Source organism: Embleya scabrispora (assembly GCF_002024165.1).
Taxonomy (GTDB): Bacteria; Actinomycetota; Actinomycetes; order Streptomycetales; family Streptomycetaceae; genus Embleya; species Embleya scabrispora_A.
This window is the reverse complement of the sequence record NZ_MWQN01000004.1, coordinates 862,398-918,572: the sequence shown is the minus strand read 5'-3', so window position 1 is coordinate 918,572 and position 56,175 is coordinate 862,398. Positions and strand designations below refer to the sequence as shown.

At 72.2% G+C, this 56,175-nt stretch carries 51 protein-coding genes and 1 pseudogene (1 of these 52 cut by a window edge); 19 read left to right on the top strand and 33 right to left on the bottom strand.

The features are described 5' to 3' along the window. The 8 genes from B4N89_RS44515 to B4N89_RS44480 all read right to left on the bottom strand — a co-directional run. Nucleotides 1–1,111, bottom strand: partial view of a type IV secretory system conjugative DNA transfer family protein gene (locus tag B4N89_RS44515; RefSeq protein WP_235619346.1) — the 5' portion only. It extends 644 nt beyond the left edge of the window; the window shows 1,111 of its 1,755 coding nt (coding positions 1–1,111); the start codon lies at nucleotides 1,109–1,111; its stop codon lies off the left edge, out of view. Nucleotides 1,112–1,162: 51 nt separating this feature from the next. Continuing rightward, a complete protein-coding gene (locus B4N89_RS44510; protein ID WP_078982303.1) occupies nucleotides 1,163–2,050 on the bottom strand; it encodes a hypothetical protein in 888 nt (295 codons plus the stop codon). A gap of 1 nt (nucleotide 2,051) precedes the next feature. Then, a complete protein-coding gene (locus B4N89_RS44505; protein ID WP_078982302.1) occupies nucleotides 2,052–3,632 on the bottom strand; it encodes an ATP/GTP-binding protein in 1,581 nt (526 codons plus the stop codon). 52 nt (nucleotides 3,633–3,684) lie between these two features. Then, nucleotides 3,685–5,184, bottom strand: a complete 1,500-nt coding sequence (locus B4N89_RS44500; RefSeq protein ID WP_078982301.1) for an SCO6880 family protein — start codon at nucleotides 5,182–5,184, stop codon at nucleotides 3,685–3,687. Beyond that, nucleotides 5,184–6,779 carry a hypothetical protein gene (locus tag B4N89_RS44495; RefSeq protein ID WP_143658310.1) on the bottom strand — a complete coding sequence of 532 codons (1,596 nt, stop codon included), beginning with the start codon at nucleotides 6,777–6,779 and terminating at the stop codon, nucleotides 5,184–5,186. Before B4N89_RS44495 ends, B4N89_RS44500 begins: the two co-directional genes overlap by 1 nt. 115 nt (nucleotides 6,780–6,894) lie before the next feature. Then, nucleotides 6,895–7,698: a hypothetical protein gene (locus B4N89_RS44490; protein WP_078982299.1), complete on the bottom strand. Its 804-nt coding sequence runs from the start codon at nucleotides 7,696–7,698 to the stop codon at nucleotides 6,895–6,897. A 57-nt stretch (nucleotides 7,699–7,755) separates the two neighbouring features. After that, on the bottom strand, nucleotides 7,756–8,091 hold the full coding sequence (locus tag B4N89_RS44485; protein WP_078982298.1) for a hypothetical protein: 336 nt from the start codon (nucleotides 8,089–8,091) through the stop codon (nucleotides 7,756–7,758). Nucleotides 8,092–8,097: 6 nt separating this feature from the next. Beyond that, nucleotides 8,098–8,718, bottom strand: a complete 621-nt coding sequence (locus B4N89_RS44480) for a DUF6668 family protein (RefSeq protein WP_078982297.1) — start codon at nucleotides 8,716–8,718, stop codon at nucleotides 8,098–8,100. A gap of 465 nt (nucleotides 8,719–9,183) precedes the next feature. Here B4N89_RS44480 and B4N89_RS44475 point away from each other — a divergent pair, with 465 nt between their 5' ends. Continuing rightward, the gene (locus B4N89_RS44475) at nucleotides 9,184–10,530 is read left to right on the top strand and encodes a hypothetical protein (protein ID WP_078982296.1); all 1,347 of its coding nucleotides are present in this window, start codon (nucleotides 9,184–9,186) and stop codon (nucleotides 10,528–10,530) included. 289 nt (nucleotides 10,531–10,819) lie between these two features. After that, nucleotides 10,820–11,776: a hypothetical protein gene (locus B4N89_RS44470; protein WP_143658309.1), complete on the top strand. Its 957-nt coding sequence runs from the start codon at nucleotides 10,820–10,822 to the stop codon at nucleotides 11,774–11,776. Between the two features lie 43 nt (nucleotides 11,777–11,819). On the opposite strand, the gene B4N89_RS44465 is transcribed toward B4N89_RS44470, so the two are convergent. From B4N89_RS44465 to B4N89_RS44450, 4 genes are all read right to left on the bottom strand, one after another. Further along, nucleotides 11,820–12,680, bottom strand: coding sequence for a class I SAM-dependent methyltransferase (locus B4N89_RS44465; protein WP_078982294.1), 861 nt, complete (start codon nucleotides 12,678–12,680; stop codon nucleotides 11,820–11,822). A gap of 32 nt (nucleotides 12,681–12,712) precedes the next feature. After that, on the bottom strand, nucleotides 12,713–13,057 hold the full coding sequence (locus B4N89_RS44460; protein ID WP_078982293.1) for a VOC family protein: 345 nt from the start codon (nucleotides 13,055–13,057) through the stop codon (nucleotides 12,713–12,715). Between the two features lies 1 nt (nucleotide 13,058). Then, nucleotides 13,059–13,238: a CopG family transcriptional regulator gene (locus B4N89_RS44455; protein WP_078982292.1), complete on the bottom strand. Its 180-nt coding sequence runs from the start codon at nucleotides 13,236–13,238 to the stop codon at nucleotides 13,059–13,061. A gap of 175 nt (nucleotides 13,239–13,413) precedes the next feature. Beyond that, the gene (locus tag B4N89_RS44450) at nucleotides 13,414–14,373 is read right to left on the bottom strand and encodes an EamA family transporter (protein WP_101897555.1); all 960 of its coding nucleotides are present in this window, start codon (nucleotides 14,371–14,373) and stop codon (nucleotides 13,414–13,416) included. Between the two features lie 114 nt (nucleotides 14,374–14,487). Between B4N89_RS44450 and B4N89_RS44445 the strand changes: the two genes are divergently transcribed. Then, nucleotides 14,488–15,390 carry a LysR family transcriptional regulator gene (locus tag B4N89_RS44445; protein ID WP_078982291.1) on the top strand — a complete coding sequence of 301 codons (903 nt, stop codon included), beginning with the start codon at nucleotides 14,488–14,490 and terminating at the stop codon, nucleotides 15,388–15,390. A 43-nt stretch (nucleotides 15,391–15,433) separates the two neighbouring features. Here the strand turns inward: B4N89_RS44445 and B4N89_RS44440 are convergent, their stop codons facing one another. Beyond that, a complete protein-coding gene (locus tag B4N89_RS44440) occupies nucleotides 15,434–15,871 on the bottom strand; it encodes a hypothetical protein (protein WP_078982290.1) in 438 nt (145 codons plus the stop codon). A 278-nt stretch (nucleotides 15,872–16,149) separates the two neighbouring features. Continuing rightward, on the bottom strand, nucleotides 16,150–16,929 hold the full coding sequence (locus B4N89_RS44435; protein ID WP_235619345.1) for a LysR family transcriptional regulator: 780 nt from the start codon (nucleotides 16,927–16,929) through the stop codon (nucleotides 16,150–16,152). Nucleotides 16,930–17,001: 72 nt separating this feature from the next. Between B4N89_RS44435 and B4N89_RS44430 the strand changes: the two genes are divergently transcribed. Further along, nucleotides 17,002–17,901 (top strand): 4-hydroxy-tetrahydrodipicolinate synthase family protein, encoded by a 900-nt coding sequence (locus tag B4N89_RS44430; RefSeq protein ID WP_078982433.1) that lies wholly within the window; start codon nucleotides 17,002–17,004, stop codon nucleotides 17,899–17,901. Nucleotides 17,902–17,908: 7 nt separating this feature from the next. Here the strand turns inward: B4N89_RS44430 and B4N89_RS44425 are convergent, their stop codons facing one another. Beyond that, nucleotides 17,909–19,375 (bottom strand): serine hydrolase domain-containing protein, encoded by a 1,467-nt coding sequence (locus B4N89_RS44425; protein ID WP_078982289.1) that lies wholly within the window; start codon nucleotides 19,373–19,375, stop codon nucleotides 17,909–17,911. A gap of 238 nt (nucleotides 19,376–19,613) precedes the next feature. Between B4N89_RS44425 and B4N89_RS44420 the strand changes: the two genes are divergently transcribed. Beyond that, a complete protein-coding gene (locus B4N89_RS44420; protein WP_078982288.1) occupies nucleotides 19,614–20,459 on the top strand; it encodes a M55 family metallopeptidase in 846 nt (281 codons plus the stop codon). A 233-nt stretch (nucleotides 20,460–20,692) separates the two neighbouring features. Continuing rightward, the gene (locus B4N89_RS44415) at nucleotides 20,693–22,261 is read left to right on the top strand and encodes a carboxylesterase/lipase family protein (RefSeq protein ID WP_078982287.1); all 1,569 of its coding nucleotides are present in this window, start codon (nucleotides 20,693–20,695) and stop codon (nucleotides 22,259–22,261) included. 90 nt (nucleotides 22,262–22,351) lie between these two features. On the opposite strand, the gene B4N89_RS44410 is transcribed toward B4N89_RS44415, so the two are convergent. Further along, complete coding sequence (locus B4N89_RS44410) at nucleotides 22,352–23,200, bottom strand: hypothetical protein (RefSeq protein ID WP_078982286.1); 849 nt, start codon at nucleotides 23,198–23,200, stop codon at nucleotides 22,352–22,354. Nucleotides 23,201–23,517: 317 nt separating this feature from the next. Then, nucleotides 23,518–24,021, bottom strand: coding sequence for a thiol peroxidase (tpx, locus tag B4N89_RS44405; protein WP_078982285.1), 504 nt, complete (start codon nucleotides 24,019–24,021; stop codon nucleotides 23,518–23,520). Between the two features lie 408 nt (nucleotides 24,022–24,429). On the opposite strand from tpx, the gene B4N89_RS44400 reads away from it, so the two are divergent. Then, nucleotides 24,430–25,653, top strand: coding sequence for a serine hydrolase domain-containing protein (locus tag B4N89_RS44400; protein ID WP_078982284.1), 1,224 nt, complete (start codon nucleotides 24,430–24,432; stop codon nucleotides 25,651–25,653). A 279-nt stretch (nucleotides 25,654–25,932) separates the two neighbouring features. Here the strand turns inward: B4N89_RS44400 and B4N89_RS44395 are convergent, their stop codons facing one another. After that, entirely contained in the window at nucleotides 25,933–26,526 is a 594-nt protein-coding gene (locus tag B4N89_RS44395; protein ID WP_078982283.1) for a hypothetical protein, read from the bottom strand. Between the two features lie 434 nt (nucleotides 26,527–26,960). Here B4N89_RS44395 and B4N89_RS51045 point away from each other — a divergent pair, with 434 nt between their 5' ends. Both B4N89_RS51045 and B4N89_RS52375 read left to right on the top strand, forming a co-directional pair. After that, nucleotides 26,961–27,206: a hypothetical protein gene (locus tag B4N89_RS51045; protein WP_078982282.1), complete on the top strand. Its 246-nt coding sequence runs from the start codon at nucleotides 26,961–26,963 to the stop codon at nucleotides 27,204–27,206. Further along, entirely contained in the window at nucleotides 27,203–28,060 is an 858-nt protein-coding gene (locus B4N89_RS52375; RefSeq protein WP_078982281.1) for a phosphotransferase family protein, read from the top strand. Before B4N89_RS51045 ends, B4N89_RS52375 begins: the two co-directional genes overlap by 4 nt. Before the next feature lie 30 nt (nucleotides 28,061–28,090). Here B4N89_RS52375 and B4N89_RS52370 read toward each other — a convergent pair whose 3' ends face one another. After that, nucleotides 28,091–32,215, bottom strand: coding sequence for a BTAD domain-containing putative transcriptional regulator (locus B4N89_RS52370; RefSeq protein ID WP_078982280.1), 4,125 nt, complete (start codon nucleotides 32,213–32,215; stop codon nucleotides 28,091–28,093). A 168-nt stretch (nucleotides 32,216–32,383) separates the two neighbouring features. Between B4N89_RS52370 and B4N89_RS52365 the strand changes: the two are divergent. The 3 genes and pseudogenes from B4N89_RS52365 to B4N89_RS44370 all read left to right on the top strand — a co-directional run. Beyond that, nucleotides 32,384–32,839, top strand: a pseudogene (locus B4N89_RS52365) (SDR family NAD(P)-dependent oxidoreductase); the annotation flags it as partial. A gap of 243 nt (nucleotides 32,840–33,082) precedes the next feature. Then, a complete protein-coding gene (locus B4N89_RS52360) occupies nucleotides 33,083–34,228 on the top strand; it encodes an alkene reductase (protein ID WP_235619365.1) in 1,146 nt (381 codons plus the stop codon). Nucleotides 34,229–34,356: 128 nt separating this feature from the next. Next, nucleotides 34,357–34,572, top strand: a complete 216-nt coding sequence (locus B4N89_RS44370) for a hypothetical protein (protein ID WP_078982278.1) — start codon at nucleotides 34,357–34,359, stop codon at nucleotides 34,570–34,572. Here the strand turns inward: B4N89_RS44370 and B4N89_RS44365 are convergent. Next, nucleotides 34,562–35,857, bottom strand: coding sequence for an MFS transporter (locus tag B4N89_RS44365; RefSeq protein WP_414646479.1), 1,296 nt, complete (start codon nucleotides 35,855–35,857; stop codon nucleotides 34,562–34,564). The genes B4N89_RS44370 and B4N89_RS44365 overlap by 11 nt on opposite strands. Before the next feature lie 56 nt (nucleotides 35,858–35,913). On the opposite strand from B4N89_RS44365, the gene B4N89_RS44360 reads away from it, so the two are divergent. Next, the gene (locus B4N89_RS44360) at nucleotides 35,914–36,900 is read left to right on the top strand and encodes an ArsR family transcriptional regulator (RefSeq protein WP_078982276.1); all 987 of its coding nucleotides are present in this window, start codon (nucleotides 35,914–35,916) and stop codon (nucleotides 36,898–36,900) included. A 45-nt stretch (nucleotides 36,901–36,945) separates the two neighbouring features. Here B4N89_RS44360 and B4N89_RS44355 read toward each other — a convergent pair whose 3' ends face one another. The 5 genes from B4N89_RS44355 to B4N89_RS44335 all read right to left on the bottom strand — a co-directional run bounded on the left by B4N89_RS44355 (nucleotide 36,946) and on the right by B4N89_RS44335 (nucleotide 43,004). After that, nucleotides 36,946–38,220, bottom strand: a complete 1,275-nt coding sequence (locus B4N89_RS44355; protein WP_078982275.1) for a pyridoxal phosphate-dependent aminotransferase — start codon at nucleotides 38,218–38,220, stop codon at nucleotides 36,946–36,948. Continuing rightward, nucleotides 38,217–39,629, bottom strand: coding sequence for a KamA family radical SAM protein (locus B4N89_RS44350; RefSeq protein ID WP_235619364.1), 1,413 nt, complete (start codon nucleotides 39,627–39,629; stop codon nucleotides 38,217–38,219). Before B4N89_RS44350 ends, B4N89_RS44355 begins: the two co-directional genes overlap by 4 nt. A 115-nt stretch (nucleotides 39,630–39,744) precedes the next feature. Further along, nucleotides 39,745–40,845 carry a carboxylate-amine ligase gene (locus B4N89_RS44345; RefSeq protein WP_201261181.1) on the bottom strand — a complete coding sequence of 367 codons (1,101 nt, stop codon included), beginning with the start codon at nucleotides 40,843–40,845 and terminating at the stop codon, nucleotides 39,745–39,747. Between the two features lie 453 nt (nucleotides 40,846–41,298). Then, on the bottom strand, nucleotides 41,299–41,721 hold the full coding sequence (locus tag B4N89_RS44340; protein WP_078982274.1) for a hypothetical protein: 423 nt from the start codon (nucleotides 41,719–41,721) through the stop codon (nucleotides 41,299–41,301). A 278-nt stretch (nucleotides 41,722–41,999) separates the two neighbouring features. Continuing rightward, on the bottom strand, nucleotides 42,000–43,004 hold the full coding sequence (locus tag B4N89_RS44335; RefSeq protein WP_078982273.1) for a GlxA family transcriptional regulator: 1,005 nt from the start codon (nucleotides 43,002–43,004) through the stop codon (nucleotides 42,000–42,002). Nucleotides 43,005–43,131: 127 nt separating this feature from the next. Here B4N89_RS44335 and B4N89_RS44330 point away from each other — a divergent pair, with 127 nt between their 5' ends. Both B4N89_RS44330 and B4N89_RS44325 read left to right on the top strand, forming a co-directional pair. Then, complete coding sequence (locus tag B4N89_RS44330; protein WP_201261180.1) at nucleotides 43,132–43,716, top strand: HD domain-containing protein; 585 nt, start codon at nucleotides 43,132–43,134, stop codon at nucleotides 43,714–43,716. 112 nt (nucleotides 43,717–43,828) lie between these two features. After that, nucleotides 43,829–44,725 carry an aminoglycoside phosphotransferase family protein gene (locus tag B4N89_RS44325; protein ID WP_078982272.1) on the top strand — a complete coding sequence of 299 codons (897 nt, stop codon included), beginning with the start codon at nucleotides 43,829–43,831 and terminating at the stop codon, nucleotides 44,723–44,725. A 1-nt stretch (nucleotide 44,726) separates the two neighbouring features. On the opposite strand, the gene B4N89_RS44320 is transcribed toward B4N89_RS44325, so the two are convergent. The 4 genes from B4N89_RS44320 to B4N89_RS44305 all read right to left on the bottom strand — a co-directional run bounded on the left by B4N89_RS44320 (nucleotide 44,727) and on the right by B4N89_RS44305 (nucleotide 49,419). Further along, complete coding sequence (locus tag B4N89_RS44320) at nucleotides 44,727–45,077, bottom strand: GIY-YIG nuclease family protein (RefSeq protein WP_078982271.1); 351 nt, start codon at nucleotides 45,075–45,077, stop codon at nucleotides 44,727–44,729. Between the two features lie 233 nt (nucleotides 45,078–45,310). Next, nucleotides 45,311–46,558 (bottom strand): DUF2201 family putative metallopeptidase, encoded by a 1,248-nt coding sequence (locus tag B4N89_RS44315; protein ID WP_078982270.1) that lies wholly within the window; start codon nucleotides 46,556–46,558, stop codon nucleotides 45,311–45,313. Further along, nucleotides 46,555–47,805: an AAA family ATPase gene (locus tag B4N89_RS44310; RefSeq protein ID WP_078982269.1), complete on the bottom strand. Its 1,251-nt coding sequence runs from the start codon at nucleotides 47,803–47,805 to the stop codon at nucleotides 46,555–46,557. The genes B4N89_RS44315 and B4N89_RS44310 overlap by 4 nt, the downstream gene beginning before the upstream one ends. 174 nt (nucleotides 47,806–47,979) lie before the next feature. Further along, the gene (locus B4N89_RS44305) at nucleotides 47,980–49,419 is read right to left on the bottom strand and encodes a hypothetical protein (RefSeq protein WP_078982430.1); all 1,440 of its coding nucleotides are present in this window, start codon (nucleotides 49,417–49,419) and stop codon (nucleotides 47,980–47,982) included. Nucleotides 49,420–49,615: 196 nt separating this feature from the next. Here B4N89_RS44305 and B4N89_RS44300 point away from each other — a divergent pair, with 196 nt between their 5' ends. Continuing rightward, nucleotides 49,616–50,434 (top strand): inositol monophosphatase family protein, encoded by an 819-nt coding sequence (locus tag B4N89_RS44300; RefSeq protein WP_078982429.1) that lies wholly within the window; start codon nucleotides 49,616–49,618, stop codon nucleotides 50,432–50,434. Between the two features lie 36 nt (nucleotides 50,435–50,470). On the opposite strand, the gene B4N89_RS44295 is transcribed toward B4N89_RS44300, so the two are convergent. The 4 genes from B4N89_RS44295 to B4N89_RS44280 form a co-directional block, all read right to left on the bottom strand. Further along, on the bottom strand, nucleotides 50,471–51,211 hold the full coding sequence (locus B4N89_RS44295) for a hypothetical protein (protein ID WP_143658308.1): 741 nt from the start codon (nucleotides 51,209–51,211) through the stop codon (nucleotides 50,471–50,473). 307 nt (nucleotides 51,212–51,518) lie between these two features. Continuing rightward, nucleotides 51,519–52,025 carry a hypothetical protein gene (locus B4N89_RS44290; RefSeq protein ID WP_078982267.1) on the bottom strand — a complete coding sequence of 169 codons (507 nt, stop codon included), beginning with the start codon at nucleotides 52,023–52,025 and terminating at the stop codon, nucleotides 51,519–51,521. Nucleotides 52,026–52,089: 64 nt separating this feature from the next. Beyond that, nucleotides 52,090–52,695, bottom strand: a complete 606-nt coding sequence (locus tag B4N89_RS44285) for a dihydrofolate reductase family protein (protein WP_201261178.1) — start codon at nucleotides 52,693–52,695, stop codon at nucleotides 52,090–52,092. Between the two features lie 175 nt (nucleotides 52,696–52,870). Then, complete coding sequence (locus B4N89_RS44280; protein ID WP_078982266.1) at nucleotides 52,871–53,236, bottom strand: YybH family protein; 366 nt, start codon at nucleotides 53,234–53,236, stop codon at nucleotides 52,871–52,873. A 347-nt stretch (nucleotides 53,237–53,583) separates the two neighbouring features. Here B4N89_RS44280 and B4N89_RS44275 point away from each other — a divergent pair, with 347 nt between their 5' ends. From B4N89_RS44275 to B4N89_RS44265, 3 genes are all read left to right on the top strand, one after another. Continuing rightward, complete coding sequence (locus tag B4N89_RS44275) at nucleotides 53,584–54,303, top strand: sensor histidine kinase (protein ID WP_235619344.1); 720 nt, start codon at nucleotides 53,584–53,586, stop codon at nucleotides 54,301–54,303. After that, complete coding sequence (locus B4N89_RS44270; protein ID WP_078982265.1) at nucleotides 54,291–54,938, top strand: response regulator; 648 nt, start codon at nucleotides 54,291–54,293, stop codon at nucleotides 54,936–54,938. The genes B4N89_RS44275 and B4N89_RS44270 overlap by 13 nt, the downstream gene beginning before the upstream one ends. A gap of 102 nt (nucleotides 54,939–55,040) precedes the next feature. Next, nucleotides 55,041–56,057 carry a nucleotidyl transferase AbiEii/AbiGii toxin family protein gene (locus tag B4N89_RS44265; RefSeq protein WP_101897554.1) on the top strand — a complete coding sequence of 339 codons (1,017 nt, stop codon included), beginning with the start codon at nucleotides 55,041–55,043 and terminating at the stop codon, nucleotides 56,055–56,057. The last annotated feature ends 118 nt before the right edge of the window (nucleotides 56,058–56,175 follow it).

Genomic DNA, 56,175 nt, shown 5'->3' with positions numbered 1-56,175 from the left:
GCGTGTCCCCGCCGCGCACGAACGCCTTGTAGTCGAACGCCGGACGGTTGGGGTTGTCGCCCGGCTCGATCCACGCGGTCACCGTCGGTGCGACGAGGAAGGACATGATCTGGGCCGCCGTGCCGTAGACACCGGCGCGCTGGCGATCCGGCGCGGTGATCACCGAATCCACCGCGTCGGCCGAGGCGTGGTGTCCACCGTCGCGCAGGATGCGTTCGGGAGTGTCGTCGGTGGGGCGGGTGAGCCAGGTGAACACCTGGGTGATGGTCTTTCCGCTGATCGAGGCGGCGAGCAGCAGGTGCGCGATCAGGTCCTCCGCCGCGGGCTCGAAGTAGGCGTCGCTGCGCGCGTGTCCGGGTCGGTTGATGCCGGAGAAGCGACTCGCCATCTTGACCGCGAGCGTGATGCTGCCGCCCACGTAGGACAGCGGATCCCAGTACCACGTGGGTTTGGCGCCGGCCTGGTTCTGCGGGTCGAACACCCAGACCTTGCCGCGCCGGGCCCGCGAGGCCCGGGTCGCGTCGACGATGTCGCGCTTGTTCGAGGTGACGACCACCGCACCGGGCGCCGCGACGATGTTGGGAATCGCCCGCGACGTGGTCTTTCCGGTGCGCGGCCCCCAGATGTCCACGTGCATGTCCTCCCACGAACCCCAGACGTCGAGCCCTTGGCGCACGGTCTTGCCGATGTACAGGCCGGGCGCCTCGGTCTGGGACACGCCGAACTGGTCCGCCTTGCGCCGCACACCCTTGGTCGTGGACGCGCCGAGTTCGCGTGGGGTGGCCAGATAGGGAATGGCACGATCGATGACGAGCAGGCGGCGGCGATAGACCACCACGAGATAGGTCGCGCCGGCGGTGACGGCGGCCATGAGCAGGCACAGGACGACGCTGATCACGGTGGCACCGGTGCCCGGCCACGTGTACTTGTCCAGCACCAGGCCGAGCAGGATGATCGGCGGGGGCGGCGGCGCGAGGTCGGTCTCGGCCCTGGTGAGCGTGGCTCCCACCCACATCGCCCCGGTGACCGCCATGAGGACGCCCATGACGGCGAGGATCATGTACATGTCGCCGTAGGGGTTGGGGCCGCGCTTGTTATTGGTGGCACTCACGTCACGAGGCTCCTCTCGATGGTCGGCGATGCCCGCCGCGGGGGGTGGATGTCATGGCACGATCATGAATTGAACGATCGAGGAGGCGCTGCCGACGATCAGGGTTCCGATGAACACGTAGATGGTTCCGTGGGCCATCTCCGTGCCGGAGCGACGGGCGCCGACGAATTGGAAAAGCAGCCAGAAGGAGCTGAAGAAGCAGCCCACCAGGCAGGCCCAACTGACCCACCCCGCACCCTCCATCAGCGGTCCCGAGACCTCGGGAGGAGCCGAGTAGTCGCCGGCGTCGTAGGCGTTCTTGTCACCTCGGCCCGGGGGTTTGTAGCCGTCCGTGAACCAGGGATTGTCCTGCAGGCAATACGACTGTTTCTCGACCTCGAGGATCGGCTTGCCGGTGGCCGGGTTCTTCCACAGGCACGGGTGGGTGTTGAGATCCTGGTACTTCGACTGTCTGATGTCGGCGCAACCCGCCCGGTTCTCCTTCGGGATCGCGTCGCACGGATTCTCCTCGATCCGCCCGGGATCGGGGTGCCCGTTCTTTTTGTGCTTGCCCTCCAGGAGCCAGTGGTCCAGGAAACTGGCGTCTCCCGCCTTGCACCACGGAGGCTTCAGGTTGTGCAGGGCGTTGGTGATGTCGCCGTCCGGAATGTTCTGGTAGTGGACTTCGCTACTGCTCCCGTTGCAGCCGTCGGCGTCATTGGACATGTCGAAGGCGATCTGCCCCGGGCAGTAGATGCGGAACAAGACCCCTTGGAGATCCTTGGGCACCTGGAGGCAGATCGTCGGACTGCCGGGGGTGTTCGGATAATCGGTGGCCTGTGCGGGCGGACCGCTCCACACGAGCACCGAGGCCACCGCGAGCAGGACCAGGACCAACCGGCCCACGAGCGCGCCGAATCCCGTCCCGGCGTCTGGACCACGCAGCTTTCGACCGGCCATGTCACGTGGTCCATTTGCGGTTGGTGTCGTTGATGCGCAACTCGGAGGGGGTGAGTTCGACCTGGACCGGGATTCCGGGCCGACCGCCCACCTTGATCATGAATTTCCCTCGACCGGGAGGAGCCGAGTCGGTTCCCAGTTCGCTGTCCCAGGAGGGAGGAGTGGACCAGTCGGTGATGATCTGCTGCTCCGACTCCGTCATGCTCACGACCTCGGTCAACTGCGGCATCTCCGCGGCCGGCAGCCCACCGCAGATCACCATGCCGGCACGCTCGACGAAGCCCTTGGCCTTCATCCGGTCCTCTTCGGCGGGCAACGCCAACAGGTCGGACATGGTGTGCGTGATCATCGCCATGCCGACACCGCGCTGACGGTTGAGGCGGGTCAGCGCGTCGACCCGGTCCACCAGACCCCGTCCGGCGCGCAGCACACGCCAGAGTTCGTCGAGGATGACGAAGTAGTGCCGCTGCGGCTCCAGTCCGGCGTCCGCCAGGGCCTGGGCCACCGAGATCGCGCCGAATCCGTAGCTCCAGCAGGCGAGCAGGGCGGCGGCCTGGAGTTGGCCCTCGGAGTCGTCGATGCTGCTGACGTCGAAGCAGACCGGGCGGTCGTGGTGCATGGCCTCGGTGGTGGGGTGCGCGAACAACTCGCCCAACCGGCCGCCACCCAGGAGACCCACCAGCGACGCCTCCAGGTCCTCGGTGATGTCCCGATAGCGGGCGATGTCGCCGCGGTCGAGGGCCACCGCGCGGACGGCCTCGGGCGCGTCCTGCAACAGCCGCACGAGGTCCTTCATCACCGGTACGCCGTCGTGTCGGTCGTTGAGGACCGTCAACGCGGTGTTGAGGATGCTCTCCTCGCGGTCGGTCGGCGGTCGTCCGCGCAACACGGTGACCAGGGACGCCACCGCGTTCAGCCGCCGGCCGTGCGCCTCCGCGAGGAGCGCCTGCCGGGCCTTGAGCGGCAGGCGCACGGCAGCCTCGGTCACTTCTCCGGGGTCGAGCACGTTGAGATAGCCGCGTCCGCGTCCCAGCGAGATGACCTGCCCGTCCAGGGCCTGGATGAGGTCCACGTAGTCCGGCTTGAGGTCGCCGAACACGACCGGGTTGACGCCGTATCCGGCCAGCCCCAGGGCCTGCCGTCGCACGATCGTGGACTTGCCGAGACCGGGCTTGCCCAGCACGAACTCACTGGGGTTGAGCAGGAGGTTGGCCCGGGTGAACCAACTGATCGGGTCACAACACACCGTCGCGCCGCCCGCCAGGGACCGGCCCAGGGGCACCCCGACACCGGGCGTGCCCGAACCGGCCCCGAACGGCCACAGGCCGCAGACCTGCACGGTCGTACCCCGCCACTCCGGCGGGGTCTCGACATACCCTGGCGTGCCCTGTCCCCAGCCGCGGTAGCCGCGCGGCCCGGGGCGACGGATCAGCGGCCGAACCTCCGCGTCGGCGCCCTTGTCCGCCTGCTTCTTCGCTTTCCGCCCCCGGCGCCCCCGGGGTTCGGCGGGCGCCGCCGACGACGGAGCCGACACCGACTGGTCGAAGGTGGGGCCACCACCGAGCGAGGTGTCACTCGTCAACGGGCTCAACTCCCTTGGTTCCTGAACTGTGTGTGCCGGTGACCGGGCCTGCTCACATCGCTTCGCGCAGGGTCTGCGGAATCTTGAGGTGATTGGGCAGGACCAGACCCAGCGGGAGCGCGGCCGCGAACGCGGACGCCTGGGAGCCGTAGACCCGTCGGACGAGAATCCGGGAAGAGGCGGTGAGGTTGTCCACCGCGGACGCCGCGAGCTTGATGTCCGCCGCCTCGTTGACGGTCGCGGTGATCAGCATCGCGAACCGGACCAGACCCGCGCCGGTCGCCTCCTCACGAGCGGCTTGTTCGGCCGCCTGCACCGCGATCGAGTCACGGGCGTTGCCCAGCTTGGACTGCTTGGCCTTGAACATGGCGTCCTTGCGGTCGCGTTCGACCAACCGGGCCGAGGTCGCGGGGTCGTGCGGCCGGTACAACAGCGTCACGCGCTTGCGCATGATGTCCGGGTGCGGCGATACCAGGCGGGTCAGAACGCTGGAGTAGACCTCGCCACGCGGCGCCTCCGACATCGCCCAGGTGACCGAGAAGGCGCTGTCGTGCCGGTAGTGGCCCCAGCTTTCCTCGGTGGCCGTCGGACCGGCGTCGTCCCAGCGCAGATCGCTTTTCGGCTCGGAACGGGCCTGGTCGATGAACGTGGCGACGCTCGGGTCGTAGGCGACCCGGACGAGTTCGGTCAGCTCCCGACCGGTCATCGGCCGGGCCGGGCCGGCCCCGGTCATCTGCAGGCTGCTGCACAGGCCGGGAAGGCGCATGCCCAGGTCGACCGCCATGTCCTCGGCGGAGCGCTTGGCGCGGGCGCCGCGCGCGGCCCCCGAGTAGGTGAGCGCGACGCGGGTCGACATCTGCGCCGACCCCGTTCCGTAGGCCTCACGGACCTCCTCCAGCACCTGCTTGGCGAGCGGGGGCGCACCCTCGCTCATGTTGAACTCGATCTCCTTGCGCAGTCGTTCGCCCGTGTCCGGGGCCGCCTCGATGGTGACCGAAGCCGCGACCAGGCCGGGCTCGTGGCCGATCTGCGACAACCACTGGCCCCAGTACGCGACCCAGATGTCCACCTGCTCGGGATCCACGAGGGAGGCGCCGTCGGCACTGCACGTGAGCACGACGGTGTGGTGGTTGGTCGCGGGGATCGTGACGATCGCGAACGGCCGGCCGTAGGCGTCGTGCGCGTCGTAGAGCTTGGATCCGGCGGCCAGCCCGGGAAGCTTGCAGGTACCGAGAAGGATCCGACCGAGCGGCCCCGAGCGGTACAGATGGGCTCCCTGCGTCTTGCCGGCGCCCCAGGAGACCCGGGCCACGGCCCACTGAAGGCCGTTGCGCCCGTGTTTGTCCCGCATGATCATCGGCACCAGCGACAGGGCGATGAGCACGCCCACGATGATCGCGCCGACGAAGGAGACCATCATGACGAGGATGACCAGCAGCAGACCGGCGATGCCTGCCGCGGTCCCGATGAAGCCCAGGCGGCCGAGGCCGGGGGAGATCGGCCGCTGCCAGTTCCCGTAGGTACGGACGTCCTGGTTGGTGATGTTGCTCATCAGTTGCCCCCTTGGGATCGGTGCCGCACCAGGTTCGATGCCCCTCCGACGCTCCTCGCGCCCACCGTGAGGACGGCACCGGCCGCACCGATGTTGGCCGCGTTGGAGCCGGCCGCCGGACCGGTCATGGCGAAGACGACCCGGACGGTCGCGGGACCGACCAGCGTGACGAGGGCGAGTACGAACAGGCCCCGGAATTGGTCGTTGTAATCCAGCGCCTCATAGCCCGGCGGTGCCCAGAGCCGGGCGCCGGCGACGAAGATGATCACGGAGGCGGGCTTGACGAAGATGAAGGCCACCAAGTACGAGATGTGCCGCCGGAACAGGTTCAGGCCGGCCGCCGTCGAGGTGGCCGCCGCGGTCAGCGGCAGAGTCCCGGTCAGCACGATCACGAAGAACAATCGGGCCGTCATGTAGAAGTACTGGACCATGTTGGACGCGATGATGATCAACGCGGCCAGGAGGAAGAGCACGAACGAGTCGAAGCCCTCCAGGCTTTGGGCGAATCGGTCCGCGGCTCCCTGGAGTGCCTTCTGCGAGGTGGTCGTGCCGTCGGCCTCCGGACTGAGCCCGCGCACGATGATCCAGTCCGTGAACGCCTGGCAGGCTCTGACTGCCACGTTCACCAGGAAGATCGCGCTGCCGGTGACCATGACGAGGGTGAGCGTGCCCTTGATGACGTCCTTCACCGAGCTCACGTCGCGGGTGTACGCGAGTTTGAACCCGGCGAAGATGACACACGCGAGCGCCAGGAAGTACGTGAACGGATTCGTGTGCCGAGTCAGGAAGTCGGTGGTGTTCCGGCTGCACGGAACCGGTTTCGTGCGGTCGGTCTGCTTCTCGCTGGTCGGGTCGCAGTCGGTGTGGTCGTCGCTGATCAGCGGATCCGGCGCGGTCACCCACCACAGGAGGGTCAACCGGACGGCGACCTTGCTCTGCTCACGGATGAACGTGATGGGCTTGGAGAGGAAGTTGTCGTCCTCGGTCTTGCGTTGCGAGTTCTGGGTGACGACGTTCGCGTCGGGGCAGGTCGACACCTTGGATCCCGCGTCGCAGATCGGAAGGTCACCCGCCGCGGGCTTGGCGTACTCGAGCCAGACATCGTGCTCCTGGATGCACAGCGCCCGGGACTTCTCCGGCGCACGCGCGCACGGATGCTTCTTGGCCACCAGATCCGCGCGGACGTCCACGCAGACGACGTTGTGCTTCTCGCCGCCGCCGCCCCAGCTGCCGTCCATGATGGCGCACGGATTCAGCGCCTTCTCCGCGCCCTCCAACATGAACGACTCGTTCTGCTCCCGAGTCAAGGTGTTGGGCACGTTCTGGGGCCCGGCCGCGGCCAGGGCCTTGCCGGTCAGGTTGAGCTTGTCGGAGCGCCACTTCGTCAACGCGAAGTCCATGGTGTTGCGATCGCCGCCCAGGAGCTGGAAGACGCTCCATTGGCCGTGCTCGTCCTCGGGCTTGGTCTTGTCGTCGCTCGGACAGTAGAACGACCAGGTCGACCCCGCCGCGTTCTCCGGGAACCACACACACGTCTTGTCGTACTTATCCACCGCGCTGCTGGGGTGCTCGCTCTGCAGAGCGAAGAAGGACATGAGCAGACCGGCCACGATGGCCACGCGGACCGCGAGGAACCGACCGCGTCGGGTTTTGTGGGCAGCGCGTGGGGAGTTGCCCCGCGCACGCCGTCGTATGTGCCGAATCACGTGGCTACGAGCCCCCCCAGGGAACGAATCCCTCAAGTGAGATCAGATCCCGGCCGGTGGGCGAGTCGCCGCCGTCGGGCTGAAGCTCCAGCTTCCAGTCGCCGTCCTTCCACACGACCGTGTGCACGAACGCCTGAAGCGATCCGTCGGGACGGCGGCGGGCGATTTCCACGGCCGCGGACAGGGAGCTGTAATTGACGAACTTGAATCCCGCGAACTGCGACATGCTGCCGGGTTCGGGCATACGTGCGCTGCCGTAGGTCAGTTCCTTCTCGATCCGGGGAAGCGAGTAGGCGTCCGCCCCTGGTCCCGGCAACACCTGTTGGCTGACCACGGTGAGCCAGTTCTCGGCCAGGGCGTAGCGAGTGGTGATCTGCGCGATGGCCACGAGGGCGCCGGTGGGCGTCTGGGCATAACAATGCGCCACGTCGCCCTGGGTGATCATCGGCCCAGCGATCGACGACGCGGGGACGGAGACGGTACGAAACGGCTGCCAGGTGATGTTGGCAGGCGCTTGCACCGGACGCGATATCTCGGCGGCCGGAATGAACGGGCAACCCTTCGGTGCGGGCGCGCCGCCCTCCCGCACCGGTCCGAGGGTCACCGGGGCGACTCCGGGCGCGGCCGGGGGCCGCGACGCGGTCGCCCGAGGCTTCCCATCGTTTCCCGCGACGGCGAGATAGACGGCACTGAGGATGACGAACAGAATGACAAGCGCGGATGCGATGAAGCCGGGCTGCGCGAAGCGACTTCCCTCATCGTCGTCGTATCCACTCGACGCCGACTGTTCCTTTCTGAACCAGGCCATGCGCTCTACTCCGGATCGGGCCGCGAATCACGGTGCGAAGGTCTTCGTTTCCGTGGCTCAGGTGATGTAGTTGAAGATGGTGGCCAGACTTCCGGAGACGATCACCGTGAGCATTGCCATGCCGAGCCCGACGAAGGAAGCCTGACCGCCGTCCTTGTGCGCCTTCCAAATCATGCCGGTGCACACCAGGGCGACCAGGAACGAGAAAGCGAGAATGCCGTACGAGACCATACCCGCGACCTTGGCGATGCCGTTCGTGAGATCGGCGGGAGGCGAATAGTTCTTCGGGTTCGGCATGTTCTTGCCCGGGGGCTGCGTCGGCGGTGGGGTCTTGTCGTCCGTCACCCAGGTGTGCAGACCGTGAAACGAATTCAGCAGAGTGGATTTCACCACGGGGCCTCAGTTTCTCGCAACGACGTGACTTAAATCGCCGGCCAACCTGGCCAGCGATTTCGGGAGTTGGGCGATCGGGGGGGTCTCGCCGAATCTCCAGGGTTCTATCCACGGGATGGCCCAGGTGCGGGGAAAGGCCCCGGCGACGAGCTTCACCAGGTCGCGCAATGGCTTCGGCAGTGTGCCGGGTGCGTCGGCGACCGCCACGAGTCCCAGCAACCGCACCTGGGGCACCGCCCCGGAGGCCCATTGACGGGCGGCCGTCTGGGCCGCGCGCAGACCCGGGACATTGGTCCGGGCGACGAGGAGGACCGACGCGAAGGTGCCGTCCACGGGGACCGGCCAGTGCCGATGCGCGTCGCGACCGGCGGGGAAGGTGGCGCCGAGCATGCCGACGCCCGCGCCGCCGTGACAGCCCAGCCACCACCACGGCGCCTGCTCGTTCGGGTGCAGGTGCCGGATCGGCAGACCGCCGTCCTGCGGAGGCGGCACCGCTCCGGGATGAGGTCGGGTCGGCATCATCGTCGCCGGCGGCGGGGAGGGACGCGTGTCCGGGACCTCGGGGGTTTCGGTGGCGGCGGCGACAGTGGCGGTAATCCACGGATTGGTTACCGTCGGTTTGCTCATCGCACCTCCAGCCTCAAACTCTTTGGATCGGCTTGCCGTCGAATGCTGATCCCACACGACTCGAACGTGCATGTCGTCCCGGACGACCGCACGCAGGTGTACGCCACTGCACCTTGGATGGTGATATCTCGGTCTCGAGCGTGTCGGTTCTTTTTACCCCTGCCCTGCATCCGGAGACCGGGTCGGTCGCGTCGGAATCTCTCGGCAAGAGTACAAGAGCGCGAGCGGAGGCTGATTCGATTTCCCGGTTACAGATTGCACTGGCAAGGCGGGGATTCGGCGAATCCGAGTTTCGATGTGCACAGTGAATCCCCGCCGCTGCGGGAATATGGGATAAGGCCGGCTCCGGCCGGGCGAACGGGCATCGCGATCGACGGACGTGCCAGCGCCGGCCACGGGGGGCCGTCCGGGTTCCTGCTTGCGAATGGCTTGTTGGTGACGGCGATTCGATCTAGATTCCCCGACATGAGACCGAGAGCACTCCCGGCCTGTTCGGCCGCCGCCGCGCTCGCCGTGACGTTGGCGATCGCGGCGGACGGTTCACGACCGCGACCGATGGTGCATGGCACCGAGCAAAGCCGCTCCGCCCTGAACGCGGCGTCACCGGAACGGGAACTCACCGCGGTGACCCGGCGCACGCCGCGCGGCTACGAACCGACCGGAACCGCGGTCGGCGGTGGACCGGATCCGGCCCGCGCCGCGGTCCTGGTTCCCGGAAGTTATCTGGACGAACTGACGGACAAGGAGGTCGGGTACTACGCCGTGGACGTGCCCGCGGGCTACACCGCCTACGTCTCGGGCACCACCGTCAGCAACGTCAAGGGCCTCGAGGCACTGGACGTGAAGCATCTGGGCGAGCGCGGCAACAGCTTCTGCCGGACGGACACCGGGCTCGATCAAAACCTGTCCAAGGTCGTCACGGCATCCGTGAGCTGGACGGCGTCCGGCGAGGGCGGCAACGGCTGCGCGCGACCCGGGCGCCAGGTCTTCTCGGTGACCCGCCGCGGAACCGGACCCCCGGTGCCGCTCGAACTCCAGGTCCTGCTCGAACCCCGAGTCCTGGACCAGGGCCCGGCCGAGGGCGGCATCGCGCTCTACACCGAACCCGGCGGCCCCGATCGATCCGTGGTCGGCGGCGGTTCGTTCGCCTCGGCGGCGATCCTGCCCGGCTCCGGCCACTACACCGACACCATCGTCCCGGGCGAGTGGGCCTTCTTCCGGGTCCGTCTCGACTGGGGCCAGAGCCTCGCCTTCCAGACCCGGGTCGGCGGCGGGAAGAAGATCGTCGGCGTGCAGACCCACTTCTACAATCCGGTCCGCGAGCAGTTGGCCCAGGACGCGTGGGGTGTCCAGGACACCGAGCACATCTTCGCCAAGGGAGTCGACCCCTTCGCCACGCGCCCGGTGCGCTTCCTCAACCGCAGCGACCGGCAACAAGAGGTTGCCGACATGCTCCCGGGCTGGTACTACATCGCCGTGGCGGCCCAGGGCGAAGGGGAGTCGCGGTCGCTGGCGGTCGACGTGTCGGTGGCCGGAACCAAGGAATCCGGCCCGGTGTACGCGCAAGGCACGCAGCCCCTCGATTCCACGCGCGAATCGAAGGTGCCGGCGAGTGGGACGCCGTCCACGGAGAACCCGGCCTCGAAGGGCCCGACCCGCCCGGAACGCGAACTCGTGCACTCGTCCGCGAAGGACGACGAGTCCGGGGTTCTCGGCAGCCCGCTGCTCTGGGCGGGACTGCCCGCCGCGCTCCTGCTCGGCGCCGGCCTGACGGTGCTGCTCCTGCGCCGACGGGCGTCGCGCCGAACCTGATCCCCGGGACGCCGATGTCGCGTGCTCGAGGCGCGGAACCGGTGACTGCCGCCGCACGCCGGTCGCGTGATCCGGGACCGGTCGCAACCACTGCCCCGACGGCCGGTGTTCCGGGTGGCGCCGCCGCACGGCCGGGGCGTGGGAGCGCTGTCGCGAGTGTTCGGGCGCACCGCGGGTGGACGTTCGTCGATTCCCGCCCGCTCCCCCTGACCGAGAGTCAGGATGGCGCATAGGATCCTTGCCCATGTCACCTTGGGGTCGTTTCACGTCGCCGCGTTCGTCGGCGCCGGTGCCTGTGTTCGTGTCGGACGCCGCGCTCGACGACGCCGAGATCCGCGCGGTCGCGCAGGGCCTCGCGCGCAACGGCGATTTCACGCCGGCCGCCGCGTTATTGGAGCGGGTGGGACGGGACTGGGCACGGCGGGTGGTCGCCGTGACCGCGTTGGGCGAGGCGGCCGCCAGGCACCCCGAGTGGGTGTGGAAGTGGCGTGCCGAGCGCCCCGAATCGGCGGACCCGCTGGTGGTGATGGCCGCCGCCATGGTGCGCGCGGCCTGGAACGCGCGCGCCGCGAAGCAGGCGAGCCTCACGGGCGGGCGGCAATTCGCCGACTTCCGGGAGTTGTTGGCCGACGCCGACCGCGCCTGCCTGCTCGCGACCGAGGCCGCCGGCGACGATCCCACCCCGTGGGTCTCGTGGTTGTGGGTCTGTCGCGGACTCGGCGTCGCGCGCGACGTGTTCGACGCCCGATGGGCGGCGTTGCGCGAGCGCGATCCGCACCACCGCGCCGGGCACGACGCGGCATTGCAGTACCTGTGCGAGAAATGGTGCGGATCGCACGACGAGATGTACACGTTCGCCCGCACGGCCGCGGCCGAGGCGCCCGACGGCTCGCCCCTGGTGATCCTCGTGGTCGAGGCGCACATCGAGTACGCGCTGCACACGCACGGCAACGGGGACGGCGCCGCGGACGACACGGCCTTCTGGCTGGCCGAGTCCCGGCAACGGGACCTGGACACCGCCCTGGACCGCTACCCGGTCGACGGCTCGCCGCGCCGGCCCAGCGCGCTGTCCGATCACAGCGCGCTGGGCTACGCGTTGGCCAAGTCGCAGCGCTGGTCCGAACTCGCGATGCGGTTCGACGCCACCGACCACCACGGCTTCCACCTCCCGTGGAGCTACGGCGGCGGCCGAGCCTTCTTCGAGCGTGCGCACACCGAGGCCACCCGAGGTTGCCCGCGCCGCTGAGCGGACCCTGCGCGCCCGCGCACGCGGGCGGGCGAAAGCCCGGTCAGGTGGTCGCCACCAGCAGCTCCTCGCCGCTGGAGGTGCGCGGTCCGTCCGGGCGGTGCGCGAAGTAGCGCTCGTTGAGCTCGGCCGCCGACACGTGTCGGGCCGTGGCGAAACCGACCTCGCGGGCCGACTCCGGCAGTTCCTCCGGTGGGTAGAAGCTGACGAACGGCGTCTCCGCCGCCTTGGCCCCCTCGATCGCGATCCGGAACGCGGCGCGATGTTCGTCGGAGTCGAGGAGTTCCGGCGGCAGTCGGAACGTCATGGCCGGCGTGGAGCCCGGGGCCGGCGACGCGAGCCGGCGCAGCGTGTCGGTGTTGGCCTGCCTGGTCAGGTACAGGGCGACGCCCGTGGAGGCCACCACGGTGGGCCGGGTCGGGTCGAATCCGGCGGCGGTCAACTCGTCCCACCACGAGGCGCCCGACTCGAAGTCGACCGGCACCAGGTGCAGTCGGTCCGGGACGCCGTAGCCGAGGTCCTCCAGTCGCCGGCGTTTCCACGCCTGTGGACCGGGTCGGTCGACCTCGAACACCCGCAGCCGGGCCGCGACTTCCGGCCGACGCTGGACGAAGGTGTCCAGTCCGGCGCCGAGGACGAGATATTGCTCCGCTCCGCGCTCGACCTGTTCGATCACCAGGTCGTCGATGAAGCGGGCCCGGGCCACGATCGCGGCCCGGAACCAGCGCGTCAGGTCCGGATCCATGTCCGGCCGGTCGCGCCAGTCCGGGTCGGGATCGGCGATGCGCAGGCCGATCTCGTCCTCGAAGACGTGCGGCGCCGGATCGAGACGCAAGTGCAGGGCCCGCCACAGGGCCACGCGCAGCGCGGTGTTGTCCGGCGTCGCGAAACGTTCGTCGGGCACGGGTCACTCCGTTCGGTCGACGTCGGAGGTGTTCACGGCCGGGCCGGCGCCGACAGGGTCCACTCCCGCCCGTCGGGGTCGCGGACGGTCATCTCCCTGGTCCCGTAATGGGTGTCCTCGAACGGGGTGACCACCTCGACCCCGTCGGCGGGCCGAAACGCGTCTTCGTCGGGCACCCGCAGGACCAGCCGCATCCCGGGCTCCCGGGTGTCGGGCACCTCGGCGATGAACACGAACGGCCCGTCGCCGTTGCGCAGTCGGCCGGAGTTGTGCCCGGTCGAGAACTCCAACTCGTAGCCCAGCCCCTGGAAGAACTTGGCGGCCTTGCCCCAGTTGTGCGTCTCCAGGAACACGGCCTCGATGCCCTCGGTCGTCATGTCAGCTCTCCTTATCGGACGATGGGTCCTGTTCACCCGGGGTGTCGTCGAGGTAGGCGCGCAGCGCGGCGGCGACCAGCGCCGACAGCGACAGCTCCGACTCGATGGCACGGTGTTTGACCTGCTTGATCAGTGAGATCGGCAGGTACACGTTGAACTGCTTCACATCCTCGTCACCCACGAGAGAGATGCTAGCATGCTAGCAACCTATCCAGCGGCTGGGTTTCGGCCCGGGGGCCGGCCTTGGGCGAGAGCGTCGCGCCGCCGATCCGGACGCGACGTTCGACCGCCTCCCGCGACACCTCTTGGACGGACCGGCCGCGACGCGCGCCGCACGCGAGGGGTAGCGGGCGCCGCTATCCGGCCACGCGGACCTGCGGGTCGGGACGCGGGTCGGCGGGGCGGGCGGGGTCCGGCGCGGCGGTTCGGGCGCCGGTGCGGGTGGCGCCGATGCCGGCGAGAACCACGAAGACGACACCGGCCGCCGGGATCGCACCGGGTATCTGATCGAGGACCACCAGGCCCATCAGGAGCGCGATCGCCGGCTCCAGGCTCATCAGCGTGCCGAACGCCGAGGTGGTCAGCCGACGCAGCGCGAGGAATTCGAGGCTGAACGGCAGTACGGCGCCGAGCGCGGCCAACCCCAGCATGATCAGCGCCAGGTGCCAGGTCACCCGACCCAGGCCGGTGGGCGCGGCGGCGAGGAGGGCGACGAGTCCGGCCACGGGCATCGAGACGGCGAGCCCGCTCAGGCCGGTGACCCGGTCGCCGACGTGTTGGGTCAGCAGGATGTACGCCGCCCAGCAGGCCGCGGCGGCCAGCGCGAAGGCCAGGCCGAGCGGATCGATGCCCGCGTGCCAGGGTTCGGTGAGCAGCACGACGCCGACGGCGGCCGGGGCCGTCCAGCGCCGTCGCCCGCCGCCCGAGCCGTACAGGGACACCGCCAGCGGGCCGAGGAACTCCAGCGCGCTCGCGGTGCCCAGCGGCAGGCGCGCGACGGCGAGCATGAAGAACAGCATCAGGCACCCGCTCACCACGCCGAGCATCGTGCACGCCCACAGGTCCCGGCCGCCGAAGTCGCGCGGCCGCGGCCGGACGAGGACCAGCAGGAGCACACCGGCCCACGCGAGGCGCAGGGCGACCGTGCCGAGCGCGCCGAGGTCGTCGATCAGCGGCACGGAAAGGGCCAGTCCGAGCTGCACGGTGGACATCGCGGCGACGGCCATCAACGCCCCGGTAGCGGCGTCGGGCAGGCGCGGCCGACCGCCGGCGGGAGGTCCGATTTCGGGTCGGGTGCGGGGATCCGGAATGCTCATGCGGCAAGTAGAGGCCCCGTGCATCGTTCGTGTCCACGTGCCGATCCGAAAGATATCGTTCATCGATCGTGGACAATCGCCCGTGCGACCTCGGGGATTTCGAAAGGGTGGTACATGGAGACCCGACGCCTACAGGTACTGGTGGAACTGGCCCGACTCGGGTCGATGCGGGCGGTCGCGGACGTGTCGAACACGACCACCTCGACCGTCTCGCAGCAGATCGCGGCGTTGTCCCGGGACATGGGGATCGCGCTGATCGAGCCGCAGGGGCGCCGGGTCCGGCTCACCCCGGCCGGGCGCCGACTGGCCGAGCACGCGGTGACCATCCTCGCCGCCGTCGAGGCGGCACACCACGACCTGTCGCCCGGCGCCGAGCCCAACGGCACGTTGCGGATCGCCGGGTACGCGACCGCGATCCGGGGCCATCTGCTGCCGGTGGTCGCGGAGTTGGCGGTGAGCCATCCGCGCGTGCACGTGCTGATCCGCGAGCACGAACCGGCCGAGGCGCTGGCGCTGCTGGCCGAGGACGCCACCGACCTGGCGTTGGCCTACGACTACAACCTGGCGCCGGCGGCCGAGGACCCGACGGTGCGTGCCACGCCGCTGTGGACCGCGCGCTGGGGGCTGGGCGTCCCGGACGACGGTGACGCCGACGCGAGCGAGGGCACGACGCTCGACGTGTTCGGTCGCTTCGAGACCCACGACTGGATCGTCAACTCCCGCAACACCGCCGACGAGACGGTGATCCGTACGCTCGCCTCGATGGTGGGTTTCACCCCTCGGGTGACGCACCGGGCCGACAGCCTCGATCTGGTGCAGGGGATGATAGCGGCCGGCCTCGGCGTGGGCCTGCTGCCGCTGGACACGATCGCGGCTCCCGGCGTCCGGCTGATCCCCCTGACCGCCCCGATCGTCGAGATGCGCGCACGGGCGGTCGCCCGCCAAGGCCGCCTGAAATGGCCCCCGTTGGCCCTGATGACCACCCGGTTGCGACAACGTTCCGGCTTCCGGGAGTGATACGAGCGTCGGTCGACGCGGGGGTCGGGCCGATGGCGTCGGGTCAGGTCCGCTTGCGGCTCGCGATCGTGTCGGAGAGCCGCCGCACGTGGGCGGGGTCCGCGTCCCGGGCAAGGGCGACGTAGTGGTCCATGACGGCCGGCCGGTAGCGCACGGGCAACGCCTGTCCCGGGGCGAGTCGGGTGAGCTCGGTGATCGTGAGGTCTTCGTCCGCGACGCCGCGGAACGAGATGCCGTCGGCGGTCTCCACGTCGAGCATCAAAACCACGCGTGGATTGCTGTTGACCTCCCGCCAGTCGACGAGAACGCCGAGCGCGAGCGCCCCCGTACGCAGTTCCGCATTGCGCTTCCGGGCATCACCGCTCAGGAGGGGGTTCGGGGCGACGCCCGGGAAGTCGGGCCCGACGCCGAGCGATTCCCGACTCAGGTCGGGCCTGAGCCGCGCCATCAGATCGTCGCGCTTCTTCTTCGATCCGAACAATCCGACCCCTCCCTCACACCACTGCCGAAACCTCGGCCGGCGCTCCACCACCACCGCGATTGTACGTCGCGGGGCACGCCGGCCGGGGCGTGCCGAGGTACACGGTACGGGTGGGTGCGACCCCCGGGTGCGGGGCGGTGGCGATCAGGTGTCGGTGGTGGGGGTCAGCTCGGTGGGGATGGCGGATCGTAGGGCCCTGGTGGCGGCTTGGATTGCCGGGTGGTGGGTGGCGCCCTCTCGGTGGGCGATGTTGGTGCGGCGGTGGAGGGGGAGGCGGGTCAGGGATACGGCCGGGGGTGGGCCGGGATGCCCAGGTGGGGGACGACGGCCACGCCCTGGGCGGCGGCGACCAGAGACAACACCGTGGTGAAGTCGTCGACCTGGTGGCGGACATGGGGGGTGAAGCCGGCCGCCTGGCAGGCGCGGATGGTCATGGCGTGGCACAACGTGCCCGGAGTGGCGGTGATCCAGGGGGAGTTCCGGTAGCCGGCGAGCACCGAGTCGGTGGGGGTGCTCTCGGGCGGTGGGGATTGGCCGGCCAGGTACATGGGTTCGGTGCACAACGCGCCGGTGGCGATGCCCGGTTCGGCGACCGTCGGGACGAAGTCGTATTCGTGGATCAGCGCGACGTCCAGGTCGCCGGCACGCAACGCGTCGGCGACCCGGGCCGGGTCGATCTCCACCACCATCGGCTCCAGGCCCGGATGCCGGTGCACGAGCGAGGTCAGGGCCGGAAGGATCATCGCCCGGGTGGCGGTCGGGAAGGCGCCGATCCGCAGCGGCCCGGCCGGACCGCCGCGGGTGTCCGCCAACTCCGCCGCGGCCTGCTCCAAGCGGGCCAGCACGACCTCGGCGTGGCCGACCAGGGTGTGTCCGGCCGGGGTGAGGGTGACCCGCCGCCCGGTGCGTTCGAGCAGCGGGACGCCCGCCTCGCGTTCGAGGGTGGCGAGCTGCTGGGACACCGCCGAAGGGGTGAACGCGAGGGCTTCCGCGACGGCGGCGATCGTGCCGCGCAGGGACAGTTCGCGCAGCAGGCGCAGGCGGCGGACGTCGAGCATCGGCTCAGCTTACGCTCACCTTCACGAATGTGAACTGGACCTGCATGATCGGTGCGGGCCACCCTCGTGTTCATGACTCGGCAACGGCATACACCCCTGACCGGCATCCTCGTCCCGCTCGTCACCCCCTTCGCCGCCGACGGCCGCATCGCGGTGGACGCCCTCGCGGAATTGGCCCGCTCCGTCCTGGACGCGGGCGCCACCGGCATCGTCGCCCTGGGCACGACGGCGGAGGCCGCCACGCTCGACCCCGACGAGCGCACCACCGTGATCGACGTCTGTGCCCGCGTCTGCGCCGAGCGGGACGCGGTTCTGGTGATCGGCGCCGGCGGCAACGACACCCGGGCCGGTGTCCGCGCGCTGGCCGACCTCGCGCACCGGCCACAGGCCGCCGCCGCGCTGGTGCCGGTGCCGTACTTCAGCCGCCCCTCGCAGGCCGGCGTACTGGCGCACTTCACCCACCTGGCGGAGGCCGCTCCGCTGCCGCTGATCGTGTACCACGTCCCGTACCGCACCGGCCGACCCCTCGACGCGGCCACGCTGCGCGCGTTGGGCCGGCTTCCCGGCGTGGTCGGGGTCAAGCTCGCACAGGGCGGCATCGACGGCGAGACGGTGGACCTGCTCGGTGATCTCCCGGCCGACTTCGCGGTCCTGGTCGGCGACGACCCGTTCCTGTCGCCCCTGCTCGCGCTCGGCGCCTCCGGCGGCGTACTCGCATCGGCACACGTGGCCACCGACCGCTTCGTCGCACTGACCGCCGCCTGGCAGCGCGGCGACCTCGACCGGGCCCGGCCGCTCGGGCACGCCCTGGCCCGACTGGCGGCCGCGCTCTTCCGCGAACCGAACCCCACCGTGATCAAGGGCGTGCTGCACGCCCAGGGCCGTATCCCGACCCCGGACGTGCGCCTGCCACTGCTGCCGGCCGGCCCCGAGCGGGTCGACGAGGCCCGGAAGGTCCTCGCCGACCTCTAGGGCGTGTCTACTCCGCCCCGGTGTCCGGGATCCGCCGCATCGCCCGGCCCACGTGCAGGAATTCGGCCCGCTCGCCCTCACCGAGGAACAGGAACTGCTGGTGTCGTCCGCCCACCGCCTCGGTACTGATCAGCATGCGCTCGCTCGTCGGCACCACCCGCACGGTCGCCGTGTCGTCGCCCAACAGCGCGGCCAGGGGGCCGAGCATCCGCATGGTGGCGATCAGCCCGTCCTCGGTCTCGGCGATGTCGACCCGTTGCGCGGGCGACGCGTAACTGCCGACCAGGTAGCTCGCGTCGACGGCCGGCGGCTCGGCGGGCGGGAGCGCCGGGGCGGGCGGGCGCACGTCGGCGAGGGTGTCGAGGAGTTCGCAGATCAGGTCGTACACGCCGTACAGGGCACCGCCGTTGGTCAACAGCGCGACCGAGACGTCACGTTCCGGTACCACGCGCAACATCGCGCTCTGGCCGATCGTGCCGCCGTCGTGGCCGACGACCTCGCCGCCGGACCAGTCGTACAGGATCCAGCCGAGGCCCCACTTCCGCGCGCCGAACGCACCGTCGCCGCCGATCTCGACCTGCGGCTCGCGCATCGCCCGCGCCGAGTCCTCGGACAACAGGCGCTTGCCGTCGGCAAGTTGCCCGAGCCGGATGTGCGCGGCGGCGAATTCCAGCAGGTCCGTCGCGGTCATGGCGAGCGCCGAGCCGGAAGGCGCGCCGTTGCGGTCGGTGTGGTGCACCGGGGCCTTGACGTTGCTGCCGTCCGGGCCGCCGATGTGTCCGATCGCGGTGCGCAGCAGGATCGACTCGGTCGCGTTGTTCGCCACATGCGTCAGACCGAGCGGGGCGACGATGCGTTCGCGCAGCGCCCGCTCCCAGGTCAGTCCCGTGCGCACCTCGACGAGCAGGCCGAGCAGGTCGAATCCGGCGTTGGAGTACGAGAACGTCTCGCCGGGCGGGAACAGTTGCTCGCCGACCGTGGCCAGACTGGCCATCAGGCGGACGAGGGAGTCGTCGCCGTTGCCGTGGTCGTCGAACAGTTCACCCTCGAAACCCGCGGTGTGGCACAGGAGGTGACGGGTCGTCACCCGGGCGGCGGCATCCTCGTCGACGAGACGCAGGTCGGGTATGTAGGTACGGATCGGGACGTCGAGGTCGATCAGGCCCTCGTCGACCAGTTGCATCACCAAGGTCGTGGTCCACACCTTGGTGATCGACCCGATCTGGAAGACGGAGTCGGTGGTCGCCGGATACTCCGTCTCGACGTCGAGCACGCCCACCGCGGTGGCGACGGTGCGATCGCCGACCCGTACCGCGAGGCTCGCCCCGGGGATCCCCGACTTCTCGACCAGCTCCGCGAGGCGTGTCCGCAGATGTTCGGCGGTCGGCAGGGGCACGATCGAACCCGCTTCGGCCGAGCGGTCCGAGCGGCCGGAAGCCGGTGTGGCGGCCTCGTGCGGGGTGGGTCGTCCCATGGGTCGGGCACCTCCTCGAAGGGCGGCGGTCTGCCGCGGGGAGCGCTCACGCTAGGCAGCGTGCGCGGTGGTCGAATCGTCCGCGAGGACAAAGAACCCCAACCGAGCCTGTCCGAATCGCCGACGCCCGTCGCGGCCGGGGTGCGTGATGCTCGCCGGAGGGGCGCCGGCCGACGGGCGGCACCCGACGGACATTCGGCACTGGGCGGCGGGCAACCGGCGACGAACGGGAGACTCCATGGACGTATACATCTCGATCGACATGGAAGGAGTGGCGGGCATCGCCACGCTCGACCAGATCGTGCGCGGCGGCGGTGGCTACACCAGGGCGCAGGAGATCATGACGGGCGAGGCCAACGCGGCCATCGAGGGTGCCTTCGCGGCGGGCGCGGACAGCGTCCTGATCAACGACAGCCACGGCACGATGGACAACCTGATCGTCCAGCGCCTGGACCCGCGCGCCCGGGTGATCCTGGGCAGCCCGAAGGCCCAGTGCATGGCGCACGGCCTCGGCGCGAACCACGGCGTCGCGCTGTTCATCGGCTACCACGCGGCGGCCGGCGCGCCGGGTGTGCTCGCGCACACCTTCTCGTCGGACTTCACCTCGGTACGGCTGAACGGGAAGCCCGTCACCGAGGCCGAGGTCAACGCGCTCCTCGCGGCCCGGCACGGCGTCCCGATCGGGCTGGTCACCGGTGACAACGAGGTCTGCGCCGCCACCGCGGCGGTCTTCCCCGGCGTGATCACCGTCCCGGTCAAGACCGCGGAGGGCTTCACCGCCGCGAACAACGTGCACCCGACCGTCGCCCAGGACCTGATCCGGGCCGGCGCGGCGGCGGCCGTGGAGAAGGCCGGGGTCCTGGAACCGCTGGAGCTGCCGGAGAAGTTCGTCTTCGAGGTGGGCTTCCAGATCCCGCTGGCCGCCGAGATCGCGGCTGCGGTCCCCGGCGCGGAGCGGGTCGACCTGCTGACGGTGCGCTGCGAGGCGACCGGCCCGGACCAGCTGATGGACCTGGTCAACCTCTGGTACACGGTCGCCGCGCACTCGGCCAGGTCGCGGCTGCCGATGCTGGACCGGCGCTAGCCGGGAGGGGCACAGCGGGCCGGAGCCGGGCGGCGGTGCGGGACGAGGAGGGGGCGTCCCGCACCGCCGCCCGGTTTCGGCTTTCGACGCGCGGGGGCGGGGTCGGGGGTAAATGGCCGGCGCGCGGCTCGGTGCGGCGGGATGATCCGGGGTGTCCGGGGCGACGCGGGCTCCTCCGCCGTGCTTCGGGCCCGAAGCCGTGCGCACCCGACCCGCTCCGAAAGGCAGTCGTGATGATTCTTGGCGCATCCGAACCGGCCGAGCCCTCCGAGCCGTCCGAGCCCTCCGATGTCGAGCCGCCCGAAGTGCGGACGGCGGTCGGGGCGGTGCGGGGCAGGCGGGAGGCGGGGGTGGCGGTCTTCCGGGGCATCCCGTTCGCGGAGCCGCCGGTGGGTGCGCTGCGGTTCGCCGCGCCTCGGCCGGTGCGCGGATGGGACGGGGTGCGACCGGCCCTGGTGTACGGACCGCCGCCGCCCCAGGGGGGCGCTCTCGGGATGGCCGACCTGGCGCGGGGTGCGGTGGGTGACGACTGGCTGACGGTCAACGTGTGGTCGCCCGATCCGGGGCCGGGCGCGGGGCTCGCGGTGATGGTGTGGATCCAGGGCGGCGCGTACACGGTCGGCATGTCCGGTCTGCCGGAGTACGACGGCGCGCGGCTGGCGCGGGACGGCGACGTCGTGGTGGTGACGTTCAACTACCGCGTGGGGTTCGAGGGTTTCGGGCTGATCGAGGGCGCGCCGGTCAACCGGGGGCTGCTGGATCAGATCGCGGCGCTGATGTGGGTACGGGACAACATCCGGGCGTTCGGCGGGGATCCGGATCGGGTCACCGTCTTCGGCCAGTCGGCGGGCGGCGGGTCGGTCGCGGCGTTGTCGGCCATGCCGCGCGCGGCCGGGCTGTTCGGCCGGGCCGTGGCCCAGAGCGTGCAGGGCACGTTCTTCACGCCGGAACTCGCCGCCGACGTCGCGGCGACGTGTGCCGCCGAGTTGGGGCTGCGGTCCACGGCGGCCGAACTGTCCGAGGTGGAGCCCGAGTTGTTGTCCGCGGCCGGGGACGCGGTGGCCGCCGGGATCACCCGCTGGGCCGGGCGGTGGGGGCGGGCCGCACACGGCGCGACCCCGTTCGCGCCGGTCGTCGACGGTGACACGCTGCCGGCCACGCCGTGGCGGGCCCTGGCCGACGGCGTCGGGCGGGACGTACCGCTCCTCGTCGGACACACGCGTGACGAACAGCGCCTGCTCACCGTGCTCGACGGGCTGCTCGGCGAGGTGACGGAGGAGCAGGCGGCGACCGCCCTGGACGTGTTCGGCCCGGAGCCCGACGCCGCGCGCCGGTACCGCGCCGGGTATCCGCAGGCGAGTCCGGAGGAGTTGTACGAACTGGTGCGCTCCGACCGGCTGTTCCGGATGCCCAGTCTGCACCTGGCCGAGGCGCGGATCGCCGGCGGCGGCCGGGCGCACGTGTACGAGCTGACCTGGTCCGCACCGGGCATGGGTGGTGTCCTCGGCGCCTGTCACGGCCTCGACGTCCCGCTGGTGTTCGGCAACCTGGATCGGGGCCAACCCGCCCTGCTGTTCGGCGACGGCCCGACCGAGGAGGCCCGGGCGCTGTCCGCCCACATGCGCGCCTCTTGGACGGCCTTCGCGCGGGACGGCGACCCCGGATGGCCCGCGTACGAGCCGACGTCGCGCGCGACCCGGGTCTTCGCCGACGTGCCGACGGTCGCCGCCTATCCGGAGGAGGCGTCCCGGCGGATCTGGGCGGGGGAGCCCATGTCGGCATCGACGGTGGTGGCGGGATAGCACGCGCGGGTCGTACCCCCGCTCGGGACGGGTGTCGTCCCGAGCGGGAGTGGGTGGGTGCGTCGCGACCCGGGAGTGGACGGGTGCGTGTTATGACGCGACGCCGTCGGAGCGGCGGTCCAGGGAGTCGCCCACGAGGTGGTAGACCGCGTTCTGGGCGGCGATGTGGCGCGCCACCTCGCCGGCTTCGCGCTTCCCGCCGTCCGCGCGGCCGGTCATCTCGTAGATGAAGTAGCGGTACAACGATTCGCCGGTCCAGCTGTAGGGCGCGTCGGGCTCGAAGTCCTCGACACCGGAGCCGACGGGGGGACCGACCTGCTTGTAGTGGTCGTCCTTGGACTCGGCGAGGGTGGCGGCGGCCACGGCGGTGGGCATCTGGAGCACGCCGACCGTGGTCTGCACGTTGTTGGCCTTGTCCACATAGAGCGCGACGACGCCGCGTTCGCAGCCGAGTCGTCCGATCCGCGCCGCCGTCGCGTCGTCGTCGGCCACGGCGGTGCAGTCGTCGACGGTCTTCACGCAGGCCCGGGTCAGCGTGCCGCCCGCGTACTTGTAGGGAAGTTGCGCGAGGCCGAAGACCTCGTCGCCGGTGACGGGCCTGGGGTCGCGGGACGCGAAGCGCAGGTCGTCGCGGGTGAGGGTGCCGCGCGCGGGCTTGTCGGTCGCGGTGACCGGTACGCAGGGCCGCACCGACGACGAGGAGGCGGGCGCCGTGGGCGTGGCGGCGCCGGTGTTCGTGGCGGGCGGCGTCGAACCGGGGGTCTGCGGACCGGCGCTCGCCGGCGGCGCGGCGGCGGCCTTCGTGTCGTCGCCTCCGCCACACGCGGTCGACGACGCCAGGAGGGCCACCGCACACACGGTCACGACAAGGACGCGCCACGGCCTGCGGCGGGTGCGGGAGGCGGCGCGTGGCGTGGCCGGAGCGTCGTGTTCGAACATCGGGGACTCGTTTCGAATTCCGGCCGAGGCGCGATACGACGTGGCACGGTACGGCACCGATGCGCTCCGGCGGTCCGGCGTCCGGCCTGGGGAACCTGCCGGATGTTGTCGTACCGGCTGACAATCGGTGAAATCCTGGCATCGGGTGGCGCGCCGGATCAACCATTCGCGGCCGATGCGGGGCTCTTTGCGCGAAATGGATATTCCGACACCGGGGACCGGATCGGCCGGGGATGTCGGCGCGATCCGGTCCCGCGTCGCGGCGGTGGGCACCGATCGTATGGATGCGTCATACGATCGGCCCGCCGCGGCACGTACTACTTGAGGGCGGTGAGCGCCTTGTCGTAGTCGGGCTCCTCGGCGATCTCGGCGACCAGTTCGGAGTGCACGACCACGTTGTTCTCGTCGAGTACGACGACGGCGCGGGTGGCGACGCCCGCCAGCGGGCCCTCGGTGAGCGCGACGCCGTAGTTCTCCAGGAACTCGCGACCCCGCATGGTGGACAGCGTCACCACGTTGTCCAGTCCCTCCGCACCGCAGAAACGGGCCTGGGCGAACGGCAGGTCGGCCGATATGCACAGGACGACGGCGTTCGCCAGGTCGGCGGCCGACGCATTGAACCGGCGCACCGACGCGGCGCAGGTGCCGGTGTCGATGCTCGGGAAGATGTTGAGCACCTTCCGCTTGCCGGCGTAGTTCTCCAGCGACACGTCGGACAGGTCCTTGGCCACCAGGGTGAAATCGGGCGCGCTGTCGCCGGGCTGCGGGAGGCGGCCGGTGACGGCGACCGGGTTGCCCTTGAAGTTGACCGTCTGTGACATGGGAACCTCCGAGTTGGTAGGGGATGCGGGCCGGTCGTGTCGGGCCGTGTTCCGACCGCGGGACGACCGCGACCGGCACGTGTCCCGGGTCCCGACACGGCCGCTCCCGGACCGAAGCGAACTCGGCGACCGACATCCGTGGAGCCGGACGCCCGACGGCCGGGAAGCGTGCGCCCCAGGCTATCGGGCGCCCGATCGGGGCCGAGGGGCGGCGCCGATCGGTTGGCGAAGTCGGCGCCCCCGCCGCGATTTCGGCCGGCGTTCGGGGGCGGCGCCGGCGGCCGTACGGGTGGAATCGCCGGGCGGTGCCGGTCGGCGCGCGGTCCGGTGCGCGGACGGGTGATCACCTTGGCCGAGCAAGGTCCCCTCGCTGTCCGGTCCCCTCATCTTCGGAAGAGACATATCGCCATGCGCCGTGCCTTCGGCTGCCGCCTCGCCACCGCCCTGTTCGCGCTCTCCGCCCTCGTCCCGCTCACCCTGGCCGGCCCCTTGGCGCAGGCCGCCCCACCGACGGTCGTCGTCGCCGGTGATCCGCGCGTGGACGCCTCGGACCCCGGCGACCATGCCTCGCACGGCCTGGACCCGGCGATCGTGGCCCGCCTCGACGAGGTGATCGCGCGGACCCGTCGGGAGACCGGCGTGCCCGGGGTGACGGTCGGTCTGTGGTTGCCCGGTCGGGGCAGTTACGTGCGATCGACGGGGGTGGCCGACACCGCCACCGGTGCGCCGATGACACCCGATCTCAACATGCGGATCGGCAGCGAGACCAAGACGTTCACCGTCACCGCCCTCCTGGAACTGGTCGACGAGGGGCGGCTCTGGTTGGACGACCCTATCTCCGTGTACATCGACGGGGTGCCCGACGGCGACCACATCACCATTCGCCAACTGGCGGAGATGCGCAGCGGCCTGTTCAGCTACACCGCCGACCCGGACTTCGTGCAGGCGCTGCTGAGCGACCCGACCCGTTCGTTCACCCCGCAGGAATTGTTGGCCTACGCCTTCCGGCACCCGAACGTCTTCGCGCCCGGCGGCGCGTTCCAGTACTCCAACACCAACACCGTGCTGCTGGGACTGGTCGTGGAGAAGCTGGGCCGGATGCCGCTGGCCGAGTTCATCCACCGGCGGGTCACCGGGCCGGCGCACCTGCGGCACACCCTGTTCCCGCGCGGCGCCGAGTTCCCGGCGCCGCACGCGCACGGGTACACCGACCAGACGCCGACCGGCGAGGTCGCCGACACGACAAACTGGAACCCGAGTTGGGGCTGGGCGGCCGGGGCGATGATCTCCGACCTGCACGACCTGCGCCGCTGGGCGAAGGTGGTGGCCACCGGGACGCTGCTGTCCCCGGCCGTGCAGGAGCAGCGGGAGAAGTTCGTGCCGGTGCCGGGTTTCGACGACGCCGGCTACGGGCTCGGCCTGTTCCGCGTCCGCGGCTGGGTCGGGCACAACGGCTCGCTGCCGGGCTACGAGAGCGTGACGATGTATCTGCCGGAGCAGGGCGCCACGATGGTCATCCTGCTCAACACCGACATCCTGCACGACGGCAACGAGCCCAGCACGCTGTTCGCCAAGGCGGTCACCTCCGTCGTCACCCCGGAGAACGTCTACGACCTCCCGGCCGAGGGCTGACTCCCGGCGCACGCGGCAGCGCGGCACACCGGCCCCGAGGGGCTCGTGCCGCGCTGCCGGCGCGTCTTCGGGTGGGGCGAATGGACGCGAAGGCCCGGACGGCCGGCGGGAGTTGCGGTGTCGGGCCGGCGCGACGGGTGTTCGCGGCGGGCCGCCGTGGCCCCGAACTCCCGCCCGGCGCATAGCGGTACGGGCCGCCGATCGAGGTCGGCGTCGTGGCCGGCGGGGTGGGCGGGTGGCCCGGGCGCGCGGCCGGCGCCGTGGACGCGGGTGGTCCGGTCAGCCGGCGGCGGTGAACAGGCCCCGGCCGGCCTTGCCCGCGCGGCCCGCCTTGACCAGGCCCTCGGCGGAGGTGCGGACGCTCTCCAGGCGGCTCTTCGTGGGCTCCTCACCCAGGGCTTCGGTGAGTCGGCGGACGTTCATCGGCTGCTCGCTCGCGCTCAGCAGCGCGGCGATCTCGTCGCGCAGGTGGGTGCGGACCCGACGTTCGGCGGCCGGCGCGGGGGCGGCTGCCTTCGGGGTACGGGCGGCCTTCCGGCGCGGGCCGGCCGGTGCCGGGGCGGCGGTCCTGGTGCGGGGCGCGGCCTTGCGGCGGCGCGGTGCGGGGGTGGTGTGCCTGGTCTCGGCCGCGGCCTTCGGCGCGGGTGCGGGGTCCGAAGCGGCGGCGGTCGGCGCGGACTTCGGCTCCCTGCGGGGCTGCGGTACGGGCGCGACGAGGGGGCGGATCAGCGTCAGGTGCGCGACCGCGTTGCGGCGGGCCTCGAGTTGTCGCTCCACCTCGGCCAATTCCGTCTCCAATTCCTCGCGGCGCTGAGCCAGTTCATCGGCCTCCCGTTCCAGTGCCACGCGCAGTTCCTCAACCGACGACGCCATCCGGCGACTCCTTCGCTCGACGTGCCCGGTGTGCGGGAACACCCGCACCCGGGATGCCGACATGATCGCGCGTCGGAGTGCGCCGTGTGTGGGAAAGCCCGGTTTCCCCTACGAATGATGCTTTCGTGCTGTGGGATCGGGGAGGCCGGACGTCGGTCGGCCGGGTCGGTCGGCGCTCTGTGGGCGTCGGGCCATGTCCGGGTCGGGGCCGAGTCGGGCACGCACGTGGGCCGGCGGGACGCGGGCGGGCTCGGTGAGCGTGTCGAGGAAAGCGGTGGTCGACGGATCCGGCCTGGGGCGGGTGTACGCGGCGAGGGCGCCACCGCCAACGGTGCGCCGGCCTTCCCGGTCCAGGCGCTCGCGGTGGAACTCGCCCCGCAGCGGGTCAACGCGCCGTCTCGCCCGGCATCGTCGACTCCGGCGCCCGGGTCGGCATGGGCGCCGACGAGGTGGCGTTCCTGCGTCACGTCGCCGAGCGCAACTCGGCCCGCCGGGTCGGTATGCCCGACTATGTGGTCCGGGCGGTCCTGTTCGCGCTCATCGGCCCGTACGTGACCGGCCCCGTCGTGCACGTCGACGGTGGGTGGGCGCCTCGCCCGACCCGCGGCGAGCCGCCGGCGGGCGGGCCGCGTCGGGCCGCGCCGCCCGGTGTGCCCCTCTGGCAGGATCGGGTCGGATGACGACCAACGGCCCGTGGAGCACCCACGCCCTCGACTTCCGACCCGACACGGTGGTCAAGACCTTTCGCGCCGGAGCGCACGACAACCACCGGCGGGAATGGGCCGCGCTGACCCTGCTGCACCGCTTCGCGCCCGACCTCGCGCCGCGACCGCTGAGCCGGGATTCCCGACCGTCGTGTCCGGTCGTGGTGATGTCCCGACTGCCGGGGGTCGCGCTGCGCGGTACGAGCGTCCGGGGCGAGCGCGTCGACGCACTGGCCGCGACGCTGAACACGCTGTACGCGGCCGTCCCGGACGAGGCCGTCCGCGAACTCCCGGTGCGGTCGGGGCGGCAGGACATGATGATCGCCCGGATCGACGAGTGGGCGGGGTGGAGGCTCGACACCACACCCCCGGTCGCCCGGGCCCTCGCGGCGGGCGTGGACTGGCTGAACCGTGGTGGCGGTCGGCGGGCTCTCGGTCGCGGGCCGGTGCCCGCCGTCTTCGGACCCGGGGACGGAAATCTCGCCAACTACCTGGAGGATTACGAGGGTTGCCCGGACGGTGGAGCGCGCGGGACACGTGCGCGGATCCGGATCGTGGACTTCGAGGAGTCAGGGCGCAGCGATCGGGCCTTCGAACTCGCGGAGATCACCGAACACGTTTCGAGCTGGGTGGACACGTCCCTGGACGTGTGTCGACTGCTCGATCGGGTCGACCTCGCCCCCGCGGAGGCCGCGCGCGTGCCGGACTGCCGACGCCTGCTCGCCCTCGTCTGGCTGTTCCTGCTGTCGATGGAGGATCCGGACAACCCCAGGAACCCGCCGGGGACCGCCGAGCGCCAGGCGGCTCGCCTCGGCGAACTCCTCGGGTGAGCACGGGCGTCGCGGTGTCGTCGACGTCCGTTACGCGGGGGGCGGCGTCGTTCGGGCGATGCGGGCGGCCGAGTTCGGGTCCAGGGCGGCGCCGCGTTCGTATGCCTCGGCGAACGCGCGCGGCCCGAGCGTGGTCGTCGCCGCGGCGGTGATCCGGTCGACGTCGGTACGCTCGCCGGGCGGCAGCGGGGCGTCCACGCTGCGGCGGGCCGCGTCGGCCGCGCCCAGGAGCAGGGCCGCGAGCGCGGCACGGTCCGGGTCCCCGGACAGCGCCGCCGCGCCCGCGAGGCCCTCCAGGGACAGCGCCATGGCCCGGGGCTCGCCCAGGACGTGGGCGAGTTCCAGGCCGATCAGGTGGTGTGCGGAGGCCGCGTCCGCGTCGCCGCGCAGTTCGGCGACGAATCCGAGTTCGGACCGGCGCAGATGGGTGCCCGCCCGCGAGGACACGTCGGCGTACCGGTCGAGCATGCGCAAAAGATGTGCCTCGGCGGCGTCGAGGTCGCCCGACCGTCGGGCCCCCAGGGCGAGTCCCATCCGCGCGTGCACCTCGCCGAATACGTAACCCTGTTCGACGGCGGAGTCCAGCGCCTGCCGATGCAGGTCGTGCGCCCGGTCGGGGTCGCCGGCGAGCAGTGCCAGTCGGCCGAGCCCGGACAGGCGCGCGGAGATCTCCGTCGGGAGGTGCAACTCCCGGGCAATGCGCAGTCCTTCGGTGTGCCGGCGGACCGCCTCCGGGTAGTCGCCGCGGATCTCGGCGATCGTGGCCAGTGGCGCCACGGTCTGCAACTCGCCCCAGGTGTCCTTGAGTTCACGAAACAGCTCGGCGCTGCGCAGGCCGTCGTGCGCGACGTCGGCCAGGTTGCCGCCGACCAGGTCGAGCAGGGCGCGCAGTCCGAGGCCGGCGGCCTCGGACCAGCGGTCCTCGTCCCGCGCGGCCAGGACCAGCGCGTGCGAGTTGGCGCGGGCGCTCGCGACGGGATCGCCGCCGTTGAACAGGGCGTAGGCGTACAGCCAGGCGAGACGGGCGCGCCGCGACGTATCCTCGATCGCCGCGTCGGGAAACGCGGTCGGCACGGATCGATCGCCGGTGAGCAAGGCGAACGCGTCGTGCAGGATGCCGATTTCGGCGGCGGCAGCGGCGGCGCCGGCGGTACGGGCCGTCGGGGTGATCGCGCGGACCGCCACGAGGGCCCGGCGGCCTTCGACCAGTCGGCCGCGCAGCAGCCACCACCAGGCGAGCGCGCGGACCAGGCGGACCGCCGCGTGCGATCCCTCCGGGCGGCCCGCGCCGGCCTGTCGGATCGCCTCGTCCAGGGCGGCCCGCAGATTGCCCGCCTCGGCGTCGAACCGGTCGAGCCACGCCCGTTGTTCGGCGCCGCGCAGGTGTGGTTCGGCCTGTTCGGCCAGGTCCAGGTAGTGCCGCAGATGGCGATCCCGGACGTCGGCGAGGTCCGCCATCTCGTCCAGGCGCTCCAGGGCGTACGCGGTCACGGATTCGAGCAGGCGGTAGCGGGGGCCCGGCGGTCCCGGCACCACCACGACCAGGGAGCGGTCGACCAGGCGGCCGACCAGGTCGAGTACCTCGTCCCGGGTGACCCCGTCGCCGGCGCACACCGCCTCGGCGGCGTCCAGGGTGCAGCCGTCGGTGTGGATCGCGAGGCGGCGCAGCACGATGCGTTCCGGTGCGCCGAGCAGTTCCCAGCTCCAGTCGATCACCGCCCGCAGGGTGCGCTGGCGGGCGGGCGCGCCGCGCTGTCCGGAGGTCAGGACCCGGAAACGATCGCCGAGGCGGGCCGCCAACTCCGGTACGCCCAGGGCACGTACGCGCGCCGCGGCCAGTTCGAGGGCGAGCGGGATGCCGTCCAGGCGCCGGCAGATCTCGGCGACGGACGCGCGCAGTTCGGGAGTGGCCGCGTCGAGCGAGAAGCCCGGGGCCGCCGCGGCGGCGCGAGCCGCGAACAGGTCCACGGCGTCCTCGGGGCGAAGCGGTTCGACCAGGAACAACGTTTCGCCGGTCAGGCCCAACGGCTCCTGGCTGGTGGCCAGTACGCGCAGTCCCGGCACCCGGTGCAGCAACACCTCGGTGAGCCGGGCCGCCGGCGCCACGACGTGCTCACAGTTGTCCAGGACGAGCAGCGGGCGCCGATCGCGCAGGGCCGCGGCGAGCCGGTCGGCGGGATCCTCGGGCGCGCCGAGGCCGGGCAGGCCGGCGGGGGTGTCGTCGCGGATGCCGAGCGCGGCGGCGACGACCTGGACCAGATCGGCCATCTCGCCGTGCTGCCCGGCGAGTTCGACCAGCCACACCTCGTCGGCGAGGTCTGCGGGCACCCGTCCGGCGACCTCCACCGCGAGCCGGGTCTTGCCCACTCCGCCGGGCCCGGTCAACGTCACCAGCCGCGCGCCCCCGATCAGCCGACCGACCTCACCCACATCGGCATCGCGTCCGACGAGGGCGGTGAGCGGGGCGGGAAGATTGGACCGAACCCGGCCGGCACCATCCACCTCCGCCGCCATCCCGACGACCGGCACCGAACCAGCCCCCGACACACCCCCCAGCCGGGCCGAGAACCCGCCGAAGCCACCCGATACCTCGTCACGCCCCAACGAGCCACCGGCCCCCAACGAGCCACCGGCCCCCGGCGAGCCACCGGCCCCCGACGAGGCACCGGCCTCCGGCGAGGCGCTGGTCCCCGACGAGCCACCGGCCTCCGGCGAGGCGTTGGTCCCCGACTGGGCACCCGCCTCCGGTGAGGCACCGGCCTTCAGCGAGGCGCCGGCTCTCGACGGGGCGCCGGTCCTCGACAGGGCGCCGGCCTCCGGCGAGGCGCTGGTCCCCGACTGGGCACCCGCCTCCGGGGAGGCACTGGCCTCCGGCGAGGCGCTGGTCCCCGACTGGGCACCCGCCTCCGGTGAAGCACCGGCCTTCAGCGAGGCGCCAGCCCTCGACGAGGCGCCGATCCTCGACAGAGCACCGGCCTCCGGCCAGGCGCCGGTCCCCGACAGGACCCCGGACCCCGGCGAGGCACCGGTCCTCGGCGAGGAACCGGTCCTCGGCGAGGAACCGGTCCCCGACGAGGCACCGGCCTCCGGCGAGGCGCCGGTCCCCGACAGGACCCCGGACCCCGGCGAGGCACCGGTCCTCGGCGAGGAACCGGTCCCCGACAGGAAACCGGCCTCCGGCGAGGCGTTGGTCCCCGACTGGGCACCCGCCTCCGGTGAGGCACCGGCCTCCAGCAAGGCGCCGGTCCTCGACGAGGCGTCGGTCCTCGACAGGGCACCGGTTTCCGGCGAGGCGCCGGTCCCCGGCCGGGCAACCGTCTCCGGCGAAGCATCCGCCTCCGGCGGGGCGCCCGCCTCCCATGAGGCGCCGGTTCCCGACAGGAGTTCGGCACCCGGTGAGGCATTGCCCCGTGGTGGTGTCAGTGTTGTGTCCTGGCGGAGGATCGCCTCGTACAGGGCGGTCAGTTCCCGCGACGGGTCCACGCCCAGTTCGTCCGCCAGGAGCCTGCGGAGGTCCGCGTACGATGCCAGCGCCTCGCTCTGCCGGCCCGCCAGATACAGAGCCCGCACCTGCACCGCGCGCAGCCGCTCGCGCAGCGGATGGCGGGCCACCAGATCGGTCAACTCACCGAGCAGCAGCGTGTGTTCGCCCGACTCCAAGCGCGCCTCGGCCTGCTCCTCGACAACCGCCAGGCGCTGTTCGGCCAACCGCCGTGCCGCCGCCCGGGCGAACTCCGCGTCGGCGAAATCGGCGTACGCCGACCCCCGCCACAATCCCAGCGCCCGAGTGAGCAGCGCGGCGCGCGCGGTCGGATCGCCGGCCAGGCGCGCCTCGGCCACCAGGGATCGGAAACGGTCCGCGTCCACCTCGTCCGCCTCGGCGTCGACGGCCAGTCGGTAGCCCGGGGGCTGGTACACCACCCGCTCCCGCCCAAGTACCCGCCGCAACTGGGAGACCTTGGCCTGAAGGGCGTTGGCGGGGTTGCCAGGCGGCTCGTCACCCCACAGGTCGTCGACGAGCCGATCGGTGGAGACGGGCCGCCCCTCGTGGACCAGCAGGTCGGCCAGCAGTGCCCGAACCTTCGCCTCGGGGACCCGGACCGGCGCCCCTTCGTCGTTCCACACCATCAGCGGACCCAACACCCCGTATCGCATGCGGTTCACCGTACATACCGGGCATCAGCGAACCCTCAGCGGACCCTCAGCGCCTCCGAAGCAGCCCCGAAGCGCCTCCGGGCAGAGTCGTTCCCGTCGACGAGGAGCACCCCGGCCGGCATCACCGAACAGCGCGAACGCCGCGAACACGACCCGAGGGAGCAGGACATGACCAGGTACGGCGGGACAAGGGCCGTCGTCGTCGGCGGCACCGCGGGCATCGGTCTGGCCATCGCCAAACGGCTCGTGGAGGGCGGCGGCACCGTCCTGCTGAGCGGCCGCACCCCCACGCACCCGGCCGCCACGGTCGCCGAGGTCGGCTCCGGGGCGCACATCGTCCACGCGGACCCGACCGACCCGGCGACGATTCCCGCGCTCGCCGCCGCCGTCGAGGAGCGCCTCGGCCGAATCGACCTCCTGTTCGTCGACGCCGACGTCGGCCTCTTCGCCCCGATCACGCCGGTCACCGAGGAGCAGTCCGACCGGCAGTTCGCGGTGAACACCAAGGGCGCCTACTTCACCGTGCGGGCGCTGCTCCCTCTGCTGAACGACGGCGGCTCGATCGTGTTCACCACGTCGTCGACGAGCGCCGCCGGCACCCCCGGGACGGGCGTGTACGCCATGACGAAGGCGGCCCCGCCCCGCCGCGCCGACCGCCACGGCTCGCCCGACGAGGTGGCCCGTGTCGCGCTGTTCCTGGCCACCGACGCCACCGTCACCACCGACGCCACCGACGCCACCGTCACCACCGGCAGCGACGGCCGCACCGCACTCCTCGGGGCCGGCGCGCACCGGCCCCGGCCCGAAGACCTCGAACCCTCGACCCACCCGGTGGAAGACCTCCACCACGGAAGGACGAAGACGATCATGAACGCCACCGTGCACACCGACGCGACCACGAGCCCCCTCTTCCGGCCCACCCGGCTCGGCGGCCTCGACCTGCCCAACCGCCTCGTGATGGCGCCGATGACCCGCAACCGCGCCGACGCCGAAGGTGTCCCGCGCTCGATCATGGCCACGTACTACGCACAACGCGCGAGTGCCGGGCTGATCATCGCCGAGGCGGCCACGCCGAACGCCGTGGGGCTGACCTACCCCCACATCCCCGCGATCTTCAACCGGGACCACGTGGCCGGGTGGCGGCGCGTCACCGACGCGGTGCGCGCCGAGGGCGGGCGGATGTTCCTCCAACTCCAGCACGGCGGCCGGGTCGGCCACCCCGACAACAGCGGCTTCACTCCGCTCGCCCCCTCCGCGATCGCGCTTCCGGAGCCGATCCATACCCCGGACGGACTCCGAGAGGCGGTCGTCCCGAGAGCCATGACGCTCGATGACATCCGGTCCACCGTCGCCGACTTCGCCGCCGCGGCGCGCAACGCGATCGACGCGGGCTTCGCCGGGGTCGAGGTGCACTCCGCCAACGGCTACCTCCTGCACCAGTTCCTGGGGCAGAACACCAACCACCGCACCGATGCCTACGGCGGCTCCGTCGCGCATCGCATCCGATTCACCCTGGAGGTGGTCCGGGCCGTCGTGGACACGATCGGCGCGGAGCGGGTCGGTGTACGCATCTCGCCCGGAGTTCCCGCCAACGGCATGGCCGAGGGCGACACCGAGGCCATCTACCCGCCCCTGGTCGCCGCCCTCGCCGAGCTCGAACCCGCCTACCTGCACGTGGTGTTGGCCGATCCGGACCAGCCCGTCTTCCGGGAGATCCGCCGGCGCTGGACGGGCACCCTGATCGCCAACCCCGACCTGGGCTGGGGACGACCGCTGCCCGCCGACGGCGGCCGGCACGCGGGCGAGCGGCTGTTGGCGGCCGGCGCCGACCTGATCTCCCTCGGCCGGGCCTTCCTGGCCAACCCCGACCTGGTCCACCGCCTCCGCATCGGCGCCCCGCTCAACCCGATCCGCGACGCGTACCTGATGTACACGGGCGGGGAGGAGGGCTACATCGACTACCCCACCCTGGCAGCCGATCGCGACCGGGTACTCGCGTCGACCACCCACTGAACCCACCCCCACGCCGTCCCGGCCCCGGCCCCGACCTCGCCCGAGACCGAGGGCCGAGGCCGGGGCCGACGGCGTGTCCAGACTCGGCGCGTAGGGGACTGCGCGCCGAACAGCCGCTGCGCAAAGTTTTGTTACCCGACGGCAGCGCGCTGTGGCTGGTCAGCCGGGACCAGGACGCGCGCCGTGTCCTGGGCGCCCAACTCGCCCGTACGCAACCGGGCATCGCCGGCCCCGCGCCGCTGCGCCGGTTTCCCACCCTGAGCTGTGCCGTGCCGCCGGAGCGGCTGCGTCTGCGGGCCTCGTCGGCGGTGTACGGGGTCGCCGAGTTGCCGGTCACCTGGTGAGCGGCCGGCGGGCGGCCGCGGCCGGGCGACGGCGGGACAGCGCCACGCAGTGCCGGGCCAGTGCGACGGCCGCCAGGAGCGCCACGAGTACGCACACCCCCCGCCACCCGGCCCGGCCGTACACCCGGACGCCGAGCCAGGAACCGGCACTGCCGGCGAGATAGGCGCACGTCATGTAGGCCGTGTTGAGTCGGCCGCGGGCGTCGGGGCGCAGCGCGAACACCCGGGCCTGGTTGGCGACCATCCCGCACTGCATCGCGACGTCGAGCAGCAGCGTGCCGACGACCAGGGCGGTCAGCCCCCAGACGCCGCCCCGGGCGCCCGGGGCCAGGACGGCGGCCGAGACGAGCACGCCGAGCAGGCAGATCAGGTTGACCGGATCGGACCCGCGCCTGTCCACCAGGCGTCCGGCGAGCGGGGTGCAGACCATGGTCGCCGCGCCGACCAGGGCGAGCAGCCCCACCGCCTGGGCGCCCAGGTGGTAGGCGGGGCCGGTGAGCAGGAGGGTCAGGCAGGTCCACACGGCGGAGAAGCCGGCGAAGATCGTCGCCTGGTACAGGCAGGAGCGGCGCAGTTCCGGCTCGGCCCGAAGCAGCCGCAGCGGCTCGGCGAGCAGGCCGGGGTACGCCTGGCGCGAGGCGGGTTCGGTCTCGGGCAGGGCCCGGGCGAGCGCGCCGGCGAGCAGCGCGACCACGACCGCCGCCACCAGGTACGGGGCGCGCCAGCCCAGCCCCTCGCCGAGCGTGCCGCTGAACGTGCGGGCGAGCAGCATGCCGCCGATCGAGCCGCTGAGCAGGGTGCCCATCATCGTGGCGCGATGTTCGGCGGCGACCAGTCCGGCCGCCAGCGGGCCGACGACCTGCGCGGCCACGGTGGTGGCGCCGATCACGACTCCGGCGGCGACGAGCACGCTCAGACCGGGCGCGCAGCCCGCGAGCAGCAGCCCGGCGGCGGTGACGGAGAGCAGGGTGACCAGGAGCGCGCGGTTCGGGAGGCGGTCGCCGAGCGGTACGAGCAGGAAGATCCCGAGGGTGTAACCGATCTGGGTCGCGGTCACCACCAGGGCGGTGGTGTCGGGCGACTCGTGCAGGCCGGCGGCGATCAGCGGGACGATCGCTTGCGGGAAGTAGATGTTGCCCACGCCGACGGCGCAGGTCAGCGCCAGAATCAGGACCAGTCGGCGCGGCATTCCCGGCCCGTCGGGCCGTGCGAAAGGAGCGGGATCCGGCGGGTGGGGGACCTCGTTCCGGGGCCCGGGCGAGGTGTCGTTGCCCGTGTCTGTCATGCCCGGTAGTCCACGGCATCGCCACGCCGGCGCCAATGGATGTAGCGTGGAGCTTAATGATCAGCTACGAACTCGGCGTCGAGGATCTGGCCGACACGCGGTTCGCCCTCTCGCCGCTGCACGAAACCGTGTGCAGCCTGCGGGTGTTGCGCGAGCCGGGATTGTCCGCGTGGTTGTTGCCGTGGCGCAGGTCGGTGGTCGACCGACTGGCCGGGCTCGACACGGACCTGCTGCTGTCCCTCGTCGCGGTCCGGCGCACCCTCCCCGACTACCTGACCCCGCGACCCGGCGGCTTCGCGCCGAGCTTCGCCGAGGAACTGGCCGCCGTCCGGCGCACGTCCCCGGACGTGGTCCGCCGCGACCTGATCGACACACATGCCCCGGACCCGGTCCCCGCCCCGCTGCGCGAGGTCGCCGGGGACGACGAAGCGGTGGCCGCGCTGCGCGATCGGATCTGCGAACTGCTGCGGCACTACTGGGAGATCGCCATCCGCCCGACGTGGCCGCGGATCCGGCTCCTGCTCGAAGCCGACATGACCTACCGCGCCCGGCAACTGGCCCTCGGCGGCGCGCGGTCGTTGTTCGCCGACATGCACCCGAACCTGCGCTGGGACAACGGCGTGTTGTACATCGACCGGATGATCGGCCGGCACCACGTGGCGGCGGCCGGTCGGGGACTGCTCCTCGTACCTTCGGTGTTCGCGCACAAACCCGCGCCGCCGCTCAGTGCGGAGGAACCGCCGATGCTGGTGTATCCCAGTCGCGGCGTGGCCGGCCTGTGGATCCGGGAACCCGTCCCCGACGCCGGCGCCCTGGCCTGCCTCGTCGGCGCCGCGAAGGCCGAACTGCTCGTCCTCCTCGCGGAGCCGATGGCCGGTGTCGAGATCGCCGACCGGCTCGACGTCACGCCGAGCGCGGTCTCCCAACACCTGCGCGTCCTGCACGCCACGGGCCTGGTGACCCGAAGCCGGGCCGGCCGCCGGGTGCTCTACCACCGAAGCACGCTGGGCGACCGGCTGACCGACGGCCGGCCGGCGGACTGACCGGGACGGCCGGGTTCGGCCGCCGCGTGTTCGGTTACAGCGTGTTCAACCGCCGGGCGTGCGGCCGCCAAGTGTGCCGAAGCCGGCCTCGATGGCGGCGAGTCCGGCGCGGACATGGGGGAGTCCGGTGGGGGCGGGATCCGCGAGGGCGGCCTCCTGTTCGGCGATCGTGCCGCCGTACAGCATGCTGGTGGCGGCCTTGAACCGCAGCGCGCCGGGGTCGTCGCCGAGGAGGTGACCCGCCAACACCGCGATGCCGCACTCGTCCAGCAGTCGGCGCTGCAGGGACGCCGAGTCGGTGACGCCGAGCGCGCCGAGCGGGCCGCGCAGCGGCTCGAAGTCCGGGTAGACGTAGAACGCGCCCGTCGGCGGCCGGCACTCGGCGCCCGCCGCGACCGCGAGCGCGTACACCGCCCGGGCCACCGCCCCGTGCAGCCGGGCACTCGCGGCCAGGCGCTCGCGGATCTCCGGAGGTTCCTCGAACACGTACCGCGCGACCTCCTGCATCGGTCGGGCCAGGGTCGACCACAACTCGCTGGCCACCGCGACCACTTCGGCCCGGATCCCGGCACCTCGGGCGCCCGCCGGGAAACGTGCCGCGCCGATCCGCCATCCGCCCAGGGCCAGACTCTTCGACAACCCCGTGGTCACCACGGTGCGTTCCGGGACCACCTCCGCCGGACTGAGCAGTTCGGTGGCCTTCGGGTCGTGCACGACGTCGCGGTAGATCTCGTCCGAGACGACCAACAGGTCCTCCGCCTCGGCGATCGTGCAGAGCCGGCGCACCAGGTCCGGCGGTGCGAGTGTTCCGGTCGGGTTGTCCGGCAGGGTGAACACCACGATGCGCGGGTCGAGCCCGTCGGCCCGCGCGGCGCGGATGCGCGCCCGCAAAGCGTCCGGATCGGGAACTCCCCCGAAGTCGCGAGGAATCGGCACCCCGATCGGCGTCTTGCCGGCCAACCGCGCCTGGGGCGCGTAGGAGTTCCAACACGGCCGGGGCAACACCACGTCGCCCGGGACGACATGCTGGAGCGCCATCAACAGCGGTTTGCTTCCCGGCGCGAGTACGACCTGTTCCGGATCGGTGGGCAACCGGCGCCGGGCGAAGTATCCGGCCACCGCGGCGCGGACCGCGAGGTCACCGGCCACCGGGCCGTACGCGTTGGTCGGCGCCCCGGCCCGCAACCGGTCGAGGAGCGGGGCGAAGACGGGCAGCCGGGACTCACCGAACCCGAGGTGCACGATCGACACCCCCTCTGCCCGGCGTCGATCCACGACCTCGTTCAGCGCCAGGTTGGGCGACGTGGACCAGGTGGTCATCGCCCCCTCGCCTCCGCCGGTCGAAGGTCGTACCCGCTCCGCCGCCGCGCCCGGCCGGCGGGCCCGCGCGGGGCGCCGGGGGTGCTCGTGCCGTCGCGGCCGGATGTGCCCACCGCCGCCGCGATGTCGGCGGGGGTGTCCGGGGCGAGCACGAGATCGTCGAGCCAGGTGGCGCCGGCGTCGTAGCGTGCCCGGAACGGGCGGGCGACCAGCGCCGGTTCCCGAGCCTGGAGCATCCGCAACCGGAAGTACCGGCCGCTCCCGTCCTCCTCGACTCCATCGACGAGCACCTTGCCCGGCGTCGCCGACATCACCGGCCCGCGGACCGTGCGGGCCAGACCGGGCAGCGTGCGATAGGCGCCGCGGAAGATCTCCGCGGCTCGGGCCAGCGGTACCGCGAAGTAGTCGTGCGGGCCGGTGTCGCGCTCGACGAACATGTAGTACGGGACCGCCCCGCACGCCAGTTCGGCCCGCCACAACCGAGCCCACACCGCCGCGTCGTCGTTGACGTGCGCGATCAGCGGGGCCTGGCAGTACACGAGTGCGCCGGTACCGCGAATGCGGGCGAGGGCCCGGCGGGCGAGCTCGGACTCCAACTCGCGGGGATGGCTGAAGTGCGCCATCACGGCGATGTTGCGCCCGGAGGCGACCACCTCTTCGAACAGGCGCAGCAGGTCGTCGGCGTCGTGGTCGGAGACGAACCGATGCGGCCAATAGGCGGGCGACTTGGTACCGATGCGGATGGTGCGCACCGTCTCGACGCCCAGGATCGGCTCCAGGTGCGCGCGCAGCCGTTCGGTGGACATCACCAACGGATCGCCCCCGGTGACCAGGACGTCCTCGACCTCGGGATGCACCGCCAGGTAGGCCAGGAGCCCGTCCGGAGTCGGCGCCGCGAAGCGGAGGTCGGGGTCGCCGACGAACTGCGCCCAGCGGAAGCAGTACGTGCAGTAGGCGTGGCAGGTCTGGCCCTGCCCGGGGAAGTGGAGCACCGTCTGGCGGTACTTGTGTTGCAGCCCCCGTACCTCGGCCTCCCCCATGTGCGGCACGTTGAGTTGCCGCTGCCCCGACGGATGCGGATTGAGGCCGTCGCGGATGTGCCGTACCAGGGACTGCAGTTCGGCCTTGGCGCCCGGCGCGCGGGCCAGTTCGGCCAGTCGGCGTTCGTCGGCCGGGTCGAGCATGCCGCGTTGCGGGAAGACGAGCCGGAAGATCGGATCGTCGGGGATGTCGTTCCAGTCGACGAGGTTGGACAGGACGTACTCGTTGACCCGGAACGGCAGCACGCACGCGACCGCGCGGACGGTCTCGCGGATGTCGTCGGACAGGCCGTAACGGTCCGCGATCTCGTCCAGATGATGCGGTCCCAGGGCCCGGAAACGTTCGCCGGCGGGCATGGTGGCGGGCATCGACGACATGGGGGACTCCCGGAGGTGTCAGGGTTCGTGGATTCATGACTCGACGGAGGAGAAGGAGCGGCGCCGCGTGCCGGCGCGCGGGCTGCCGATGGCGCGCACGCCGGGGCTACCCGCCCTGTTGTTCGGTGGCGTCCGCGAGGTAGCGGACCACGTCGGTGAAACGGTGCCGGCGCTCGAAGACCAGGCGTTGGCGTCGTGCCCCGCAACCGTCGCGGCGCAGACGGGCGAGGGTGCGGGTGACGTGGGAAAGGTCGCCCGCCGCGTCCAGGTGGTCGCGTACCCGCTCGATCAGCGCGTCGACCATCGTGTTCGCCGGGACCGGTTCACCGCTCGCGGGGTGTACGGCCATGCCTTCGAGGCCGTCCCTCGCGGCGCGCCAGCGGGCCGCGACCAGGACCTCCGTCGGGATGTCGGGGGCGGGTTCGCCCGCGCGGATCGCAATCAGCGCGTCGGCGACCAACGCGCGCACCAGGACGGCGAGCAGCACGGCCTCGTCGACCGTGGTCGCCACGTCCGGCGCCCGGACCTCCACCGTCGGCCAGGACGCCGACGGGCGGGCGTCCCAATAGATCATCTTGGAATCCTTGATGGCGCCGGTGGTGATCAGGCCGGCGACGGTGTGCTCATAGGCGCTCACGGAGGTCAGTCGGGGCGGAATGCCGGAGCAGGGCCACATGGTGGTGACGACGTTGCGCCAACTGGCGTGCCCGGTGTCGTGTTCGTCGCGGAACGGCGAGTTGGCGCCGAGCGCGATCAGGGTGGGCAGCCAGGGGCGGAGCCGGCAGGTCACCTGTACGGCGGTCTCCGGGTCGAGGGTGCCGACGTGGACGTGGCAGCCGCAATTGACGAACGTGTCGGTCAGGGCGCCGTATCGAGCCGACTGGTCGTGCCGTCTGGGGGCGTCGACGAGCAGCGGCTCCGGGCCGGGTGCGATCACGGGCGTGGCGCCGGCCACGAGACGACACCCGTACACGGCGGCCGCCTCCGTGCAGTCGCGCCGTGATCGCAGGAGATGGGCGCGCAGTTCGTGTCCGGTGTGCGCGACGGGACTGGCCGATTCCACCTGGTAGCGGGTGGCTTCGAGGCGCGTGGCGTCCGTGTCGGCGACCTTGGCCAGGACGAGTTCGGCGCGCGGGGCGGGGGTGCCGGTGCGGGCGTCGACGAGCAGGAACTCCTCCTCGACGCCCATCGTCAGGGTCGGCGTCACGACGGTGGAGGGTGCTTTGCGGCCGGCGGTCCCGGTCGCGGACCGGCTGGGGGACTCGGGCTGCCGGCGTGTGAAGCAGGAACCTGCCATCGGAAGTCCTTCGGCCACCCGGGCGCGCCCGGCGACGAACCGGCGCGAGCGGGTGGGCTGTTTCGGACCCGGGCCGAACGGGAGACGGCCGGCCGGGTCTTGAGTGCCGCTGTGGTCTCGCGCGACCGGAATCGGGCGGTGACCGGTGCGCCGCTCGGCGGCCACACCCGACGGGCACCCGAATGCCGGTCCGATTTCCAGCTTCGCGGTTGGTCCGGAGCATCGCCAGTCGACACCGAAGCCGCCGGAGAGATGCGGGCCGGCGGTGGCCGGGGGAGGGGCGCGGGAAGGGGCGTGGGCGCGTGCCTTGCCCGTTGTCCCGAAACGAGGATGGCGGATCGGTTACCGTACGGGTTTCCGTGATTACGCGACGCCGATGGCGCCGAGGGCGTATTCGACCGCCCTGTCGAGTTCGTCCGCGGTCACCGGGCGGGCGACGAAGCCGTCGCGGTCGTCGAGTTCGTCGACGCGCTGGTCGGCCACGTCGAGGGCGAGATGTTCGGCGAACTCCGCGACCGCCCCGGCGTCGCCGTCGAAGTCGCCGACCCGGTCGGTGGGCGCGTCGAAGAGTACGCCGATCCACAGATCCGGATCGCGCATCACCAGCACCTCGCCCAGGTGTACCCCGCACCCGGGCGGACCGTCCTCGTCGCCGACGGCCGGCGAGCGGCCCAGCATCGGCACGCCGCGCTCGTCGGTCGGGCCGCCGCACGGGTGCGCCGACGCGGCGCCCAGCGGACAGCGCCGGCCGTGCTCCCGATCCTCGATGTGTGTGCCGCGTGCCATCACCGCTCCTGTCCACGACTGCCGCCGATGCCGATGCCGGTCGCGACCGATGCCGCGCGCATGCGTCCGCGCGCCCACCGCCTCGCCACGCCGCCGAGTCCAACACGGGGGACGACCGACTCGGAGGCAAGCGCGCCGTGCCGGACCACGGCATGCCACGAATGCCGTAATCCGCCCGCCGCGCGCCCCGCCCGCACCACCGTGATCGAACGTCACGCAGCGTGCTGCCGATAGCGGCGTCGCAGTGCGTGGGGCCTGGACTCGTCGGCCGGCCGGTGCTACAAGGTGCCCGGGGCGGGGTGGGCGGCCGTGTCGAAGGTGGCGCGGTAGGTGCTGGGAGGTACGCCGAGGCGGCGTTTGAAGAGAGTGCGCAGGTTGGCGGGGGTGCCGAGGCCGGATCGGCGGGCCACGGCGGCGATGGACAGGTCGGAGCCTTCGAGGAGTTCGCGGGCCCGGTCCACGCGGGCGTCGGACAACCACTGCATGGGCGCCAGTCCGGTCTCCTCGTGGAAGCGGCGGATGAGGGTGCGCCGGGACAGCCGGGCGCGTTGGGCCAGCAGGTCGACGGTCAGCGGTTCGTCCAGGTGCCGCAGCGCCCAGGCGCGCAACCCGTCGAGCCCGCCACCGCGTTCGGGCGGCGTGGGGTGGGCGATGTACTGCGCCTGGCCGCCCGCGCGATGCGGCGCGGCGACGAGGGCGCGGGCCCGCTGGTTGGCGATCGCGGCGCCGAGATCGGCGCGGATGATGTGCAGGCACAGGTCGATGCCTGCGGCCACGCCCGCCGAGGTCAGTACGTCGCCCTCGTCGACGTAGAGCACCTGCGGCTCGATGCGCACCGACGGGTACCGGTGGGCCAGTTCGGCGGCGCGTTGCCAGTGGGTGGTGGCGCGACGGCCGTCCAGCAGCCCCGCGCCGGCAAGGACGAACGCGCCGGTGCAGATCGACACCATGCGGGCGCCTCGGGCGGCGGCCTCGGCGAGGGCGGTGCGCAGCGGCGGCGACGGGGGGTCGGGCGGGACCAGGCCGGGCACGACGATCGTGTCGGCGTCGGCGAGGGCGTCCAGACCGCGGTCGACGAGCAGCGACGGGCCGCCGTGGATCGGGACGGGGCCGGGGTGCTCGGTGCAGACGGTGACCCGGTACGGGCTCCCCTCCCAGTCGCCGAAGGCCTGGATCGGGATGCCGAAGTCGAGGGCCAGGACGCCGGGTTGGGCCAGGACGACGACATGGTGGGGCAAGCGTGGCACCGAGGCGTCGGTCCCGGTGCGGGCTGTGGGGGCCATGGCACGATGCTATCGACCAATGGCATTCGTGCCACTGCTCTCGATGTCGACCCGCCGACTACGGTCGGGGCATGGACACAGTCGCCGCCGTTCCCACCACCCCCTGGCCCGTCGGACGATCGAGCACGTGCGGGCCCGCACGTCGCGGCCGACCGCGGAGCACAGCTTCCGCAGCTATCGATTCGCCGTGTTGCAAGCCGCGTACGACGGGCTGCGGCCCGGCGCGGACTTCGACCCGGACCTGCTGTTCTCGGCCTGCGCGCTGCACGACCTCGGGACCTGCCCGGACGCCGAGGGGCGGCAACGATTCGAGGTCGAAGGGGCCGACATGGCCGCGGCGTTCCTGACCGAGGGCGGGGTGGCCGCCGCCGACGTCGACCGGGTCTGGGAGGCCATCGCGCTGCACACCTCGGCCGGGATCGCCGAGCGCCGCGGCACGCTGTCGTACCTGACCCGCAGGGGCATCGCCATCGATTTCGGGGTGGACACCGACTGTGTAGACGACGCCCAGGCCCGGACGATCCACGCCGAACACCCTCGGCTGCGGATGGCCGAGACGCTGGCCGAGGAAATCGCCCGCCACGCCCGCCGGAATCCGCGGAACGCCCCCCGCTACAGCCTCCCCGGCGAACTGCTGCGCGAACGAGGCGAGGACGGGACGGGCCGCACCGAGATGGAGGCGGCGGCGGCGCAGTCGCGCTGGGGAGTGTGAGCGGGGTCGCCTCGGGCGCGGGCGCGCCGCGTATGCCGGGCGGCGGGCGGTAAAGCGGTTGACGGGTGTCGCGGGTGGGCGATCGGATGGTCGGGTGATGAATACAGGCCGGATGCACACCGGTATGCACCCCGTCGACGCCGACCTCGTGCGGCGGTTGGTCGCCCGGCAGTTCCCTCGATGGGCGCAACTCCCGGTGGAGCGGTTTCCGTCGGGTGGCACGGTGAACGGGATGTACCGGCTGGGCGCGGAGATGGTCGTGCGGTTGCCGCTGGTGCGCGGCGCGGTCGCGGACGTCACGCTGGAGCGGGAGTGGTTGCCGCGCCTTGCCGGGCTGCTGCCGACGTCGGTGCCGGAGGTGTTGGGCGCGGGGGAGCCGGCCGACGGGTATCCCTGGCCGTGGTCGGTGTACCGGTGGCTGGCGGGGGAGAACCCGGAGCCGGGCGCGCTGCGGGCACCCGAGCGGCTGGCCGAGGACCTGGCCGGGTTCGTGGCGGCGATGCGCGGGGTCGAGCTTTCGGGAGCGCCGAAGGCCCATCGGGGCGGACCGCTCTCCGCGCTCGACGCCTCGACCCGGTCGGCGATCGAGGAATTGCGCGCGATCCCGGAGGAAGGCGTCGACTGCGATGCCGCGATCGCGGTATGGGAGGACGGACTGCGGGCCGACGCGGGTCGGGACGAGCCGCCGGTGTGGCTGCACGCCGACCTGATGCCGGGCAACGTGCTGGTGGACGAGGCCGGGCGGTTGACCGCGGTGATCGACTTCGGGTGTGTGGGGCTGGGCGACCCGGCCTGCGACCTGTTCCCGGCCTGGAACCTGCTGCCCGCCGGCGCGAGGCGGACCTTCCGCGACGCCCTCGACGTCGACGACGCGGCCTGGGCCCGAGGCCGGGCCCGCACCCTGTCCCAGGCCCTGATCGCCCTCCCGTACTACCGCGAAACCAACCGGGCGATGACCACCAACGCCCGCCACGTCCTGGCGGCGGTGCAGGCCGAAGAGGACGCCTGACCTACGCGGTCGCCTTCGCCTTGAGGGCGGCGATGTGGTCGAGCAGGCGCGGGTCGGCGCGGAACCAGTCGCCGCGGAGGCGCAGGTCCTGGAACGCCGCGTGCAGGCGGCGTTCGTCGGCGATCGAGCCGGGTTCGGTGTGCAGGACCTCGCCCGGGGCGGACCGGTCGGGCCGGCGGCGCAGGTCGGTGGTGAAACCGATCTTGATCCGTCGATCGGTGCGGACGAAGTAGACGAGCCCCTCTCCGAGCATGGTGACCTCGGTGGGTTGTCGGCGCGGGCGCCGGCCGGAGGGGGTCTCCTCCTCGTCGTCGGACCAGCCGTCGTGGGCGAACTCGCAGGTGGCGGCCACGTGTTCGGCGCACAGCGGAACCGGGGCGTCGGGCAGGGCCGGTGCGCGGCACCCGCCGTCGGGGCGGGGCGCGATGCACAGGCCGGTGGCGTCGCTGATGATGACCTCCTCGGCAGGCCGGACCGTTCACGGGTTCGTCGACACGACCCCGGGAACCCCCATGCTTGCATTCCGGTCCGACACCGCGACGCCGGGACGGCGAGGTCGACACGTCGGTGGACCCCCGGGGTCGGTCAGGGAGTTGGGCCGATGGTCACCACATGGGCCCAGTCGGGTGGGAGGTCCGGAACGTAGTCGGGGTCGTCCTCGTTCGCGGAGTAGTCGTGGATGCGGGGGAACAGGCCGACCACCGTGCGGCAGGACGGGCGGGCGCTGGGCCAGGGGGTCTGACCATCCGTCAGCGCCACGACGACGTCGGGGCGGGGGCTGCCGCGCAGGGCTTTGGCGAAGCCCGAGCGCAGGTCCGTACCGCCGCCGCCGAGCAGCGTGATGCCCTCGCCGTCGCACAGCGGTTGCACGATCCGGGCCGCCGCGTCGCACGACACCACGGTGACCAGGTCGCGCCGGCCGCCCACGGCGCGGGAGATGGCGGCCACCTCGAGGAGGGCGCTGCCCAGTTCGGCGTCGCTCACCGACGCGGACGTATCGACCACCACGGCCACCCGGGGCGGTTTGCGACGCAGGCTCGGCAACACGACGCCGGGTACGCCGGCCGAACGGCGGGCCGGTCGGCCGTACGTGTAGTCGTCCGCACCGCCGGCGCCGGCCACCGCCGAGCGCACCGCCGCGCCCAGCAACTGCCGCCACGGCTGCGGCGGATGGAACACCTCCTCCGCCCACCGCCGCCACGACTTCGAGGCATGCCCGGGCCGACCCCGGATGCCCTGCGCCACCCGGAACCGAACCGCGTCCCGCTCCTGCTCACTCAGGCCGTGCGCGCCGTCCGGCCCCAGATCCCACTCCCGTTCCAACCCGTCGGCGCCGCTGCCGCAATCCAGCCACGCCAGGTCCCGCGTGACCAGTCCCATCACGATCTCGCGCAGGTAGGTCTCCATCAACTCGCCCTCGGACAGCCCGAACAGGCCCGGCAGCACGGCGCCTTCGGGCCGGGGCAGGTCGTCGTCGAACGCGTCGTCGTTGATCTCGCAGTCGGCGGCGAGGTTCATCCGCAGCCGGTCCCCGCGGCCGGTCAGCCCGCGCTCGCGTGCCACGCGGTCGCCGCGCCCGTGGTGGTCGCGGAGCAGGTGCGACACCTCGTGCACCCATACGGAGGCCAATTCCTCCTCCGGTGTTCGGGCCACGAACACCGGCGAGACGTAGCACCGCCAGTACCGGTCGACGGCCATCGTCGACACCGTCCGCGACTCGACCACGTGCAGCGCGTACAGGGCGGTGGCCAGGTACGGGCGGGCGCGGGCGGCGTACAGGCGGGCGGCGTAGAGCTTGTCCAGATCGAGCGCCCCCGGCGCGGCGGCGATCATCGACCGGCCCGCGCGGCCACCGCGGTTCGGGCCGCCGCCCGGTCCGCGCGCCGGGACAGCGACACCGCTCCGGCCAATCGCTCGATCGATGCCGGTACCTCCCAGTCCTGGTCGCGCAGCGAGGCGAGAGTGGTGGCGGGGACGACCACCAGGTCCGGGGCGCCGGTGTCGAGCGCGCGGACCAGGATCGCCCAGGCCGCGTCCCAGCGGGGCTTGTCGGGGCGTTTGCGGACCGCCTCGACCACGCCGTCGAGTACGGCCTGACGCAGATCCCCGCGCTCGGGCAGGATCGCGCGGGTCGGGTCGGCGAGCAGGTCCTCGGGGTCCGGGAGGTCCATCCGGTCCAGGGCGGCCAGCAGTTCGAGTCCCGGACCGTCCCCGACGGTGCCCCTGACCAGGAGGGACAACACCTCGCGGGAGGACCCGGCCGCGGTGGCGAAGGCGATCAGCGACACCGTCATGTCCCAGCTGCGCGGCGACGGCCAGGCGCCGCCCCGACGGGTCTCCGAGGTGGGCAGCAGGTGGACGAGTTTGGGGCGGGTGGTGAGCAGCCCGCAGACCGCCCGACGGGCGAAGGCCACGGCCTCGGCGAGTCGTGTCGGGTCCAGGACGGGCAGGGTGGCACGCGGCCAGGTGCCGCCGAGGCCGCGCACCACGACGTCGTGGTCGTGCACCCACTGGAGGTGTACGAAGCGGTTCGCCATCGGCGGGCTCAGCTCCCAGCCGTCGGCGGCCGACGCGCGCGGGTTGGCGGCGGCCACGATCCGGATGCCGGGTGGCAGTTGCAGGGCGCCGACCCGGCGTTCGAGCACGAGCCGGAGCAGGGCGGCCTGTACGGCGGGCGGCGCGGTGGACAACTCGTCCAGGAACAGCAGTCCGCGGCCGGCGCGCACGAGGCGAACGGCCCACTCCGGCGGGGCCATCGGCACCCCGTCGGTCGCCGGATCGTCGCCGACGATGGGCAGGCCGGAGAAGTCGGAGGGCTCGTGCACACTGGCGATCACCGTGGTGAGCGGTAGGTCCAGGGTCTCGGCGAGCTGGGTGAGCGCGGCGGTCTTGCCGATGCCGGGTTCACCCCACAGCAGTACGGGCAGGTCGGCGGCCACGGCCAGGGTCAGGGCCTCCAGTTGGATATCGGGACGGGGTTCGGTGGCGGTGTCCCGCAGGAGGGCCAACAACTCCGCGGCCACCTCGAGTTGGGACGTGCCGCGGGGTGCGGTGGTGTCGAGTGGGGTGCGTGTGGGCATGGTCGATCACCTTTTGGGTTCGGGTGCGGGAGCTTCGGGCACGCGAAGACGCGCACCCACAAGCGCGCGGCAGTACACACGGCAGCGCGCGCGGCAGCGCACGCGGGTGTGCGCGCGGCAGTGCACATGGGTGTGCGTCGGCTCGAAGTTCCCGGAACGGTCGGCGGTTTCGCGTCAGTGCGGGTGCATGTTCCGGGGATGGGCGCGGCGGGTGCGTGGACGGGGACGGTCCGGGAGCGGGATGCGGTCGGGCGCCGGTCCGCCCAGGCCCGCTCGGAACAACCCATGTGTGATCAACCGTTCGGCGGCGTCTTCCAGTTCGTCGCGGAGGAGGCCGCCGCGCGGGAGTGCGTCGGGGCCGAGCAGGCTCTCGACGACGGCGAGCGCGCCGGCGATGTCGCCGTGGTCCAGACGTTCACGGACACCCGCGATGCAGTCCGGGCGACGGTGTGCCGCGTCGATGGCCTGGAGGCAGGGCAGCGGGGTGCCGGTCAGCGCGTGCAGCAGCTCCTCGCGCCGGATCTCGGCCGGATCGTGGTCCAGTGGTGCGAGTACGCCGTCGACCAGGCCGATCCGGTGGCGAGCGCCCCGGCATTCCACGATGTCCGGGCGTCCCGACGGGTGGTCCGCGCGGGCGGGTGCCGCGCCCGGGACATGGCCCGGTACCAACGCCGCGGCGACCAACGGGTGCAGCCGATCCGGCTCGATCAAGCCGGCGCGCAGCAGTTCCAGGTCGGGTGGTGTCCAGGTGGCCGCGTCGGGCAGGACCGGAAGCCCGGTGGCGTCGCCGCCGGGTCGCGTGTCGACGGCCGGAATCCGTACCGTCGACGGCTCGGGGCCGTCATCGTCCGCGACCACGTGCAGGACCAGTCGGCGACGGCCCCCGCAGCGCACCGCGACCAGGCCCGTGCCGGCGGGTCGTCCCTCGGCCCGGAGCAGGATCGCGGCCTCGGCGGCCCATCGGTCGACGGCGCACTCGGCCGGGACCGGTCCCGCCGAGGTCGGGTCCAGTCCCGCCGAGGTCGGATCCGGACCCGAACTCCCCTCGGAGGGTGGCCGATCGGCCCCGGAACGGATCCACAGCTCGGCGCTGCGGCGGGCGTCCCAGAGATGTCGGTGCAGGTCCAGACGGAACCGTCGATGGGGATGGCGGTGCGGATGGTGACGGAAGCCGGCGGCGTCGCGGTGCGATCCGTCCCACAGGGCGAGGGCGATGCGCTGACCGGCGTCCGCCCACGCGGGCGGGGTGCGGGCCACCAGGTGCACCGGCCGCGCGCCGCCGCGCTCCCCGACGTCGTACCGCGCCAGGGACACGGTCAGACCCGGGCGCAGCAGCCCGTCGGGAGCGATCCTCGGCATGTGCCAGCGCAGCAGATCCGGTGCCAGACCACGCAGATCGTCCCGGATCCGGGCGGCGAACTCCCCGCCACGCGTGCGGGCTTCGAAGCGGAGATCGATGTCGACGTCGACGCCTGCGGCGGTACAGGCGGCCTGCCAGTCACCGGCCAGCCGGCGAGTGGTCGCGGTCTCGATCATGGCGGGCGGCACGGCGAACTCGCGCACGCGCAGCCAGAGGGTGAGGCGGGAATCCCGATTCGCGATCGCAGTGAGCATCAGCACTCACCTTGCGCGGTGGGGACCCCCAATCCGTTGACGGAGTGAGTAGTCATCGGCACGAGCTTAGCGCCCTCGACCTCGGAGGGCCAGGGACCCCCCTGGTCGGGGCCGAGGACGGGAACGGGCCGACCACCGAGTGCTCGACGTGCTGACCGCCCGGGGGCTCGTCGAGGACGGCGCGTACGCTCCCCGCATGGCGATCTTGAAGATGGAGACGGATGCGGGGTTGGCCGTACGGGCGGCGCGGGCGGGCTCGGCCGTGGTGCGTGGCATGTACGGGACGTCGCCGGAGCGGTTCGACAAGGGCGCCGGGGACTTCGCCACGGCCGCCGACCTGGACGCGGAGCGGGCCATCCTGGACACCCTCCGCGACGCGCGGCCCGACGACGCGGTCACCGGCGAGGAGAGCGGCCACACCGGTACGGCGGACGCGAAACGCCGGTGGCTGGTCGATCCGTTGTGCGGCACGTTGAACTACGCGGTGGGCAACATGCTGGTCGCGGTGAACGTGGCCCTGCGGGTGGGTACCGAGACCGTCGCGGCGGCCGTGGCGGATCCGTTCGCCGACGAGGTGTTCTGGACCGACGGTTCCGGGGCCCACGGTCGACTCGACGGCGTGGACCGGGACTTGGTGCCGTCGTCCGGGTCGCGGCTGGTGGATGTGAACCTCGATCCGCCGTTCCCCAACGCGCCGTCGTTCCGCGCGGTCCGGCTCCTCGCCGACCCCGACTTCGTCGCGGGCTTCCGGCCGCGCGTGGTGTCCACCACCTTGGCCGTCGCATGGGTGGCCGCCGGCCGCCGGGCCGCCTACGTCACCGACGGCGATCTGCGCGACAGCGTGCACTTCACCGCCGGCATCGCGCTGTGCGAGGCGGCCGGCTGCGTGGTGACGGACCTGTACGGCCGTCCGCCGTACACCGGGGCAGCCGGCCTGATCGCCGCGGCCGACCGGGAAACCCACACCGCGCTCCTGGACATGATCCGCCGGCAGACCCCGGCGGCCGACCGGTAGGCGGGGCGGGCCGACTCCGATCGGTCGGGGCACGCGTCACCGGCCCCGATCCGTCGGTGCGTCGGGCCCGGGAACAGGGCCGGGTACGGGGTGGGGAACAGGCTCGGGCCCGGAATCCGGTCGGTGGTTCGGCAGGCGCAGGTGTCGTCGCGTCGTCGTCGTCACCACGAACGCCATCAGGAGCGCGCCCGTCGCGTGGGCGAGGGCGAGCACCATCCGGGAGTGCAGGAAACCCATCTCCGACCGGATCTGCCCGTCGAGCGGCCCGCTCCAGTCCTTGCCGACCAGGCCCAACAGCCGGGTGAGCGTGGTGAACACGAGTATCCCCACGGCCGACACCAGCACCGGGGTGGGGCCGATCCCGGCGCGTCCGGCACTCCCCGTGCGCCGGTGCCCAGAGCGGCACAGGACGCCGAAGCCGCGCGAAGGGCCGTACCAGGCCGCGCGGTTCCGGGAGACCAGCACGGTCCACCACACGACCAGGGCGATCATCGTCACGCTCGTGACGAAGACGGCCGCCGCCGCCGTGTCGGTGGTGCCGTTCCCGCGGGGCACCATCCGCGCGCCGGTCGATAACGCCTCCGGCTCGACCCACGTGTGCACGCGCGAGGCCAGGTCGGTCCGCCAGTCCCGATAGACGAAGTACGCGTACACATCCGCCACGACCACCGCCAACGACGCCATGGCCGCCGCGATCCCCGTACACCACAGATGCCCGGACGCGACGGGAGGCAGGTCCGAGTCCCGCACCCGGACCGCCAAGTCAGCCAAACCCACGGATCGATCGGCCACGGCCCGCCCCTCGTTCTGGAATTCCTGCGTCCCCCAAGAATGCTGACCCGGATTCCCCCCGACCAGCCCGAACCCACATCCGACCGACCGACGTCGCGGCCGGCATGAGCGCATGCCCCGGCCGGGTCAGGGGCCCGATTCGGGTGTTCGGGGGAGATCGGGGGTTGTGCGGGTGTGTGGGCTTCACAGGGGAGCGGGCCGGCGTCGAACCGTCGCGATGAACTCGAATCCCACCGGGGCGGCGGGGCGTGGGGCGTGAGGTCCCGGTGCGGCCGACGCGGACGGCCGGCGGCTACGCGGTCGGGTGGGGGTTCGCGCCGGGGTCCGGCTCGACGGGTGTGGCGTGGCGGAGTGCGTCGTCGATCGTGTCGGCCAGGGCGTGGAGTTGCCCGACCCAGTCCGGGCGGGACATGGTCAGCGGCGCGATGCGGGCGCAGCCGGCCGTGGTGATCACCGCCACGGTCTCGGCGGCGGTCAGGGGCACCGCGCCGATCACCGGTCCGGCCGGGCTGGCGTACGGGTCCAGGTAGGGCAGCAGGTCCCGGTCGACGCCGGGCCGGGCCAGACCGGGGCGGGGGTCCACCTCGGTCGGCCCGTACGGACGCAACTCGGCGAGCGTGTGTTCGATGGCGCCGGCGAGGGCCCAGGCGGGGCCGCCCGGACGGCCCAGGCCGCACAGCCAGGCCCCGGCCCGGCCGCCGGCCGCGGTGATCCGCTCCAGGGCCGCGCGTTGTTCGGGGGAGATCTGCGGATCCGCGGCGGGGCGGGAACCGTCGGGCGGCGAGGCGTGGTTGCTCATACCCCGTTGAACGAGCGACGGCCGAACACGATGCTGTGCACGCCGCCGACACCGGCGCCCGGCCCTACCGGGACAGGTGCACCTTGGCGTCGTCGTACGAGGCGTCTTCGGCCGCGGCGGCCGGGCCGTACACGAGGTGGAGCACGCCGGATCCGAACGCCTTCGACGAGATCAGCCGAAGTGGGATCGCCTCCTCGCCCTCGGCGAACAGCCGCATGCCGGTGCGCACCGCGATCGGGTGTACGAACAGGTGCAACTCGTCCACCAGTCCGGCGTCCAACAGCAGGCGCACGATCGAGACCGAGCCGCTGATCGAGATGTCGGCGCCGGGCTCGTCCTTGAGTGCGGTGACGGCGGTGACGACGTCACCGCGCAACTGCTCGGAGTTGCGCCAGGTGAACGCCAACTCGCCGCGCGACACCACGATCTTGCGCGCGTCGCCGATCGCCTTTCCGAAGGCGGCGTCGTCGCCACCGGCCGTCTCCCGCTCCGGCCAGGCTCCGGCGAAGCTGTCATACGTCTTGCGACCCAGCAGGAGGGTGTCGGACGTTTCGAGCAGCGTGCCGACGGCCGCCCCCATCTCGTCGTCGAAGTAGGGGAAGTGCCACTGGTCGGGCGCCTCCACGACGCCGTCGAGCGAGATGAACAGGCCGGCGGTGATCTTCCTCATGATGTGCTCCAGAGTGCTGCGGTCGGTGCGGTGTCGCTGTCGTGGAGGTAGACGCCGACCGCCCGCGAAACTCATCGGTGCGGGCGGGGCCGATGGGAAACGGCGCCGACCGACCCGGCGCCGACCGACCCCGCGCACGCCGACGGCCGCCCGGGTCGGGGCGGCCGTCGGGGGTTCAGCGGGTGGGTGGGGCGAATTCGGGCTGGTCGAGCACCCGCAGCCAGCTTCCGTCGGGCTGGCGTCGGACCACCTGGGCCCGGGCTCCGGAGCCGTCCTTCGGCGGGGTCGAGGTGAGCGCGATGTCGCCGTTGACCAGCGTCGGCAGCGGTTCCTCGGGCTCGAAATGCGGCCGGTTGGCCAGCACCTTCGCCCACAGCTCGCGGATGGCCTCCCGGCCCACGGTCGTGCTGCCCGGCGGGTAGGCCAGTACGGCGTCCTCCGCGTAGAGCGCGGCGACCCCGGCGGCGTCGCCGGCGTTGGACCGTTCCACGAACAGGCGGGTGATGTCCTCGGGACGCATGGCCTTCTCGTACTCGGACATGGCTCTTGTTCCTTTCTCGGAGTGTCGCGGCCTTTCGTCGACTCCATCCTGCTCGCCGATCCATCAGAATTCCAACAGATGGTTCTGATAGATGCCAGAAGTATTGGTCATGGTCGGGGAGGGTGGACGCGAACGCCTGGCCCCGACACCGCGGCGGCCTGCATGTGGCGGATACACCCCGGACCGGGTACTGCGGATCCGGTACTCCGGTACTCGTCCCCCGGAAGGACGCCCGGGCGCCGCACACGTTCATAGGGTCGCCGTAGTGTGCGCGGCCCCGAGGCCGCCGCGCGTGGTGGGTGGTGTGCGTGCTGTGTGTCCGGAACGGGGCCGAGAAAGTGGCGAGTGTGCGTGACCGAGCGAAATCGCTGTGGTGTGAGGTGTGGCGGGACCGGGTGTGCGTGCGCGCCTCGAACCGGGGGCCGGTCGGCGCCGCGCGGACGATGAAGGCGGCCCCGAGCCGGGCGGACGTGCTCGACGCCCACGGCGCGGAGTTGCGCCGCATCGAACGCGACCTGCACGACGGCGCCCAGGCCGGTCTCGTCGCGGTGGCCATGCGGCTCGGCGTCGCCCGGGACCTCCTGGGCGCCCAACACCCGGTCGTCGCCGACCTGTTGCGCGAGGCGATGGAGGGGGCGGAGGAGGTGTTGACCGAACTGCGCGACGTCGTCCACGCCATTTACCCGCCGATCCTGGCCGACCGCGGCCTTGCGGGAGCCGTCGACGCGGTCGCCGCCCGGACCGGGGTCACCACGGATGTCCGGCTGGGCGAACTCGGCCGACTGCCCGCCGCCATCGAGGCCGCCGCCTACTTCGTCGTGGCGGAAACGCTCGCCAACACCACCAAGTACAGCCGGGCACGCCGCGCCCACGTCGGCCTGACCCGCCGTGACGGCACCCTGGTGGTCGAGGTCGCGGACGACGGCGTCGGCGGCGCGGACGAGCGCAACGGCACCGGAATCGACGGCATCCGGCGCCGCGTGGCCGCGCTGGACGGCCGGGTGGCGATCACCAGTCCGATCGGCGGACCCACCGTCGTCACCGTGGAGTTGCCGTGCGCGTCGTGATCGCCGAGGACAACGCGCTGCTGTCAACCGGCCTCGAACTCATCCTCTCCGCGCGGGACATCGGCGTCGACGCGGTGGTCACCGACGCCCCCGGCCTGATCGCCGCGGTGCGAACACACGCGCCGGACCTGGTCGTCACGGACGTCCGGCTGCCGCCGACGTTTCGCGACGAAGGACTTCGCGCCGCACTGGAACTGCGCCGCATGCGCCCCGGCCTGCCGATCCTGGTCCTGTCGCAGTACGTCGAGCACGTCTACGCCCGGGACCTGTTGTCCGACGGCGTGGGCGGCGTCGGCTACCTGCTCAAGGACCGCGTGGGTCGGATGAGCGAATTCGTGGACAGCCTGCGGCGGGTCGTGGCCGGCGAGACCGTGCTGGATCCCGAGGTCCTGTCGCAACTGATGACGGCCGCCGCCGGCAGCCCCCTGGAACCGCTCAGCCCCCGAGAGCACGAAGTGCTCGCGCTGATGGCCCGCGGCCTGGACAACGGCGAGATCGCCGAGATCCTGCTCATCACCGCCAACGCGGTACACAAACACGTCGGCAACATCTTCGGCAAACTCGGCCTGCTCGCGTCCGACGCCGGTCACCGCCGCGTGCGGGCGGTGCTCACGTACCTCCGCGACAACCGCTGACGGTCGTGTGCCGTCGGCGGTCGTATGCCGTCGGGGGACGGGGGGCCGTGTCGGCTTCGGTCGGTACAGTCGCCGGCCGGGCGCGAAGTCGAGGAGGAGCGGATGGCAAACGCCGTCGACCCGGACGAGGATACGTCGGTGCGTCGGCGGTCGGCCCATCGTGCCGTGCTCGACCACCTGTTGGAGCTCGTGGCGGCCGCGCCGTGGAGCGATTGTGTGATGCTGCGCGGGAGCATGGCCATGGCCGCGTGGATGGGAGAGCGGGCGCGGGAGCCGGCCGACCTGGACTTCGTGGTGCTGCCGGCGCCGACCGTCCCCATCGATCCGTCGGCGCCACACCCCTACCTCGACGCCGTCGCGACCGTGCAGCAATGGCCGGAGGCGGTCGACGGGGCGGCCGGATACGAGATCTGGACCGACGGTGAGCGGGAGTTCGAGACGCGCGGCGTGCGGGTGATCGCGCCGCCCGAGGGGCTTCGCTGGGATACGGACCCGGATCCGGTGGGGCCGATCCCGGCCTACGAGGACCTGATCCAGTGGATCGGGAACCGGCCGGAGGTGGCGCCGGGCCTGGTCCTGGACGTGAACGGCATGCGTCGGGACGGCACTTGGGACTACGCGTACGACGGGCAGGGCGCGGGCGGAATGCGCGTCCTGATCCCCTGGGAGGCGGAGGGACTGCCGCCGGGGGAGGCGCGGCTCGACTTCGCCTTCGACGAGAAGCTGCACCAACCTCCGGTGTGGACCCGGATACCGCGCGCCGACGGCGGGCCGGGGCCGGTGGTGCGTACCGCGAGCCGGGAACTGTCCCTGGCCTGGAAGCTGGTGTGGCTGCATCTCGACGGCGGCGAGGACAGCCGGCCCCGAAGCAAGGACCTCTACGACGCCGTCCTGCTGGCCGAGGACGAACGCACCCGGCTCACCACGGAGTTGCTGCGCCGAGTCGGCAGCGGTTACATCCGGAGCGTACCCGAGCACGGATTCGACCCGGACGCGGTTCCCGTCGAGGAATCGGACTGGTCCACCCTGCTCGCGGACCTCCCCGGAGCGCGCGGCACCGCCCGGCAGTGGCTCGGCCGGCTGGACGCGGCGCTGGCACCGGTGTTCGCGACGCGCTGACCCTGCCTGGGATTCGCTCGTCGTGCACGAGGCGGGGAAATCGATCGCCCGCGCACGACGGCTCGCGTAGGGTGCCCCGGTTGTCGAACCGGGAAGGCGGGTCGCGGACGTGGCGCCG

Excerpts from the sequence above, each read along its gene's own strand:
- B4N89_RS44415 (WP_078982287.1), top strand. The coding sequence starts at position 20,693 with ATGATTCTTGGCGCATCCGAACCGGCCGAGCCCTCCGAGCCGTCCGAG.
- B4N89_RS51045 (WP_078982282.1), top strand. The coding sequence starts at position 26,961 with ATGGGCGCCGACGAGGTGGCGTTCCTGCGTCACGTCGCCGAGCGCAAC.
- tpx (WP_078982285.1), bottom strand. The coding sequence starts at position 24,021 with ATGTCACAGACGGTCAACTTCAAGGGCAACCCGGTCGCCGTCACCGGC.
- B4N89_RS52360 (WP_235619365.1), top strand. The coding sequence starts at position 33,083 with ATGAACGCCACCGTGCACACCGACGCGACCACGAGCCCCCTCTTCCGG.
- B4N89_RS44510 (WP_078982303.1), bottom strand. The coding sequence starts at position 2,050 with ATGGCCGGTCGAAAGCTGCGTGGTCCAGACGCCGGGACGGGATTCGGC.
- B4N89_RS44315 (WP_078982270.1), bottom strand. The coding sequence starts at position 46,558 with ATGATCGCCGCCGCGCCGGGGGCGCTCGATCTGGACAAGCTCTACGCC.
- B4N89_RS44480 (WP_078982297.1), bottom strand. The coding sequence starts at position 8,718 with ATGAGCAAACCGACGGTAACCAATCCGTGGATTACCGCCACTGTCGCC.
- B4N89_RS44360 (WP_078982276.1), top strand. The coding sequence starts at position 35,914 with ATGATCAGCTACGAACTCGGCGTCGAGGATCTGGCCGACACGCGGTTC.
- B4N89_RS44420 (WP_078982288.1), top strand. The coding sequence starts at position 19,614 with ATGGACGTATACATCTCGATCGACATGGAAGGAGTGGCGGGCATCGCC.
- B4N89_RS44340 (WP_078982274.1), bottom strand. The coding sequence starts at position 41,721 with ATGGCACGCGGCACACACATCGAGGATCGGGAGCACGGCCGGCGCTGT.
- B4N89_RS44265 (WP_101897554.1), top strand. The coding sequence starts at position 55,041 with ATGGCAAACGCCGTCGACCCGGACGAGGATACGTCGGTGCGTCGGCGG.
- B4N89_RS44495 (WP_143658310.1), bottom strand. The coding sequence starts at position 6,779 with ATGTCCTTCTTCGCTCTGCAGAGCGAGCACCCCAGCAGCGCGGTGGAT.
- B4N89_RS44500 (WP_078982301.1), bottom strand. The coding sequence starts at position 5,184 with ATGAGCAACATCACCAACCAGGACGTCCGTACCTACGGGAACTGGCAG.
- B4N89_RS44430 (WP_078982433.1), top strand. The coding sequence starts at position 17,002 with ATGACTCGGCAACGGCATACACCCCTGACCGGCATCCTCGTCCCGCTC.
- B4N89_RS44490 (WP_078982299.1), bottom strand. The coding sequence starts at position 7,698 with ATGGCCTGGTTCAGAAAGGAACAGTCGGCGTCGAGTGGATACGACGAC.
- B4N89_RS44395 (WP_078982283.1), bottom strand. The coding sequence starts at position 26,526 with ATGGCGTCGTCGGTTGAGGAACTGCGCGTGGCACTGGAACGGGAGGCC.
- B4N89_RS44350 (WP_235619364.1), bottom strand. The coding sequence starts at position 39,629 with ATGCCCGCCACCATGCCCGCCGGCGAACGTTTCCGGGCCCTGGGACCG.
- B4N89_RS44325 (WP_078982272.1), top strand. The coding sequence starts at position 43,829 with ATGCACACCGGTATGCACCCCGTCGACGCCGACCTCGTGCGGCGGTTG.
- B4N89_RS44475 (WP_078982296.1), top strand. The coding sequence starts at position 9,184 with ATGAGACCGAGAGCACTCCCGGCCTGTTCGGCCGCCGCCGCGCTCGCC.
- B4N89_RS52375 (WP_078982281.1), top strand. The coding sequence starts at position 27,203 with ATGACGACCAACGGCCCGTGGAGCACCCACGCCCTCGACTTCCGACCC.
- B4N89_RS44425 (WP_078982289.1), bottom strand. The coding sequence starts at position 19,375 with ATGGGACGACCCACCCCGCACGAGGCCGCCACACCGGCTTCCGGCCGC.
- B4N89_RS44335 (WP_078982273.1), bottom strand. The coding sequence starts at position 43,004 with ATGGCCCCCACAGCCCGCACCGGGACCGACGCCTCGGTGCCACGCTTG.
- B4N89_RS44410 (WP_078982286.1), bottom strand. The coding sequence starts at position 23,200 with ATGTTCGAACACGACGCTCCGGCCACGCCACGCGCCGCCTCCCGCACC.
- B4N89_RS44435 (WP_235619345.1), bottom strand. The coding sequence starts at position 16,929 with ATGCTCGACGTCCGCCGCCTGCGCCTGCTGCGCGAACTGTCCCTGCGC.
- B4N89_RS44300 (WP_078982429.1), top strand. The coding sequence starts at position 49,616 with ATGGCGATCTTGAAGATGGAGACGGATGCGGGGTTGGCCGTACGGGCG.
- B4N89_RS44355 (WP_078982275.1), bottom strand. The coding sequence starts at position 38,220 with ATGACCACCTGGTCCACGTCGCCCAACCTGGCGCTGAACGAGGTCGTG.
- B4N89_RS44285 (WP_201261178.1), bottom strand. The coding sequence starts at position 52,695 with ATGAGGAAGATCACCGCCGGCCTGTTCATCTCGCTCGACGGCGTCGTG.
- B4N89_RS44400 (WP_078982284.1), top strand. The coding sequence starts at position 24,430 with ATGCGCCGTGCCTTCGGCTGCCGCCTCGCCACCGCCCTGTTCGCGCTC.
- B4N89_RS44460 (WP_078982293.1), bottom strand. The coding sequence starts at position 13,057 with ATGACGACCGAGGGCATCGAGGCCGTGTTCCTGGAGACGCACAACTGG.
- B4N89_RS44365 (WP_414646479.1), bottom strand. The coding sequence starts at position 35,857 with ATGACAGACACGGGCAACGACACCTCGCCCGGGCCCCGGAACGAGGTC.
- B4N89_RS44445 (WP_078982291.1), top strand. The coding sequence starts at position 14,488 with ATGGAGACCCGACGCCTACAGGTACTGGTGGAACTGGCCCGACTCGGG.
- B4N89_RS44450 (WP_101897555.1), bottom strand. The coding sequence starts at position 14,373 with ATGAGCATTCCGGATCCCCGCACCCGACCCGAAATCGGACCTCCCGCC.
- B4N89_RS52370 (WP_078982280.1), bottom strand. The coding sequence starts at position 32,215 with ATGCGATACGGGGTGTTGGGTCCGCTGATGGTGTGGAACGACGAAGGG.
- B4N89_RS44310 (WP_078982269.1), bottom strand. The coding sequence starts at position 47,805 with ATGCCCACACGCACCCCACTCGACACCACCGCACCCCGCGGCACGTCC.
- B4N89_RS44290 (WP_078982267.1), bottom strand. The coding sequence starts at position 52,025 with ATGAGCAACCACGCCTCGCCGCCCGACGGTTCCCGCCCCGCCGCGGAT.
- B4N89_RS44280 (WP_078982266.1), bottom strand. The coding sequence starts at position 53,236 with ATGTCCGAGTACGAGAAGGCCATGCGTCCCGAGGACATCACCCGCCTG.
- B4N89_RS44305 (WP_078982430.1), bottom strand. The coding sequence starts at position 49,419 with ATGCTCACTGCGATCGCGAATCGGGATTCCCGCCTCACCCTCTGGCTG.